Below are 44,251 nucleotides of genomic sequence, written 5' to 3'. Positions count from 1 at the left end.
GCGCGACACCCACGGCAACCTGCTGGCCGTCTCCGCCGCCGCCGTCGCCGACGAAATCGCCGCCGCCGCCGACCTGGCCAAGGGCAAGGCCACCGGCCGGCCCGTCGCCCTCGTCCGCGGCCTGGCCCACCTGGTGCTTGCCAACCTGGACGACCCCGCCCACACCGCCCGCGCCCTCATCCGCCCCGCCGACAACGACCTCTTCCGCCTCGGCACCGACGAAGCCTACAACCAGGGCTACACCGACGGCCAGACCGCGGCCAGCAATAGCGACATGGTTGCGTCGGAGGTTTCCGGATAACGGCACGGGACCGCTCAGGCGGCCGCCTCCCGCCCGTTCCCACGCATTTCGGGAACCTCCTGCACGAAATTCCCGCAGGGTGGTCCCGGAACGAGGGAATCTCGTGGGAAAGGCCGCCGGAATGGCCCTACCGCTTCAGGGTCAGTTCGATGATCTCCAGGATGTACGGTGCGACGATCTGCTGCGAGACGCGCAGGTCCGCCACGAAGGTGCCTTCGGCCCCGCCGTCGACCCATTCGGTGACGGCCTGAAGGTCCGCCAGGGTCCGGATAACCGCCGAACGTGCCCCGAAGCCTTCGGCCAGCTTGGCGAAGTCGACCTGCTCGATCTGCATGATCCGCTCGTCGAGCCCCTGGGAGCCGTACTGGTGCACCTCGGCTCCGTAGCCGGCGTCGTTGAAGACCAGCACGATGGCGCTGCGCGCGGCCCTGACCAGCGTGTCCAGGTCGGGCAGGCCCATGAGCCCGCCGCCGTCGCCGGTCACCACCACCGTGGTCCGATCCGGGCGGGCAAGGGCGGCCCCGGCCGCGGACGGCAGGCCCAGGCCGATGGACTGGTAGGTGGTGCCGACCAGCGTGATGCTGTCCGGCGAGGGCAGGTCGAAGTAGGTGTTGGCCCAGCCGATGAAGTGCCCGCCGTCGGAGACCAGCTGGCGCTGCGCCGGCAGGATCTCGTTCAACCGGCGCATGGCACTGCGGGGATCCAGCAGTCCGTCCGGGGCGGCGTCCTCGCCGGGCTCGCGGTCGAACTGCAGCAGCGAACCGCGCGCCTGCTCCGCGGCACCGTCCCATGGAAGCCCCCGCCGGCCCCCGGGCCCGGCTGCCGCGACTTCCGCGGCGATCGCCTCCACCGCCACCGCCGCGTCGGCGCGGATAAAGAGGTCCACGCGTGGATTGGTCGCCTGATCGCGCACGTCCACCTGGATGAGCGTGGCCTCGGGGGAGAATGCGTGCCCGAAGGAGGTGGTGAACTGGTTCAGCCCCGCCCCGACCACCAGCACCACATCCGCGGCGCGGATCAGTTCTGCCGAGGGCTCGGAGGCAAAACCTCCGGCCACGCCCAGGTCGTAGGCGCGGCCGGCAAAGGTTCCCCGGGCCGGGGCCGTGGTTGCGCTGAGCGCCCCCAGCGCGTCGGCGAGCCCGGACAGGCCGGCTGCCGCCCCGCGCGCGCCGCGGCCGGCGAGAAGCAGCGGCCGCCGGGCCGCCAGCAGCGCTTCGACCGCCTGCCGGACCAGGTCCCCGGCCGGCGTCTGCGGGGCAGGCAGCGGTGGCAGGACCAGGGTGCCTTCGTCTGCGGCCGGAGCGGCGCCGACGTCGTAGGGGACGGCGAGCACGACGGCGGTGCGTTCGGCCAGTGCCCAGTGGATGGCGTCCAGCGTGGTGCGGCCGGCGTCATCGGACCCGACCGTGAAGGTACGCACGCCCAGGGCGGCGGCCATGGCGGACTGGTCCACGTCCCACGGCCGGGGACCGGCCGTCGGGGCGTCGCCGACCACGAGGACCAGCGGCGTGCGGGCCTGGGCGGCTTCGGCCAAAGAGGTCAGGGTGTTGGTGTAGCCGGGGCCGAAGGTGGTGGTGGCTGCGGCCAGCCGGCGGCAGACCCGGTAATAGGAATCCGCCGAGGCGACCGTTGCGGTCTCGTGGCGCACGGCGGTCATGGGTACCGTGGTGCGGGCCAGCGCGTCGACGAAGTAGGCGTTGCCGTTGCCCATGAGGGCGAAGACGTGGTCGACGTTGGCGGCGATGATTTCGGCGACGCGTTCGGAAACTGTGGTCATGTTCGTCTTTCGGTTGAGGAAGGAAGCGGGACGGCAGCCTAGACGGCGCCGCCGTGGCGTTCGATGGCCTTGGCCGCCTGCTCGCGGACCAGGACGGCGTGACGCAGCAGTGCTTCCCGTGCGGCTGCGGCGTCGCGGCGTTCCAGTGCTTCGGTCAGCTCGGCCAGATGGGTGGTGTCCAGCCAGGCGCCCCATTCGTCGGCGGCCAGGGTCTCGCGCCAGAGCCCGGTCAGGCTCATCTGCCGGTAGGCGCTGGTCAGCTGGGGTGACTGGGCCAGGGCGATGATGCGTTCGTGGAATTCGGAGGTCAGTTCGAGGAAGGCTTCCAGCCCGGCGCCGTCGGTGACGGAGGTGCCAGTGGCTGCCGCCGCCAGCAGGGCGCTGGTTTCGCTCAGCCGCTCCACGTCCTCGTCGGTGAGCCGGCCGAAGTGGGCATCGATCACCCCGACCTCGATGGCCGCCCGGGCATCAAAGAGGCTGGTGGCGAGTTCAATGGTGATCGGCGTGGGGGCGAACGAGCCGTCATCGGCACGGACGGCCAGACCCTCTGCGGAGAGCCGGATCAGGGCATTGTGCACGTCCTGCGGATCCACACGCAGGCCGGCGGCGGTGGCCTCGACATCAAGTGCCTCCCCAAGGCGGGTGGTCCGGGTCAGTACCGCCTTGCGCACTGCCGCATACGCCGTGTTCTCCTGGATGCGCTCCAGACGGCCGAACTTGCCGCGGAAGTAGGCCAGCGGCTCGCCCGGCCGGGTGTCGGCCGAGGCCACCCGGGCCAGGAAGACGGTGTGCGTGCCGCCGACGGCCGTCTCCTCGACCACGCATTCGATGGTCGCCAGCGCGCCGTCCAGCAGGGGGATGCCGTGCGGTGAGAGCGAGTAGTCCACGTCCTCGTATTTGCTCTCCTTGGAGGAGGCAAAGTTCATGGCCAACGACTCCTGCCCGTAGGCCAGGATGTTGACGGCAAAGCGCCCGGACTCGAGGACGCCGCCGTGTGTGGAACTCTTGCGGTTGAGGCAGACCAGCATCATGGGCGGATCCAGGGACAGCGACGAGACGGCGGAGACCGTGCTGCCGTAGAGGTGCCCGCCGGCGGCCGCCGTGATGACCGTGACTCCGCTGGCGAAGTGCCCGACGACGTTGCGGAAGACCGCGTCGTCGACCTCGGCATACCGGTCTTGATCCACTTTCCCAACCATGCGCACGCGGTCCTTTCTGAAGTTTTCGGGACTTTTGGATGTGGCCCAGGCCACCCCATGCTCGCCATATTAGTTCCGATCGGTAATCGTTCAATAGTGTTGTGATTTATATCACAACACTATTGACCCAATTCTGTAACTATCGTTAGATCGAACAGTCCGAACTTGTAGCGAACATCACAGCGCCGGAACATCGGCAGGGATTCACGCAGCGGAACTGCTCCGGTGGCCAAGAGAAAGGAGTGCGCCGTGGCGCACAGACCCGACAAGCACATGGTGCTGAGCATCTTTATGATCACCGCCGGCTACCACTACGACAGCTGGACCATGCCGGGCAGCCGGGTGGAGGAACTGGGACAGTTTGGCCTGGTCAAGGAAATGGCACAGAAGGCCGAGGCGGCGAAGCTGGACATCATGTTCTTCGGGGACGTCTCCTCGGCCGGGCGCATCCCCGGGGCGGACCCCACTGTCTCCGGCCACTACGAGCCGTTCACCACGCTGGCCGCGCTCTCGCAGCACACCAGCAACATCGGCATGATTGCCACCGCCTCCACCAGCTTCTACGAGCCCTACAACCTGGCCCGCCTGATGGCCGGGCTGGATGAGATGAGCAACGGCCGGGCCGGGTGGAACATGGTCACCTCCAGCGTTGGGCATGAAAACTTCGGTATCAGCGAGGCGGGCAGCAGCGAGGAGCGCTACCGCAGGGCGACCGAGTTCGCCGACGTGGTCACCCGCCTGTGGGACAGCTGGGCCGACGACGCCATGGTCTGCGACCGCCAGGCCGGGATCTGGGCGGATCCGCAGCGGATCAGGCCGCTGCGCCACACCGGGGAGTTCTTCGATGTCCAGGGCCCGCTCAACATGCGCCGCCCGGTCCAGGGACGCCCGGTCCTGGTCCAGGCCGGTTCCTCCGCTGCCGGCCTGGAGTTCGGTTCCCGCTTCGCCGACGCGATCTACACCACCCAGCCGGTGAAGGAAGACTCCATGGCCTTCTACCGGCAGTTCAAGGGCCTGGTCTCCGGACAGGGCCGGAACCCGGAGTCCGTCAAGGTCATTCCGGGCATTGTCCCGATCCTCGGCGCGACCGAGAAGGAGGCCCAGGACGTGATGCGCAACCTGGGCGACCACGTCAACATGGCCAGCGGCCGCTATCTGCTGGAGAACCGCCTCGAGATGAAGCTCGACGAGATCGACCTCGATGAGCGCATCCCGGCCAGCTACTGGCAGCAGGGGCCGGTGAAGCAGTCGAAGAGCCGGTGGGAGGTCTTCCGGCACCTGTCCGAGGACAAGGGCTACACGCTGCGCGAACTGATCCTGGAGCACTCCCGCGGCCACGGCCACCAGTGGGTCGCCGGGACGCCGTCGAAAATCGCCGATGTCATGGTGGACTGGTTCGAGTCCGGGGCCTGCGACGGCTTCAACCTCAACGCCCCGTACATCATGGGCGGCTTCGACGCCATTTGCGACCTGCTCGTCCCGGAACTGCAGAACCGGGGCTACTTCCGCGAGGAGTACGAGCACAGCACGCTGCGCGGGAACCTCGGCCTGGAGCGCCCGGGCGCCTGGGACAAGCAGCCCGCATCGGCGCTGCAGGCCTGATTCCGCCCTACGGCACGAAAGGCATTACATGAGCAACACCATCAGCTATATCTCGCCTGTGGGCATGCTCGGAGGCGGATTTACCGAGTCGTACTTCAACGACGCCGTGGCCCGGCACCGGGTCGACTTCATCGCCGTGGACTCCGGGTCCACCGACGGCGGGGCCAACAACCTCGGCGCCGACCTGCCCTTCAATTCGCGCGAGGCAATCAAGCGGGACTTGCAGATCCTGGTCCGCACGGCCCGCCGGCACCGGATCCCGCTGCTGGTCGGCTCCTGCGGGGGCTCCGGCGGCAACTACAACCTGGGCTGGGTGCACCAGATCGTGCAGGAGATCGCCGCCGAGGACAGCCTGGATTTCAGGACGGCACTCATCCCGGCCGAAGTGGACCGGGACGTGCTCGTGGAGAAGTACCGGGCCGGCCGGATCCGCGCCCTCAAGCACGCCCCGCAGATCAGCGAGTCCACCTTGCGCGAGACCCGGCGCATCGTGGCGATGATGGGCGCCGAGCCGATTATCGCTGCGCTGGAGGGCGGCGCCGACGTGGTGCTGGCGGGCCGCTCCAGCGACGCCGCCCTGTTTGCCGCCATCCCGCTGATGCGCGGGCTGCCGGCCGGGCTGGCCTGGCACGCGGCGAAGATCATGGAATGCGGCGGGGCTGCCGTGGCGCAGATGACCAAGCCCGAGGGCATGGTCTGCACCCTGACCGAGGAGTACTTCGAACTCGAACCGGTCAGCCCGGACCAGTCCTGCACCCCGGTCAGCGTTGCCTCCCACGCGCTGTATGAAACGGCCAACCCGCTGGTGATGCTCGAACCGGGCGGGGCCATGCACCTGGAGGACGTCACGTACGAGGCCGTCGACGGGCGCCGGGTCCGGGTACGGGGCAGCCGCTTCGAGGAGCAGGCCTACACCGTCAAGCTCGAAGGCGCGGCGCTGGTGGGCTACCGATCCCAGGTCTTCGGCGGCATCACCGACCCGGCCATCCTGCGCGATTTCGATGCCTGGTTCGAGCAGGCCAAGGCCGGCGCCCTGCACGCTGCGGTGCGCACCTACGGCCAGGAGACCGTTGACAGCTGTTCGATCGCCTACCGGGTGTACGGCCGCAATGCCGTCATGCCGGCACGGCCCGCAGGAATCGGCAACGACCATGAAGTGGCGGTGCTGCTGCTGGTCACGGCCCCGAGCCAGGAACTCGCCCATGCGATCGCCTACCAGACCGGGCACACCATGCACCATTTCCCGGTACCGCGCTGGCACGGGCTGGTGTCCAACCTCGCCTTCCCGGTGACCCCGCACGTGACGGACCTCGGCCCGGCCTACAGCTTTGTGCTCAACCATGTGGTGGAGCTGGAGGACCCGCTGGAACTGTTCCGCATCAACTACTCGGCCGAATACCAGGAGGCCTAACCGTGGCAGCACTTGGCGACCTCGCCCAGCTGATCAGAAGCAAGAATGCCGGTCCGTGGACCCTGACGGTGGACATCATGTTCGCGGACGCGCAGACCTTCGAACAGGTCGTGGCCAGCGGCGCGGTCACACCCGCCACCGTGGGGCCGCTGCTCGGCGTCGACCCGGACGTAATCGACATCTTCAACTACGCGCCGGCGAACGCGATCAAGTTCAGCTTCCCGCGCCGGTATCCCAACGGGCACCCCGAGGACACCGATGCCTTCGGCGGGCAGCAGTTCGCTCCGCTGGTGGACCTGGAAATCCCCTCCCCGAACACCGAGCCGCGGCAGCCCGCAGCGGCCGGAACCCTTCGTTAGCCCCGTTCCCTTCAATGAAAGGTTTGCAGCGATGAACATCCCGATGAAGCGAAAGTTCACCCGGCCGGCACGTTTCGGACTGGTGGCGCTGGCTGCCTCGGCCGCGCTGGCCCTGTCCGGCTGCGCCGGCAGCTCCACGGCGTCCGAGGGCGGCACCACCCACATCACGGTCGGCGTCCCGACCTCGGTCTTCTCGGTCCCGGTCCGCTACGGCATCGAATCCGGGCTCTTCAAGAAGGCCGGGCTGGATGTTGAGGTGGTGGACATCAAGTCCACCAGCGACGGCGCCGCCCTGCTGGCCAACGGCGAGATCCAGTATTCGCAGGCCGACGTGCATAACACCATCCTCGCCCGTTCCCAGGGCACCGACCTGGCCATCGCAGCACCCATGAGCGTCACGGCCGCCAAGCCGCCGGCCGACGGCATCGGCTTCGGCAATCTCCTGGTGCTGAAGGACTCGGGCCTGTCCTCGCCCAAGCAGCTGGAGGGCAAGAAGATCGGGACCAACACGATCGGCGGAACCGCCTACCTGGACTTCGTGCAGAAACTGAAGTCCGAGGGCGTGGATATGGACAAGGTGGAATGGATCCAGGTTCCCGGCCCGCAGCTGGTGTCCGCGCTGCGGCAGGGCCAGGTGGATGCCATCACGGTTGCCGAGCCCAACGGCACCATCGCCCTCCAGCAGGGCGGCGTCAAGGTCCTGGACAATGCCGACGACGCCATGAAGGGCGCCCCCAACTTCGGCTACGCCAGCTCCCTGAAGTGGCTGCGGGAGAACACCGACACCGCGAAGAAGTTCGAGGCCGCAGTGTTGGAGGCGAACAAGGCTATCAACGCCGACCGCGCCAAGGCCGAGGAAACCATCGCCGGCTACATGGATCTGGACGCCGAGGTGGTCAAGGCCGTGCGGCTGCCCCACTATGCCGAGGAAGCCTTCACCCCGGCCTCGGTCCGGCCCGTGGCCGACCGGCTGGTGGAGTTCGGCGTCCTGGCCAAGGACAAGCTGCCGTCCCTCGACGAAGTGGTCTGGGCCCAGTAGTGCCGGGGAACCGGACTCGGGTTCGTTTCGTAAGGAGTGACCGTGACATCGCAACTTGAGGCCGGCGCCCAGGCTCCGGCTGCCGCGGCGCACCGGCAGCGAGCCGCGCGGCACCGCCCTCCCGCCAATGGGCCGGCAGGCCGGTTGAAGATGCGCCTGCTGCAGGCGGCAACCGTCGTCGGCTTCCTGGCACTCTGGGAGCTGTTCGCGCGGACTCCGACGGCGGCCAAGGCCGACATGCCCGGCGCCCTGGAGTCCCTTGGCCGGCTGGGCGAACTGCTGCTGACGGGCAAATACTGGGCTGCCTTGGGGTCGACCACCGGCTCCTGGGCGGTGGCACTGACCGCCTCGATCGTGATGGGCGTACCGGCCGGGCTGGCCATCGGGCGCAGCCGCAAGGTCTTCGACAGCACCAAGTGGAGCATCGACTTCCTGCGGACCATCCCCTCGGTCGCCTTCATCCCGCTGGCGCTGCTGCTGATGGGGCGGACGCAGGCCATGGTGATCGTCGTCGCCGTCATTCCGGCGGTCTGGCCGCTGGTTATCCAGGCCATCTATGCCGGCCAGCAGGCGGATCCGATGCTCGGCCGCGTGGCCCGGTCCTTCCGGCTGACGCTGGCGGACAGGATCAGGTACGTGCTGGCACCGGATGTCCTCGCCTTCATCTGGCCGGGCCTGCGTCTGGCCACCACCGCGGCCCTGCTGGTGACGGTCAGCGCCGAACTGATCGGCGGCAGCCGGGGGATCGGCAGCGAAATCATGAACGCGCAGATCTACAACCGCTCCGCCACGCTGTACGCCTGGGTGCTGACCGCGTGCTTCCTGGGGCTGTTGATCAATGCCGTCCTGGCGGTGCTGCAGCGGAAGCTGCTGTGGTGGCACCCGTCGTTGAGAGGAAAGCAGCGATGAAACCAACCCGAAACCCCTGGGCGCGGACCGGGGCCGGCCTGGCCTGGCACCTGTGGCTGCCGGTCCTGCTGGTGGCAGGTTCCCTGCTCCTCAGCCAGCAGTTCTCGTCGCACTACTTTCCGCCGCTGCGGACCATCGCCGAACAGACCTGGGTGATCTGGTTCGACGGCGGCGGCATGGCGGAGAACCTGCTGCCGAGCCTGCTCCGGCTGCTCGCCGGCTTCTGCGCCGCCGTCGTGGCCGGCGTCCTGCTGGGCACCCTGCTGGGCCTCATGCCCCGCACCGAGGAAGCCTTGCGGCCCCTGACCGACTCGTTCCGGGCGATCCCCGGAGCGGCGCTGCTGCCGATCGCGCTGATGTTCTTCGGTACCGGCGAAGCCATGAAGATCGTGCTGATCGCCTTCATCTCCATGTGGCCGATCATGCTCAACACCATCGACGGCGTGCGGTCGGTGAACCCGACCCTGGGCCAGGTGATGGAGTCGTTCAAGCTGCGGCCGCTGGACCGCTTCTGGCACATTTACCTGCCGGCCGCGGCACCCCAGGTGTTCGCCGGGGCACGCACGGCCCTGGCTATCGGGGTGGCCGTGATGGTCGTCGTCGAAATGTTCGGCACCCCCGGCGGCCTGGGCTACTTCATCCGGCATGCCCAGGAGAACTTCCAGGTGGTGGCCATGTGGACCGGCATGCTGGTGCTGGGCGTCTTCGGCTACCTGCTCAACGCACTGTTCCGCGCCTTCGAGAAGCGGATTCTGAACTGGCACCATGCCATGGTTGCCCACACCCAAGGAGCCTCCTCATGACCGACACCAACAAGGCGGCCCCGGAACCGCTGCTGCACATCGACAACCTGGGCTTCTCCTATGGGGAGAAGGAGATCCTGCGCGGGCTGGATGCTCAGATCGGCACGGGCGAACTGGTCTGCATTGTCGGCCCGTCCGGTGCCGGCAAGACCACCCTGCTGCAGTGCCTCTCCGGCCTGCGCCCGGCCACCAGCGGCGCGGTACGGTTCCGCGGCCGCCCGATCGCCGGGCCTCCGGCGGAGATGGCGGTGGTCTTCCAGGACTACTCCCATTCACTGATGCCGTGGCTGAGTGCGCTGGACAACGTGGCCCTGCCGCTGAAGTCGGCCGGGCTGGGAAAGAAGGAACGGCAGCAGCGCGCGCTGGAGGCTTTGGAGGAGGTGGGGCTGGCCGGGTCGGAGCAGAAGTACCCCTGGCAGCTCTCCGGCGGCATGCAGCAGCGCGTGGCCATCGCCCGCGCCCTGGCCTACCGTCCCGCGGTGATCGTGATGGACGAGCCGTTCGCCTCCGTGGATGCCCAGACCCGCGCGGACCTGGAGGACCTGACCCTGCGGGTGCGCCAGCACCTGGACATCACCGTCCTGCTGGTCACCCACGATATCGACGAGGCCGTGTACCTCTCGGACCGGGTCATGGTGCTGGCCGGCAAGCCCACCACCGTGGCGGACATGATCACGGTGGACCTGGGCCGGGAACGGGACCAGATCGAGACGAAGGCCGATCCGCGCTTTGCCGGGCTGCGCTCGCAGGTCTACCGGCTGATCCGCCGGCCGGACGCCGCCGACGCCGCACTGGCCGCTTCCGGCCGCTGACCACCCGGCACCCGCACTCCGTGAAAGGACTTGCTATGACCACATCCCCGCCAGCCACTACGGCCACTGCCGTTACCGCCGCCCTGGCGGAATTCGCCGCCGGGCTCAGCTGGGAGCAGATCCCGGAGCCGGTGCGCGACCGGGCCGTGCTGCTCGTGACGGACACACTGGCCAGCATCGTCGGCGCGCAGCTGCTGGATTCCACCCTCACCCTGGCCGCCGGGCTGGGCGCCGCGGGACTGCTGGGCGGCACCGCCCGGGTCCCGGGACGTGCCGGTGGCTGCTCGCCGTACGCGGCCGCGCTGCTGTCCGGAGCCGCGGCACACAGCCTCGACTTCGACGACACGCACGCCCCGGCGCAGCTGCACCCCGGTGCCCCGGTGATCGCCGCTGCCCTGGCGGCCGCCCAGAGCGTGGACGCCGATGAGCGGCAGCTGATCACCGGTGTGATCGCCGGCTACGAGACGATGACCCGGGTCTCCTACGGCCTGGATCCGGATGCCCACGCCCGGCGGGGCTTCCATCTGACCGCGACCACCGGCGTCTTCGGTGCCGCGGCGGCCGCCGGATCCATCCTCGGGCTGACCCCGGCGCAGCTGGAGCATGCCTGGGGGACCTGCCTGAGCCTGGCAGCCGGTTCCGGACAGTTCCTGGTCAACGGGGCCTGGACCAAGCGCTTCCATGTCGGCGCGGCAGCCGCTTCCGGCTACCTGGCGGCCGAACTGGCGGCGAAGGGATTCACCGGTGCGGCGGCAGCACTGGAGGGCCGGGACGGGTTCTACAACCTCTACTCGCCCAGCCCCCGGCCCGACGACGCACTGCAGGGGCTCGGCGGGGTGTGGGAGACGATGGCCGTGGGGCTCAAGCCCTACCCGTGCTGCCGGGCGATCCATGCCCCGCTCGATGCGGTGTTCGAACTGCTTGGCCGGGGCGGATTCACGGCAGGGGATATCGAGCACGTGCTGGTCGGCATGCCCGAGCGGTGCGTGGCCATCACCGGGGAGCCGCAGGAACGCAAGCGCGACCCGCACAACGTCGTCGACTGCCAGTTCTCGGTACACCTGTGCCTCGCGCTGGCGCTGACCCGGGGGCGGGTCGCGTTCGCTGACTACCCGGATGCCCTGGCGGATGCCGGCCTCCGCGAGCTCATGGGCCGGATTGACGCCGTCGTCGACGCCGAGGCCGACGCGGAGTATCCGCAGGTCTTCCCCGGACGGGTCCGGATCACCCTGCGCGACGGGCGGGTGCTCAGCCACTATGTCCGGGTTCCCCTCGGGGAACCGGAGAACATGCTTCCCGCGCCCCGGCTGCGGGAGAAGTTCATGGGACTGGCCGCCGGGGTCCTCGGCGAGACGGGTGCCGGCAGGCTGTTCGACCACGCCAGCGAGCTGGGACGGCAGCCGCGTCCCGTCGCAGCACTGCTGGAACTCGGCATTCCGGTGCCGATACCATTGGAACAGAAGTGAATAATTTCCTATTTGAGCATTCAGAACGGTGAAGGGAGCAGGCATGGCGGTCGCACGGGCGGGCAAGCGGCGCAACAAACTGGACCCGTCGCTGCTCGCCGACGACATCACCTTCCTCATCGCGAAGGCGCGCAGCATGGCGACGGCGATGGCAAACCAGCGCCTGAACCGCTACGACCTCGATTTGCGGATGTACTCCGTCCTCTCCGTGGTCAAGTACGGAGACGGCCCGTCCCAGCGCGAGCTGGCGGATTTCCTGGTGCTCGACGCCCGCCAGGTCATGTATGTCATCGACGCCCTGGAGTCCAGCGGGCTGGTGGAGCGCACTACCGACCCGGCGGACCGGCGGTCGAACATCATCCGCGCCACCGAGAAAGGCCTCGACGTCGTCGAAAAGGCGGAACTGATCGTCCGCCAGGTCGAAGAGGAGTACCTCGCGGTCCTTGACCCGGACCAGGTACAGAATCTGCGGACCTTGCTCAACCGGGTGGTCAACCCGCCTTCGGGACTTGACGAGGACTGAGCCTCCCGGCCCGCGAAATGGGATTTCCCTCATGGTTCGTACCGTGAGGGAAATCCCATTTCGCAGCGGCATTCCAGAGAGGGGAGCTGCGGGACGTCCGGGACGCGCCGGGGCGACGAGTTTGTGCGGCTCGAGCAGGCGGGAGGCCAAACCCCGGGCCCGGCAGACAGATGTCGGTGAGGTAGATCCGTGTCTGCTTGGCATGCCTCAGTCCACGGAGTCGGGATCGGCCATCGAGCCGCGGTTGACCGCCCCTACGGGAGAAGGTCGACCATCTTGGGCCGTGCCTTCATGGCATGAATGACGAGTTCGTTCCCGCTGTCGAACACGAGCACGACGGTTCCAGCAGGCGACCCTGCGTGTCGAATCCTAGACGAAGCTGGCGCGCCGGACTCTCTTCGTCGAGCTCCTCGATCCACAGCGCCCACGTCGCAGCTTGAATGGCGTCCTCAGGAAGGATGCCATGTTTGAGTGCGGAGTCGTGGACCTTCACGCAGTGAACTTCATCAGCGCTTCGCGGATGACCTCGGAGCGCGTCTTCCCTTCACGTGCGGCCCGAACGTCGATAGCGGCGAGCTCTTCCGCGGTGAGACGAAGCGCCACGACCTGCGAGGGCTCCGCGCCCCGCCCCGGCCGGCCGCGGCCGCGCTTCTTCAATGCGTCGACGTCGTACCCGGCTTCGGCCTCGGCTGCCCATGCCGCGATTTGCTCCTCGGAGACCGGCACGCCGTTGATCGTCTCGCCTGCGCTCATGGCAATAGCGTAATACGAAATTACGCGTGCAGCCATGCCTGCATTGGCTCCGGGAAAACAGGGTCACAGCGACGGCTCGGGAACGTGGGCTGCCGCCAAGATGCCGGGTGCGGCTCCAAGCATGGAGCCGCACCCGGCATCTTGTTCTGGGTGGTGCTTCCGCAGGGCCTGCCGGGCCGCCCGGCCTTCGGGCTGCTCGTGGCGAATAAGCGTGGACCGGCGGCCCTGCGGAAAGTTGTGGATGGTCAGGCGGCGATGAGTTCCTTGGCGTCGTCCTTCTCGCGCAGGAAGCGCTCGTAGGCCGGGAGGGTCAGGAAGGCCGGGAATTCCTCGCCCAGGGCGACTTCCTCGAAGATCTCGCGGGCGTCGTCGAAGCGGTCGCCGTCGAAGCGCGGCATCCTGGCGAACTCCTCCTCGAGCAGCTCGCGCACCCAGTGGTCCGAGACGATCTCGCCGTGGTCGGTCACCGCGCGGACGTGGATCCACTGCCAGATCTGCGAGCGGGAGATCTCCGCGGTGGCGGCGTCCTCCATCAGGTTGTTCAGGGCCGCGGCGCCGTGGCCGCGCAGCCAGGACTCGATGTACTGGATGCCCACCCAGAGGTTGGTGCGGATGCCGGCCTCGGTGATGGTGCCCTGGGTGCCGGCGATGTTCAGCAGGCCCTTGTCGTCCGGGGTGACGTCTTCGCGCAGCCGGTCGGCCTGGTTCGCACGTCCGTTCAGGACGCCGTCGAACACCTCGCGGGCCACCGGCACCAGGTCCGGGTGCGCCACCCAGGAGCCGTCGAAGCCGTCGGCTGCCTCGCGGGTCTTGTCCGCGCGCACCTGCTCGAACGCCCGGGCGTTGACCTCCGGGTCCCGGCGGTTGGGGATGAAGGCGGCCATCCCGCCGATCGCCAGCGCGCCGCGGCGGTGGCAGGCCCGGACCAGCTGCTCGGTGTAGGAGCGCATGAACGGGGCCGTCATGGTGACCTGGGTGCGGTCCGGCAGCACGAACCGGGGCCCGCGGTTCCGGAAGTTCTTGATCACCGAGAAGATGTAGTCCCAGCGCCCGGCGTTCAGGCCCGCGGCGTGGTCGCGCAGCTCGTAGAGGATCTCCTCCATCTCGAACGCGGCGGTGATGGTCTCGATCAGCACGGTGGCGCGGATGGTGCCCTGGTCGATGCCCAGCAGGTCCTGGGCCAGGACGAACACGTCGTTCCAGAGCCGGGCCTCGTGGTGGTTTTCGATCTTGGGCAGGTAGAAGTACGGGCCGCGGCCCTGGCTGATCAGCCTCTGGGCGTTGTGGAAGAAGTACAGGCCGAAGTCCACCAGGCCGCCGGCCACCGGCTCGCCCTTGATCAGCATGTGCTTCTCCGGCAGGTGCCAGCCGCGCGGGCGGACCACGATGGTGGGCAGGTCGGTCAGCTTCTCGCCGCGGACCTTGTATTCCTTGCCGGCCGGGGTGGTGAAGTCGATCTGCCGGTCCAGCGCGTCGCGCAGGTTCAGCTGCCCGTTGATCACGTTGGACCAGGACGGGGTGGAGGAGTCCTCCATGTCCGCCAGCCACACGTTGGCCCCGGAGTTCAGCGCGTTGATGGTCATCTTCCGGTCCACCGGGCCGGTGATCTCCACCCGGCGGTCCTCCAGGCCCGGGGCGGTCGGGGCGACCCGCCAGGAGTCGTCCTCGCGGATGTGCCGGGTCTCCTCCAGGAACTTCGGATCATGCCCGCGGGCAATCCGGCGGCGGCGCTTGCCGCGCAGCTCCAGCAACTCGCGCCGGCGCTCGCGGGTGGCCTTGTGCAGCTGGGCGACGAACTCCAGCGCCTGCGGGGTCAGGATCTCCTCCTGCCGGCGAACCGGCGAGGCGGTCAGTTCAATGCCGTTCAAGGTAATCGGATCGTTCATCGGAACTCACTCCTAAAGGCGAATCGAGTTGCCACTTATCGCCCTTCCCAAGGCTGAAAAGGGCGATAAGTGGCAAGTCGATCGGATGGTGGGGGAAGATTTAGTGGAACTGGCCTTCTTCGGTGGATCCCACCAGGGCCAGGGTGGAGGCGTTCGGGTTGAGCGCCGTCGAGATGGTGTCGAAGTAGCCGGTGCCGACTTCGCGCTGATGCTTGGTGGCGGTGTAGCCGCGGGACTCGGCGCCGAACTCGCGCTCCTGCAGCTCGACGTACGCGCTCATGCCTTCCCGGGCGTAGCCGTGGGCCAGGTCGAACATCGAGTAGTTCAGGGCGTGGAAGCCGGCCAGGGTGATGAACTGGAAGGTGAAGCCCATCGCCCCGAGCTCGCGCTGGAACTTGGCGATGGTGGCGTCGTCCAGGTGCTTCTTCCAGTTGAAGGACGGCGAGCAGTTGTAGGAGAGCATCTGGTCCGGGAACTCGGCCTTGACCGCCTCGGCGAACTTGCGGGCCAGCTCCAGGTCCGGGGTGCCGGTCTCCATCCAGATCAAATCCGAGTACGGCGCGTAGGCCTTGGCCCGGGCGATGCACGGCTCGATCCCGTTGCGGACCTTGTAGAAGCCCTCCGGGGTCCGCTCGCCGGTGATGAACTCCTGGTCCCGCTCGTCGACGTCGGAGGTGATCAGGGTGGCGGCCTCGGCGTCGGTGCGGGCGATGATCACGCTCGGGGTGCCGGCGACGTCGGCGGCCAGGCGGGCCGCGTTCAGCGTGCGGATGTGCTGCTGGGTGGGGATCAGCACCTTGCCGCCGAGGTGGCCGCACTTCTTCTCGCTGGCGAGCTGGTCCTCCCAGTGAACGCCGGAGGCGCCGGAGGCGATCATGGACTTCATCAGCTCGTAGGCGTTCAGCGGGCCGCCGAAGCCGGCCTCGGCGTCGGCCACGATCGGGACCAGCCAGTCCTCGACGCTCTGGATGCCCTCGGAGTACTCGATCTGGTCCGCGCGCAGCAGCGCGTTGTTGATCCGGCGGACCACCTGCGGGACCGAGTTGGCCGGGTAGAGGGACTGGTCCGGGTAGGTGTGGCCGGAGAGGTTCGCGTCCGCGGCGACCTGCCAGCCGGAGAGGTAGATGGCGCGCAGGCCGGCCTTGACCTGCTGCACCGCCTGGTTGCCGGTCAGGGCGCCGAGGGCGTTGGTGTAGCCGCCGGTCTTGGCTTCCTCGGTCAGCTGCTGCCAGAGCTTCTCGGAACCGCGCCTGGCCAGGGTGTGCTCTTCCTGGACGCGGCCGCGGAGGCGGACGACGTCGGCTGCGCTGTAGTCGCGGGTGACGCCCTCCCAGCGAGGGTCGGCAGCCCACTCGAGCTCCAGGGCCCTGGCAGCTTCCTCGGCGGTCTGCGTGGGCTGCTGGCGGGGCTCAAAGGTTGCGCTCATTGCTGTTCTCCTTGGCTCTCCGGACCGGTCCGGCCTCCGCTGGCCTTCCCGGTGGGTGTCCGGTTCTTCTTCGTGAAAACGACTATTCCGTACCTTGCAAGGGGTTCTCTAGGGGTAAAGGCTGGAAAGAAACGCATTTCTTCGCGTATCCTCAAGAAATGACTTCCACCAGCTGGACCCGCCCCCGGAAGGGGACCGCAGCCGACGCCGACGACGCCGGAGCCGACGCCGTCGACGTCATCAGCCTGGGGCGCCGCGTGCGCCACCTGCGCAAGGCGCAGGGGATGACACTCGACGACGTGAGCGCCGCCGTCGGCACCGCGCCGAGCCAGCTCTCGCTGATCGAAAACGGCAAGCGCGAACCCAAGCTGGGCATGATCCAGAAGCTGGCCAAGGCCCTGGGCGTGAGCATCGATGAGCTGCTCGGCGCCGAGCCGCCCAGCCGGCGCGCCGCCCTGGAGATCGAGCTCGAGCGCGCCCAGCGCGGGCCGCTGTACGAGTCCCTCGGACTGCCCAAGGTCCGCGTCAGTTCGCGGCTGCCGCTGGATGTGCTCGAGTCCCTGGTGGGGCTGCAGCACGAGCTCGAACGCAGGCTGGACGAACAGGCCGCCACCCCCGAGGAGGCCCGCCGCGCCAACACCGAGCTGCGCGCCGAAATGCGCGCGCGGAACAACCACTACGAGGACATCGAGGCCGAGGCGCAGAAGCTGCTCAAGGCGGTGGACTTCAAGGGCGGCCCGTTGTCCCATCACGTGGCAGCGGACATTGCCGAGCACCTCGGCTTCAGCCTGCAGTACGTGGGGGATTTGCCGCATTCCACCCGGTCCGTGACGGATCTGAAGAACCGCAGAATTTACCTCACCCAGGGCCACCGCGCCGAGCACGACCCCCGGGCGGTGCTGCTGCAGGCCGTCGGGCACTACGTGCTCGGGCACCAGGCGCCCACCGACTACGCGGACTTCCTGCGCCAGCGCGTGAACACCAACTACTTCGCCGCCGCCCTGCTGATGCCCGAGCACGCCACGGTGGACTTCCTGCAGAAGGCCAAGGCCGCCAAGGAACTGGCGATCGAGGACCTGCGCGACGCCTTCGCCGTTTCATATGAAACCGCCGCGCACCGGTTCACCAACCTGGCCACCCACCACCTGGGCATCCGCTGCCACTTCCAGAAGGTCCACGTCTCCGGGATCATCCACAAGGCCTATGAGAACGACGGCGTGAACTTCCCCGCTGACCACACCGGCGCCATCGAGGGCCAGCCGGTCTGCCGGTACTGGACCTCCCGGGCCGTGTTCGACGTGCCGGACAAGTTCCGGGCCTTCAACCAGTACACCGACACCGCGGTGGGCACCTTCTGGTGCACCGCCCGCACCGAGCGGCACTCCTCCGGGGAGTACTCGCTGAGCATCGGCGTGCCGTACGCGGACGTCAAATGGTTCCGCGGCCGGGACACCACCGAGCGCTCCAAGTCCCGCTGCCCGGAGGAATCCTGCTGCCGCCGCCCGCCGGCGGAGCTGGCGGGGGAGTGGGCCGGCTACGCTTGGCCTGCCGCCCGGGCGAACACGCACCTGCTCGCCGCGTTGCCGCCGGGGGCTTTTCCGGGGGTGGACGAGACGGAGGTGTACTCGTTCCTGCAGGCACATGCGGGGCGGTAGCCGGCGCGGTCTGACGTAGTTCGTGGTGGGGCTGAGCGGCAATTCAACGACTTGCATCGATTTCGTTTAACGAGCGTCTACCCAGATGGTTGGTGCTGGCAGAAAATATGAGAAGAGTGGCCTGACGTTTTCCGGGAAAATACTACTTTCCCTTTGGGCGGCGGCAGTTCAAGACTATTGATAGCAGAAGCACCCTTCGAAGACTGCGGATTCGAGCGACGTATCCGGCCCTGGCACATCCACACGGACACGTGCTGCGCCAGAAGCCGGGATACCAACTGCGAATTCACCTGTTCGAGTTGTTCCCGACGGGATCGTTCCTAAAAAGTCGAATCCCATACCGTTTTCTATGTCTGTAACCAAATGCGCTGGTTTTCGGTCAGGTCCGTAATAAAACACGGCAGGATATGACATGTGAGAAGCATTCAGGTCACTTCCGCTATGATTCTCAATGGTCATTTCGAATACAGCTGCTTGGCCGTTCACTGCTCCAGCAGCGTCTTCGCTGACGGGCCGGTACCCAAGGGGTTCGACCCAAACAGTCACGCCATTTCCATATTCCGCCGAGCCGCCGAAAGCCACTGTTTCACTTCGAGATCCCTCGGTGGTACCTTCAGGAGTCTCCTCAAGAAGGCCGGGCAGGCATGCGCCAACGCCGCCCCGTCGTCCGGCGTCGAACGCGTCAACTCGATCGAATGGATCTCCGTGGTCGGCACTTGACGTCCAAGGAGTCTCGTCACCCAAGAAACTTAGAATGTCAACGATCTCTTTTTGGTCTCCTGCTTCAAATATCATGTGACCGTCGCGGGCTGATCCGTACAAGGTGGCTCCCGCCAAGCAATCTGCCTGAAGCTCAGAGGCTGTCGAAGTTAGGGCGCTATCTAAGCGGGCTTGGATGGCGTGGCCCCATTCGTGAGCTATGACCACGTATGGCCACGCATCTCCTTCTGCATAACCGCGCTCCATCAGACCGAGATCCCATGCAACGAAGTCATCCGGAAGGCAATAGACGGCATTGCCGGGAGGAAGCACCTCGGGACCGCAGAAGGGGGCATCCGTGGCATTTCCATCGTAGGCGCCCATGACAGTGGGTGCCGTGTATGTACCTGAAAAGTATTCGGACCAGTGGCGGGTCCAAAAGCCGTCTACGACAGCTGTGGCGATATCGATCTCAGCCATTAGCTCCGACGAGTGGAGGTCTGTAGGTGTAGGATTCGGGGAATCACCAGGTGAAAGTGCCTCTGGTGTCTCATCAACATCCGGAGTAGGTGCCGCGATGTTCGTGGTCCCTGTTGTTGCCTCAGGCGCGGCGCCAGGGAAAGCCACCTTGCTACCCATTCCAATGAGAAACGCAAGAACCAAGACAACAGGTACCGCAAATATGGCCACCCATCTTAACGCTGTTTGGGCGGCAGTCTTCTCGTCGTTATCCCCCACGTACGAATCTTATCCGTCCCCAGCGCAGGGAGTGCTGAAGCGCCTAAGAGCTGATGTCGCGGGCCAATTGGAGAAGGGCTCGTGCCCGCAAACACGCTCTGACTGCTCCCCATTGATGTACGTAGGCCTCAGAGATCACAGAGGAGTAATGATGCCCGAATGGAGTACACACTGACCGAACGGGTCAAGTCCATTGGCGTGGTGTAACGCGGTGGCTGCGTGATTCCTGGGTTGGTTAGGCGCTGAGCGCCAGGTCGGTGCTGGCGTCCTCCTTCGTTTCGGTGCCGGTCGCCGGTTCGGTGCCGACGGTCTGGGACTGCTGGATGAGTTCGAGGCCGAGGTAGCGGCGGGACTCGGTCCATTCGTCGTGCTGTTCGGCCAGGACAGCGCCGACGAGTCGGATCAGCGCGGAGCGGTCGGGGAAGATCCCGACCACGTCGGTGCGCCGGCGGATCTCCTTGTTCAGCCGTTCCTGGGGGTTGTTGGACCAGACCTGGCGCCAGAGTCCCTTGGGGAAGGCCGTGAAGGCGAGAATGTCTTCGCGGGCGGCCTCCAGATGGTCCGCGGCCTTGGGCGGCTTCTCGGCCAAGGCGTCGAGCACCCGGTCGAACTGGGCGTGCACGGAGCCGGCGCATGTCCACGTCGCCGAGGTTGACTTGGCGGGCGTTGTTGGCCAGCCGGTTCACGATCGAGTCCGCCGCGACCCGGTCAGGCAGGGCTTCGACCCAGTAGGCCGGGCTGGACTGTGAGGCGATGAGCGTGGGCAGGCGGTGTTCCCGGTTGGCCAGCACGGCGAAGAGGTCATTGGCGGCTTCGGGGTCGATGCCCACGGTGAGGAAGTCGTCGATGACCAGCAGGTCCACGTCGGAAAGCTCGTTGAGCAGCTTCTGGTGGCCGATGCCGTCGCCGCGGGCGATGACCAGCCGGCAGGCCAGATCGTCCATCCGGGTGTGGGCGACGGTGTGTCCGCTCTGGCAGGCGGCGATCCCGATCGCGCAGGCCAGGTAGGTCTTGCCGCCGCCGGTCGGTGAGATGACCAGCAGGTTCATGGGGTCCTGGCACCATTGGTGGGCGGCGTAGCGCTTCATCCGCACCGGGGTGATCCCGCGTCCTGCCTGGTAATGGATCTCGGCCACCGAGGCCTGCGGGATGGGGAACCGGGCGGCGCGGATCAGCTTCTCGATCCGGTGGGCCTGCCGCTGGGCGAGGGCGTCGTCCACGGCGGTGAGGAAGATCTGCTCGGGGGTCAGCTCGTCGTTGGCCTCGTCGGTGATCAGTTCCTCGAACCTCACCGCCAGGTGCGCGATGCGCAAGGCCCTGAACTTCTCATGGTCGATGCTGGTGAACATCAGCCCTGCACCCCCTGGCCGCCGCGCCGGTAGTGATCGGCCGAACGCACGTGCACCGCGGTGCCGGGGCCGGGGCCTTCGGCGGGTTTGCGGGTGACCGCGGCCGGTGTGACCGTTCGGGGCTTCCTGGCATCGGAGTCGATGCCGGCCATGATCCGCTTGATCGTGCTGTAGGTCCCCGGCCCCTGCCCGGTGTCGAGCAGGACCTGGCAGGCGGCCTCCAGGCGCTGCTTGTTCCGTTTGCCCAGGGACTCCAGGATGTTCTGGCAGTCCAGATACCCCTGGGCCTCGATCGCATGCCGGTCGATGATGCCGGCGATGACCGCCTCGGTGGCCGGCCCGAAGCCGCGGGCCCGGTCCGTGAACCACCGCCTGGACCACAGTCCGTCGATACCCCGGTGCCGGGCCGGGGCATGGGCCGCGTCCGTGGAGTACTGGCCCTTGCGGCCCTGGCGGCGGGCGTGCTGGCAGATCATCTGGTCCCCGTCGAAGACCGTCACCGCCGTGGAGGTGACCCGGACCCGCAGCAGCTGCCCGGCGTAGGTGTAAGGCACCGAGTAGTGCTGGGAATCGCAGCTGATGTGGTAGTTCCGTCCATACTGCCTCCTCACATGGGTGAGGCGGCGCCCAGTGCACCGCCTCACCCACAGCACAGCCCCCGAAGGCCACGGCAGTACCAACAATCCGGAACCGCAGTACCAACAACCCGGACTACCGGTACCAACTCACGCTATTCGCCAGTGGCCACCCGAGCAGCCGAAGCAGTTTCATGTACATCGCGGAACTTTCTGGGCGAAGACCCGTGCAACTTGAACGCCTATGCAGCGGTGCCGAGGATGACCTGTGCCACCTGATTCGCGCCCACGACGGGATTGCCCAGACTTGCAGTTATCGGCAGGTCCACACGGAATCTCACAGAACTGACATCAACATGATGGCGAACTGCGACGTCGTCCCTGCGCAGCACCTCGACAGCGCTGTCAGACATGTCATACGCCCGGAAGAAGCTCGTAAGGAACGGTGTCGTGTAGGAGGGGTCGGGCAACTGGGTGCCGTGCTTGTATCCGCCGCCCGAACTCGCGCCATATTCCGCGACATGGGCGAGGAACTTGTCGACAACTGATCCGCCAACTCCTGATCGCTCCATCTGCGCAATGATTCGCTCCACCAACTGCGGAATCGTGAAGGTATTACCCCCAGGCTCCGCAGGCTGCAAACCGATGCTCACCAAGAACAGCCGGTCCTCCGACGCCCATCCATCAGAGCCATCGCTCCGCTCGACTTGATGGATCCCCTCAACGGGATGCGAGGAAACGCTCCGGGTCGTAGTCTTCACCTCGATGCCGGTGGAGCCCCAGGAGAAGTCCCGCGACGACCTCTTCCAACCGTCCCATGATCCGCTGATCTCGGCCACCTGCTCATCAGCGGCGTGGCGGCACAGAGCGTCGAGCAAGAGAAGCTCGCCAGCTAGACCGAGGATGGCCTGGTTTGACAGGTGGAGTCTCTCAATAGCCAACTCGATGAGCGGTTCGGTTTGAGCGAACGCCTTCTTCAGGGACACGTCAGCACCGCCCCGCAGTAACTCGGTGCAGATGAACGCCGCCACCTGGTCGAAGTATCCGAGCGAGGGGAATCGGAGCCTGTTGGCGTCGAAGGAGGGTGCGCCTTTCCTATGCCAGGTGCGAAACTCTATTGCGGCCCTGTTCGCGCTAGAACTGGGGCTCAACCCGGCTCCTGCAAGGAACATCTCGATCTGTCCAACGTGGTCGCGGGCGACACCGACCACATGGGCGTCGGTCAACCACCTCACGTCGCGGTGATCGGCAGATGCCGCGCTCGGCACGCTTTCGATCAACTGAAGCACCGACTCATAGGTCGCCGTCAAGGACGCCTCCTTCTCATACCGCGACCAACGATCCGGCGCGAGTCGCCGCGAACTGCTCAGGCCCACCCGCCGGTATGCACACTCCGACCGCCACGGCAGGGTGCGGCCGGTCAGGCTGCTGGTTTACGTAGAATAGAATTTGGCCATACGATCCGGCGGGTCGCCATGGCGCGCTCCCGCTCAACAACGGTACTCGTTCCCCTCGATGGTAGTAGTCAAAGAACTCGTCCCCGCGGTAGTCGAGCGGGCCTGCACTCGGGTCGTTTGCGCCCCACGTCGTGTCGAGTTCACCGTCGATCCCGACACGCTTCGTCGTCGCAGGGATGTTGAAGCCCAGTTCCGCGAGTGGGTCGTGTCTGATCGGGTCCCCTGCCCCGTAGCGGATGCCCACCGAGAACCTCGGCTGGTGCCGTTGCTTGTTCCCAAGGTCGGCCATCGACCAACGGTCCGACGGCATGCCTGTAACGAAGAGCCCCCGGACCGCCCTGGTGAGGCACGCATCCCAGAGACGGAGGTACGCCGGGATCGCGTACGGGCAGTTGAGCCGAACGGGAGAGGGTTCGCCTTCGAGTGGCCCCGGTGCGTTGTACAGCCGCGTGCCGCTCGGCAACGGGAGGGTGGCCGAGACGCGAGCCTGAATCTGGGCCCACAACTCGCCCAGACGGTTATCTCGGCCGGGGCGATACGAGTCGAAGACGAACTGATCAAGGAGATCAGCGGCCTCGGTGAGCGAGAGAACGGCATCGAGCGCACGGCCCCTGGTGGTCCGGCCGACGGTCACGTCCGAGGATGGCACGGACGCGAATAGATCGGCGACGAGCTTCGCGTTCGGGTCGGGCGCCTGGCCGTCATTGATGAGAGTCACGAACGGCCTCGAACTCGGGCAAAGCGGCGTGCGGCCGAGGTTCGCGATTTTTCCCGTGGCGAGGAAGCCCATGCCATGCAGAACGACCGGGGAAGGGGCATCTCCAGTCATCTTCGCGGCGATCCCCTCGCGTAGCGCCTCGTCGATGTCGTGGTACGCGCTGAAGAGGTCGATTTGCTGGCGGGCGGCGAACACTCGGCACAGCTCGATGTGCTTGCCGCGGTAGCCGAACCAACGTTGCATCTGCATCTGGGTGTCCGCAAACGGGTTGTTCGACCCTCGCTGGAACAGCGCCGTCGTCATCCCCTCCAGAGTCAGCCCGCGGGCCATCACGTTGCCGGAGACGAAGATAGTGGACAGGTCGCGCGCCGCGCGCCACCTCCCGGTGCTCTCGTCGAAGGACGGTTTGTACTCGGGGCGATCGTCGGCACTGGGGTCACTGTTGACGACCGAGACCCGCGTCCCAGGGATGATCTCGGTCTCGAGGATCTGCCGGACTACGGGCCAATCAGGGATCGTGCGCGGGCTGAGGATGTTGAACTCGGTAGCGATCTCGATGGACGAATGACGGTACCTGTCGACCCAGGCCTCCCAAAGCGGCTGTTCACTGAGCATCCTCGAGATCAGACTGGCAGGCAGGCGAGCGTCGCCTGATTCCAGCAGTTCGCGTGCCGTAGCACGGTCACCGACACCAGCCCAGAGCAGTATGTCCTCGGCGCCCGTGAAGTGCCGCCCGATGTCCGCAGACGGATGAAAGAGCATCGAGTGCGGTTCCGGCGACGCAGACAGCGCCGCGCCGCGGGTTTCGAAGTCAGCACCCGCGAGGGAATACGGCCCTGACGCTCCAACGACTCGGTGAAGCCTGATGGCACCGGCAACGAGAAACGCGCGGACTGCCTCCCCGAGATCGTCTTCGGCACGGCCGGCGAGTTCTACGCAAAGCTGCGCCGACGTCCCGCGGTCGTAGTAGACCTCGCCTCCTGTGTAGTAGTAGTCGATGCCGGCCGGCTCGGGGTAAGTCGATGACCTTGGCGCATCGCTGCGATCGGGATCAACGGGGTGTCCGACATCAAGCGGTGTACGCAGCGAGATCACGAAGTCCCGTGGGGCTAGCGGGTTGTGATCCTCCTGGATCAGGTTCGCCTGCGGCGTCGCGGTGTAGCCGACGTATGTGGTGTAGAGGTTATCCGGGGCATTACCCGAGCGAGGCTCCCATAGGTCTGCAATGGCTCGGGGAATCTGTTTGAGGTTCGGGGATAGTGGATCTTGTCCCGCCTCCACGGCGGCATCGAGCACCGAGCCGTCGTCCGCCTCGTCGTCTAGCACCAGCATGTGCACAGGGCGCCCGAGTTTCCGCACTGCATCAAAGACGCTGCCGCGCAGCATGTTCCCGAGTGCGTAGAGGTGGTTCGCCTGCTTCATTGCGACGACAATCAGCGGCCGCTCCTGGGCAAGCTTGCGCCTGACCTGCGCAGAAGAGAGTCGGTACGTGTCCTGAAGCGACGCCGGCGCTCCGGAGAGCGCGACGCCGGGTGCGGGGCATAAGAGGCGGCGGGTTATCTTCGCCGTGCTGTCTGCTCCGGCGTCGAGCTGCTCGACTAAGCGTTCGTATGTCTGTCGCCACAGGGATAACCGGGTGCCCGCGAGGATGACGACGATATTGACGCCGTGGTCGAGGGCAAGCGCGGTGACGCCGAACATCGACGCTGTCTTGCCGGATTGCACGGAGCCCATGACCAGGCCGGTACGTGTCCTGTCGTCGGGCCACTCCCCGGCATCGGGCTTGCCGGCTCCGAAGATGCCGCGATTCAGGATGTAGGCGCAGTCGGTTTGCAATGCTCCACGTGCGGCCGGCGTCAGCGCCGTCAACTCGGCGGCGTATCGATCCCACCAGGAGTTGTCTGTCGCCGCCGATGCCGGTGCATCGAAGTACACCCGCTCTGTTGCGTCCTCCGTCATACCGCCACTACTCGGCTTTCGGCTGGAGGATCGAACCGAGGAGTGACTCGACACCAGATGAGCCGAACCGTGCCCTGATCGCCTCCGACGCCGTGGAGATGTCGACGTCCAGCTTCTCGACGACGCCGTGGACGATTCTGGCGATGTAGTCCCATTGGGTGCGCGTCTGGGTCTTCTCGGGGCGCTTCCATTCGTCTAGCGCCGCCGAGCGGATCGCGCTTGCGGATAGGTCGATCCGGTCTTCGATGTCGTCTGGCGCTCCGGCCATGGCAATTGCGATGCCGACAAGGGAGCCGACGAGCTGGAGGTCCTGCCACTTGCCGCTTTTGCCGTCCCCGCGGAACTTGTCCGGCCACAACTCGTCATGTGCCGCGTGGAGTTCCGCTGCCTGGGCGATCAGAGCGAATAGGTCCGCGATCTTCGCACCGTCGCGTAGCGCATGGGAACTGTTGTCCTGGACTTGGCTCAGGAGGAGGTCCGTGTGACGGGCCGTTGACGGCAACAGCTTCCCTCGGGTGTCGTTGATGAGCGTCGCAACTATCCACCCCAGAACCTTTGTCCGGCGATAGCGCGCCTCACCAAAGCCGTAATCCGCAAGGGTGTTGCCGAGGTCGCGGATTCCGGGGACGCCAACGAGCCAGGGAGCGACCTTGGCGATGTTGCTGCGGTCGGTCACGTCGCCTGCAGCGACGAGGATCGCGCGGGTGAGGTCGACGTCGTGGTAGATCGCGTTCCGGATCTCCTCGGCATTCAGGTGCATACCCTGCTTGTTGTAAAGCTTGAACACTTCATGGATCTGTCGCTGGCTGGCTTTAGTGTACTCGATCACCGGAACCTTGTAGTCGGGTGCCCCCCCAAACAAATCCTCGACCGTGACCTCTTGGTCGGCGACGTGGATTGCTTTGTCCCGGATCTCGGTGAAATATCTGCCGCGCAGGGGTTCCAGGTCGTCGCCAACGAGCCCGCCCTTTCCGTCGTTCCGGAGCTTGAATGGGAAGTAGTAGTCATCCTCCAGCTTCGCGGTCAGGGGTTCGCCCATGTACCGTTTCCATGCCCGGCGGAACTTGGGGTAGTCTTCGGCGAACAGCTTGGGAAATTGGGCCTCACCGTGCAAACCGTCCGCCTCCTCGACCTTCTTCAGTGCGATAGGGTGTTGGCCGACGAAGCGCAGGATGGCCGTCAAGCGCTGCTTACCATCCACAACGTCATGCGGAGTTGTACCGCCTGTGCGGAGCAGAATGATCGAAGGCAGCGGAATACCGCGGAGGATGGACTCGATCAGGGCTTGGCGGTCGCCCGTGCGCCACACGTCGCCGCGCTGGTAGGACGGCGTGAGGTTCAGCTTCTTTTTCGTCAGTTGGAAGATGTGCCACACGTCCGCCTTAGCGGTCACAGGCTCGGGCACGACTGCTTCGGCGCTATCGTCCACGGTCACCCACGCCTCGTTCCATGACGCAGTCGCGGATGCCCGGCTACCGCCCTCAGCATCTAGTTCGGCGAGGAACACCTGCTGGAGCCGGGCCGCGATTTCGGCGCGTTCGCTCAGCAGTTCGAGTGCTGTCTCCGTCAACAGAGGCGTGCCATATGCTGACTCAATTCCTTCCGCCTGAGTCTCAAAGCCGAGAGCTTCGGCCAGACTCGCCGCGAATGCCGCTGGATCAGAGGTCGACAAGTCGTCACTGAAATGGAGCCAGCCCTGAACTTCCGCCAGACGGGTCATCCACGTATCTGAGCCAAAACTGACATCCCCCGCGGTAAACTGAGCGCAGGGTTGAACGCCCTTGGGTGTATCCGTGGCCTCAGACAGTTCGGCGAGCAGTTCGGCGATTCGCTCCTGCAGTTGCTCGCGCGAGTCTTCCTCAGGAAGGACGTCCTCGGTCTCGTCGATGCTGTATGTCTCCATCAGGGATTCCTATTCTCCACGTCGAGTCGGGCTATGCTGCCTGCGGGCGGGCCGCGCTCTTCTTGGGTGCCTTCAGGTCTACGAGCAACGGCTCGGCAATGGCTCTGACTACGCTCGCATTCACTGCGTTCCCAAGAGCCTTGTAAGCCTGGATGTCGCTCTCCGGCAGGTCGATGCCTCCCAGGCTCTGCAACTCCGCGCACTCGCTCGGCGTCATATACCGACGCTTACCGGTGCGAGAGATGTTCGCCCCGAGGATCGGAACCTGCGTGTTCGTCATCGCAATCAGGCTTGGCGCGGTCGTCGGCCGCTTCGCCCGGATGCCGGAGGCGCGCACTTGTAGGACATACTCGTCGATGTCGCGCACTCCGCCCTGTATGTTCCACTCGAACTTCTGGAAGCTGGACGGAAATTCCCACGGCTGCCACTGGTCCAGCCATGGCTCGATCCACTTCCGATTGGTGAGAAAGAACTCACGGTTCTGGCGGATAAATTTCTGCTTCCAGACGGGAAACTCCATATCGCCATCGCGGCGCGAGTGACTCGGGATAAGTTCACGCTGCTCTTGACTGCTAAGCCGCTCGAGCGGGAAACCGAACGAACCAGCAAAGCCGTCGAGTTCGCCTGAACGACCGTTAGCCCACAATTTCGGCGGGGTCATGGTCTCGTACGGATAGGTCGCCCTGAACTCCATGGACCAGATCGGGAACCACGGCAGCTTGACCTCAGCGGGTGAGCGGCGCAGGAAATCGTCCCACATGTCGATTGCCCGTAAGGTCTGCTCAGGGATGTCGCGGGAAGGCTTAGCGTCGGAGTGCAGTACCGAAGCGATGCTGGTCGTCTCTTCGAACTCCGTCGGCCATTTGAAAGCGTCTAGGCCGTCTAGTGATCCGACGAAGTAGGCCCGCTCCCGAACCTGCGGAATGCCGAACTGATGCGGAGAGAGACGATGGACCTGAACCTCATACCCGAGTTCTTCGAGCTTTGCCACGATCGTTGCAGCAGTCTGTCCACCACGGTGCCTGAGGATGTTCGGGACATTCTCCAGGATGAAGCGCCGGGGACGCTTCACACTGAGAATGTCGAACACCTTGAAGAAGAGTCGGCCCTGCAACGTATGCTCGAAACCGAGTTGCTCCCCTGCCTTCGAGAACGGCTGGCAGGGGAACCCAGCTGTGAGGACATCGTGGTCCGGCACCGTCTGCGCGATCACCTCATCGGAGTCCAGATCGTTCACGTCAGACCACGGCGCGATGCCGAAGTTATGCTCGTAGAGCGTGTTCAGGGTGGGTTCCCATTCGGCCGCGAATACGCCTTTGCCACCGAGGTCGCTGAGTGCGACGTGGAACCCACCGAGCCCCGCGAAAAGGTCGATGAATCGGAATCTGGCGGCGAACTGGTCCACCGATCCCCCTTTCGAGTTCGAAGTTGCAAGGCGTGAGTCGGCACGACGCATGCCCCGCCCCGGGACTCCACTGAGCCTCCTGCGTCTCACCGTCGGAGCATCTCCGCCCAACTACGCAGGTCTCGTCCTGAAGCAGCTAGGCATGGGGCCACGCGAAGTGAACAGGCGCGAGCTTCCTCTCCTCGTACTTTAGCGGGGGCATCCGACATCATCGGACTGCCGCGCCGCACTGTCTTATGTAGGGAGACGAGGTGGGCTTCCTGTCTTTTAGAGAGTTTGGGCTGTTTGCCGCGCAGCCGGCCCTTGGCTTGGTGACCTGCATGCCTGCGCGGGCGCAGGCGCGGATGGGGTCGGATTCGAATGAGGCGATCATGGCCAGAACGTTAAAGAGGGGCCAGTTGGCCGGGTCGGTGAGGTCGTACACGGATCCGATGAAGCTTAGCTTCACGGAGGCCGGGCCGGTCCCGGTTGTTGCCGGTCAGCCGGGATCGATCTAGTTCCGATTGTCTGGTATCTCCCCGAAGGCAGCAAGTCAGCTGCTTTGCACCGTGAGGTCTTGGCTACAGTCGAACGCTCGGCAGTGAGGTATGCCGTACGTCTCAAATCCACAACATAATGTCGGTTATGTTGTGGGACTAGACGCCACCGGACCGATGGGCTCGTTTGGCGACCGTCCTCCATTCACCTGTCGAGCAACTCAAAGCCACGAGGTTTGAACTGGACTTCGTCGTCAAACTTGCAACGGACATAGGTACACCACAGGATGCGTTGGTTCTCACTGTCCTGGCTGATTCACAGAGCATCGTTCTGACTCAGCCACGCGGAAGGGCTCAACTCCCAGCCTGCCCCATCCCTCGTCCTGGCCCGGCTACCCTTGTTTAGGTTTTGATCTTTGAAGACGAGGAGAACGGGCGCTATCGATGGCAGCTTGTAAGACGCTGAGTGCACGCAGTAGGGTGCCCGTGTATAGGTCTGGCACTCAGTTGGCCGACATCGAGGCCGAGCAAGGTCAATGCAGCAGGCAGGCGCAAGTCCTCGACTCAAGCAATGTCAACCATAGGTTCCTAAATTGCGGCGCCGGACTCTGCCTATTGGTCCCGAAGCAGCAACTCACCGGCTACTGCGGTTAAAAGGAGCCTTGCCGTGGCTCGTTTGCTGGCCTATTTCATCGGATTGCTAGTTTCGGCAGTCGTGATGATCAAGTCGGATCCTAGTGGCGGAGCCTTCGCGGTCTCCAGCGGTTTCGTAATTGGCTTCGCCCTGCCGCTGATAGACACTGCGATTATTCACTTTCGTGAACTGAAGATTGCCTGGTACTCCCTCCGTACCTGGAACAGCCGCGTCCGCATCTCCGCGTCGTACCTCTATCGCATTCGGGTTGATGGCGCCTACCTACTCGTGAAGGGACAACGGTTCGATCAGTATCAACCTGTCGGTGGTGTCTACAAGACCCATCCGTCATCCTCAGGCAAGCGCAATGACATGAACGTCCTGGACGACGCCCTGTTGGTCCCGGACCCGGTGAGCGAAGGCGACCTGAGGGTTCGCATCCCGGGCAAGAAGTTACTTTCGTTCGTACAGTGGTTTGAGGAAGAGCGTGGACGTGAGACTGACGGCTGGCGCGAGTTCTATGAGGAACTCATTGCTACTGGCATTCTGCCCCAGGAGGTGTTCCGACTGGTCAAGTACGACCGGATCGAACGCATCTACCACCCGCTGAGGTACAGCGCATGGGCACAGAGCCAGGAACTACTGATCGCCGATATCCTGGAGCTCCTCCCGACGCCTGATCAGCTTGACGCGTTGCGGCAGCTGAAGAGTCGTTCCGACCCTCGGATTCTATGGGCTTCAGAAGACCAAATAAGGCGAATGGGAGCAACAGTCGGCGCGTCCAGCCAGACAATCCAGATAGCCCAGACAGCGGTGTGGACTATTGATGCCGCTATCTGAAGACATCATGCTGTGCCTGGTTATCGAGCTAGTGAACTTCCGTGGGAGGACAACGAGTGAGTCAAGCCAGTGATTTCAGGGCGTTTCTCACCGAGAAGGTCAACCTGAACCAGAGCAGGTTGAATCTGCTCTCTCAGCGCGTGACCGCAATCGAGAACTTCCTGACGAACGATGAAGTTTTTGGTGAGTATGTAACCGAGGTGATACCGCAAGGCTCCTTCGCGCACGGGACCATCATCAAGCCCGTCGGCAACAAGGAGTTCGACGCCGACGTGTTGGTCCTGATGGACGCCGTCGACGGCTGGGGCCCCGGCGACTATGTGCAGAAGTTGTACGAGGCTTTCGGGCGCAGTGCGACCTACAGGTTGATGCGATCGCGCAAGAAGCGCTGCGTGACGATTGACTATGCGGGCGACTTCCATGTTGACGTGGTCCCGTCTGTGACCCGCTATGACACCACATACGTCACCAACAGGAACACCGACCGGTTTGAGCCGGCCGCTCCTGACCAATTCACCGAGTGGTTGGAGGAGAAGAACCGAATTACGAACGGCAATCTTGTCAAGGTCGTCCGACTCCTGAAGTACCTGCGCGACCACAAGACCCGCTACGTGATCCCGTCGGTCACGCTGACCGCTGCCCTGGCTCACCACGTCAGCGAGAACACGAGTACCATCAACCCGGACGCGTACAAGAACGTTGCAAATACGCTCCGAACGCTTTCTGATGAGTTGGCTTCCCAGATCGCCGGATATCCATACGATGCCCCATACGTTGGGGACCCTGGCACTGGCCGGAACCTGACTGACCGCTGGCAGAGCCAAAACTACCGGAACTTCCGTGCCCGATTCACTTCCTATGCTGAAAAAATCGGTGAAGCGTGCGATGAGCCTGACTACAGCAGGGCCGTGGAGATCTGGCGCGAGTTGTTCGGATCTGATTTCGGCACGCTTATTGAGTCAGGCAGCATAACAGCGGGGGCCTTCACTAGGTCGCACGTACCGGCTTCTGAGCGTTTCTTAGATCGTGATTTCGACATCCCTGAAGCCATAAATCCCGCCTATCATTTTAAAACCGTGGGCTATGTCGTCCCGAAGAAGGGGTTTCGCAACGCTCCGCTGCCGAGGCGAGGAGACCGGGTTGGGAAACACAGATCCTTGAAGTTCAAAATCGAAGGATCGAATATCCCTGAACCTTATGACGTTTACTGGAAGATTCGAAACTACGGCGAGGAAGCAGAGAGGGCTAACTCTCTGCGAGGCGAAATCCATAAGGACAGCGGCACGCGCAGTTGGACCGAATCGACGTCCTACACCGGTCGTCATTATGTCGAAGCGATGATCGTAAAGAACGGCACTTGCGTGGCAAAGAGCCGCCAAGATGTCATCGTCGACTGAACAATAGCCGCTGGGAGGCTGAGCGAAACTGCTGGTGGCATGCCTGCCGTGTGAAGCGACGCATCGAACAGGTTGGAGCTCTTGCGGATGCTCACCCTATCTGCGAGGTCCTGACCGCGATACCCGACATCAATATCCCCAACGCTTGTGGCCGGTGGTTTCGCCCTTGCAGGCGGATTCCAGAACCGACATGAGGCGGCGCACGTTCCTGAGTGGGCAGCAGGTAGTTTGTTTCGACCAACGCGTCGTGTCGGTTCGTCGATGTCAAAACCGCAGATCAATGCTTTGACACGAACCTAACATAAACGCGTTCTCCTGTTCGGCGTTGAGACGACTTTGATAATGGACGCCTTAGGAGATGGTGAATTTTGATGTCTTACTGAGGCAGGGAGTTGAAAGCGTCTACTACTTGTTTTTTATCCCAGCATGGAATCCAAAAATACCCGCCACAAACGCGAGGAGAGTGAAAATAATACTCGCAAGTGATTCAAGGGGGGATTTTATTTCATTAACAGGCGTGTGGGCCATCTTGGCATCTATAAGTGGGGTAAATACAAACGCTAGCACCGTGATTACGAGTCCGGCATAGCCGAATAAGAAGCTGACCTTTTCATCTGGAAGATCGAGCAGCGGAGGATGTTGCCTGCGAATGTATCGGAGAAGGAGGAACGCGACGGTTATACAGGCCGCTGCACCGACCAACATCGATACCGTAGCTGATTTCGGATACCATGCCAGCCCAAAAAGCCACACGAATGCGAAGGCAAATGTGAAGGCGACGGTAATCGTTGCTCTCAGAAACTTAATTCGATTTCTTGATGGGGACAAGGTGATTGGAGCAGGGCTAGAAACGAGTGCTGGCTTTGTTGAGCGACTGTTGTGTGGCTGTCTGGACTGCCAAAAAAATGTCAACGCGAAGGCAATTAGTGCAATTCCGAGGTGGCTGCCCAAATACACTTTCTTGTTTACGCCCTCCTCTGCGGTCGCGACAACCTTGGTCATATTGTCCTTTCTGCTTAGGTCACATGCGAAACTCCTGTCACACACGAGAGTATCAGACAGCGCCGAGACAAATGTCAGTAGCTTTGGTTAGTAGGTGTTCTGGTTTGCCGTGAATGATTTGATAGGCGTGCACGACAGTTGCTATGGGAGCCAGCGTTTATACTAGCGCCTTGGTTTCAATCTTTCGTCAGGCTAGGGGTTCTGCGGGTTGAAAAACCAGCCTTATGAATTCCATGGACACGAGCCGGCCGTCAAAGTTACCACTGACGGTTGCAGTGCGGTTATCGCTTTCACATTGGGCAACGCAGGAGTGGGACGGATTGGGGTCCGTCCCACTCTGTATCTGAGGTCGGTCACGCTGCGGCGGCGTGCACTCCAAGAGGATCGATAGCCTGGCGTGCCAGACTGGCCAAGCGCGGGCCTGAGACTGTCACCGACCCCCGAATCTATTCCGCACATTCGATGACAACCGATGAAAGCGGACGGCAGCAGAAAATGGCTCTGACTAGGGACGATCAAAGATGATGGTACCCCGCAGAAACCTTTGGAAGAGCCAATTCTTACTCGAAAGGAAACCGGATCGACGCCGATCGGACGGTCCAGTAGTCATTAGTGAGTGGCTGCGGGAGACTCCCGAGCTGCTCCCGGAGGACGTCGATGAGGTGACGGTCGCGCCCCAGCCGCAGCCCGCCGTCGTACCCCAGCTTCGGGAGGCAACCGGCGAACTCGCCGCCGCACTGCACGTGCAGCGCGGGGACCTGCAGGAGATCGTGGAGCTGCTGCAGACCCGGAACCAGATTGTCTTCTACGGCCCGCCCGGAACCGGCAACACATACCTGGCCGGGAAGATCGCCCGTTACCTGGCGGGGGAGGAGCACGGCGACCACGTCAAGACCGTGCAGTTCCACCCTTCCTACGCCTACGAGGACTTCTTCGAGGGCTACCGGCCGGCGCAGGGCGAAGGCGGGCAGATCGGCTTCAGTCTGGAGCCGGGGCCGCTGCGGCGGATCGCGGCGGAGGGCAACCGGGACAAGCCGTTCTTCCTCATCATCGACGAGATGAACCGCGGCAACCTGGCCAAGGTGTTCGGTGAGCTGTACTTCCTGCTCGAATACCGGGACCAGAGCATCAACCTGCAGTACAGCCCGACCGAGACCTTCGTGCTGCCGCCGAACCTGTTCATCATCGGCACCATGAACACGGCGGACCGCTCCATCGCCATGGTGGACGCCGCGATCCGCCGCCGCTTCGCGTTTGTGGAGCTGCACCCGCAGGAGGGCATGGTCGAGGGCATGCTGGCCCGCTACCTGGAGGCGCAGGGGAAGGATCCGCTGCGGGCCCGGCTGCTGGATGCGCTGAACTCCGAGCTGGAGGCCGGCGACCGGGACTTGATGGTGGGCCCGTCCTACTTCATGAAGGCGCATGCCGGAACCGACGTGGGCCTGGAACGGATCTGGCGCTATGAGCTGCTGCCGTTGCTGGAGGAGCACTTCTTCGGCCGGTTGAGCCGGAAGCAGGTGCACGAGCGCTTCGGGCTGGCCGCGATCCGGAGGAAGGCCTCGCGGGGTGTCGGCGCGGCGGATCTGGTCATGGAGGAGTCCATGGAGTTCGACGGTGAGCCGCTCGAAGCTGCTTTCGGTGCCAGGACCGACTGAGGTGCTGCGGCACCTGGTGCTGGACGAGCTCCAGCAGGAGCCCGTCCTCGCAGATTTCGACGGCGAGGCGGCGGCGCTGCTGAACGCCAGCGGGCTGGTCTCGGTGCAGCCGGACGTGCGCGGAGGCTGGCGCGTGCTGCCGGCCGGGCGCGTCGGCGCGGTGCAGGTGGGTGACCTGCTGGTGGAGGTCCGGCCGAAGGCGAAGGTGGGGCTGGACCGGCTGCTGTTCCTGCTCGGCTACGCGCGGGATCCGGGATTCCGGCCCGAGGACGTGGCCGCGGCCGAGGATACCGACCTGTTCTCGGCGCTCGCCGAGTCCCTGACCCGGCAGGGGGAGCGGGCCCTGGCCCGCGGGGCCCTGTCCGGCTACGTCCATGGGAGGACGCGCTGCGGACCGTCCGCCGCCGGATCCGGGTCGGGGACCAGATGACCCGCCGGCCGGGCATGCTCCTGCCGCTGGAGGTCTCCTACGACGAGTTCACCATCGACATCCCGGAGAACCGGATCCTGCGCGCGGCGCTGCGCCGGATGCTCCAGCTGCCGCGGCTCTCGTCTACGGTGCGCGGGCGGCTGGCGCACTTGGATTCCAAGCTCGATGGCGTCACCCTGCTGCGCGCCGGGGCACCGCTGCCGGTGTGGAACGAGTCCCGGGCGAACGTTCATTACGTGCCGGCGCTGCGGCTGGCCGAGCTCATCCTGCGGAACATGTCCGCCGAGGCCGGTCTTGGGCCGCAACGGGTCGCGTCATTCGTGGTCAACATGGCGGCGGTGTTCGAGGACTTTGTCACCACCGCGCTGAAGGAGGCGCTGGCTGCTGTGCCGGGACGCACCGAGGCACAGTACGAATGCTTCCTGGACGAGCCGGACGGCACGCGCCTCCCGCGCGTGCGGATGTTCGCCGACGTCGTGCACCTGATCGACAGGAAGCCGGTGGCCGTCTTCGACGCCAAGTACAAGGCGTCCTCCTGGTCCGGCTACCCGAACGCGGACCAGTACCAGATGCTGGCCTACTGCACAGCGTTGGACGTGCCGCGGGCTTGGCTGGTGTACGCGGATGCCGGGCCGGTGCGGGTGCGGAAGGTGCGGAACTCCGAGGTCGAAATCGTGGAGTTCCCGCTGGATTTGTCGCGGAGGCCGGGGGAGTTGCTGGTCAGGATTTCCCAGCTCGCGCGTCAATCCCTGCCAACGGAGTGAAAGGGCCGCCTGCTGCGGAGCTGGAGATCCGGTTGGCGCGGTAATCGTCTGCCGGGTAGCGCCGGAAACCTGCCGGCAAGCTTCCCTTAGGGCTTTCGAGCTCGAGGCGGAAAGGGCTGCCCCCTGAGCGGTCAGGGATCCCAGGCGCCTTCTCTTCTTGACCACGATGACGTCGGTGAGCATGCTGCCGAACTTTGTCCGCCAGGCTACGGACCCATGTCCCGTCTGAGGCTTCGTTCAGGGCAGCGGTGAAGCTGCTCTGCTTCGCCGTGTTCATGGCCTCTTGGTTCGTCATGCCGGCACCCAGGCGAATCTACCCACGTCATGAAGGCAATTGCCACGTCACCAACCATCTCTCAACCGGTCCGCTCTAGTTTTATGGCACAGGTCACAAGGCATGAGAGTAAGGACCGTGCTGCGACCTTTTGGATCAGCCAACTTTAGGTGCCGACGACCCGTTCCCCGCCGGCACTCGGTTCGATTGATGTTCATCGCCCCCCATCAGGGTCTGGTTACCGATCCTGATTGAAAGGAGAAGCAGCATGTCCAGTGAAACAACGACCACTACACGTGGGATTGCCGTCGAGGAGAAACTCCGCGGCTACCACGTGTGGGTGATGCTTATTGCTGTGGTCGGGTACGCCTCTGTCGCGGCGGACTCTGCGCTGCTGCCCATGGCGCTTCCGCTGCTCACTGAAGACCTGTCCTTGGATCTATCCAAGCTTGGCTACATTTATGCGGCAGGCTTCCTGGCCTGCGGCATTGTCTCCATCGCCATTGGTGGGCGGGCCATCGACAAGTGGGGCCGGAAGCCGGTCCTGGCAGTGGCACTGACGACGACAGCCACATTTACCATGTTGTCGACCTTGGCGTGGGATGCGGGATCATTCACCGTCGCGCGTTCGATCGCCTCGGTCGGCTACATGACCTGGGGAACTGCCGCGGTTGTGATCGCTGAAACCGTTCCGGCGAAGCACCGCGGGTGGATGGTGGCCTGTGTTCCGGCGGGTTGGGGAGCGGGCTTTGCAATCTCGGCGATGTTCACTGGCCAAGTAGCGACAAGCATTGGTTGGCGGCCGACATTCCTGATGATCGGCGCCCTCCCGCTGGTCCTGGCGCTGCTCGTTGTGTTCACGATTAAGGAGACGCCGCGTTTCCTGGCAATTAAGCAAATGGACAAGGAAGAGATTGCCGCGCTTCGCGAGGCAAAGCCTTCGCTCAGCGCCCTCTTCCGTCCCGACCTGCGCCGCCGCACAATCGGTGTCGGACTTTTCTTCTTCTTCGCCGTGTGGGTCCTGGCCCTGACGTCGTACTACACCATGCCGTATCTGGACTCACGCGGCATTGAGTTCCTCGCCGCCAGCAATGCGGCGACCATCGGCAACTGGATCGGTGTCGGTGCGGCCGTCGCGGCCGGAGTGTTCAGCATTGTCCGGGGCTCGCACGGGGCGCTGCTCATCTTGTCCGTCCTCAACGGCCTATCCGCCGTGGTCCTGGTGATGGTGGGTGGGGACCTCATCATTCCGATGTTCATCGTGTGCCTGGTTGGATCGTTGGCTCTCTGGGGTGCCGTTCCCAACTTCGCGCAGGAAGCCTTCCCGACGTGGGTGCGGGGAACCGGTGGATCGTTCGCCGCCGGGATCGCCTGGTGTGCCTGGGGAGTTTGTGCACTGCTGGTCGAACCGTTCGTGACCACCTTCTCGTGGAATGCGCTCACCCTCATGATTGCCATTCCGTTCACGGTAATCTGCGTGCTTGGCCTCCTCATGACGCCGCGTCCTGCTCGCAAGAACGCAGTGCTGCACGATTTCTAAGCCGCTTCAGCTTGAGCTGGGGCCTGGCAAACAATGAAGACAGGTGCGAGGCCGTCCGGTGAACCTGTTGCCGGACGGCCTCGCTGTCCCTGCCGCGGCTTCGGGCGTCCCGGAGCCGTCCGCTCCAAGGCTCGTCCAAGGATGACGCTGCCTCAGTCCCGCTCAGGCGGAAAGTCATCTCAACTGCATTCCCAGAAAGTGGCACTGGGCTTTGTCATGAGTATGGAAGTCTCCTGACGGCCGCGCACTTGGGAAATTTTTTCCTTTCTCCGTGGAATCTTTCTGCGAAACGGCTTCCATATCGATTCACAGTCATGGTTTGACCGGTGCGGTCAGCTGCTCAACCGGACACCAACCCGCTCTTATTACTCTCGTGGGAACAGGAACAAAAATGGAAATCTCGGATGGAAATGGAGTTGACATGACCACGCAAGTAAACACGAGCCTGTATCCGTCAAAGGAGCAAATGCGGGAAGTCATGGGAACTTTCTGTACGGGTGTCACAGTGGTTTCCGGTTTTGACGGCAATGGAAATCCGGTTGGGTTTACCGCCCAATCTCTGACGTCGCTCTCACTCGACCCGCCGCTGATCTCCATCAGCCCGGCCCGTACGTCCACGACCTGGCCGCTGATCCGACGCGCCGGAGCGTTCTGCGTCAATGTGCTCTCCGAAGGGCAGCGGCACGTCAGCAGCGCGTTCGCCCGCAGCGGCGGCGACAAGTTCTCGGGCCTGGACTGGACGGTCCGGAACGGTCACCCGGCACCGCGAATTGAAGGCGCCTTGGCATGGATCAGCTGCGTGATCGAGGTGGAGCACGACGCCGGCGACCACACCTTGGTCATTGGCCGGGTCGTCGATCTGGAAGCATCCAGGAATGTACAGCCGCTGGTCTTCTTTGACAGCAGCTACCGGAGCCTCGCATAAGTATCGCAGCGCTCCCGAATGATGGACCGCAGTGTCAGCACTTCAAGGCTGGTTGGGGGGGTGGGAGTTTTCTCAACCGGTGCCCAACCGAAGTTGATTAGTGTGATTCGCAATACAGTCCGACCGGGTCGGAATGTGAATATCGGGAGAAAATTCCATTCCCGTGATTGCGTCAAGCGACCATGTGGGGTCCAGGAAACTCCTCGTCAATTTTCCGAGTCAGATGTCCGCGATTTCATTCCCGCTAAGGAAGGTTCTAGATCATGAAGTATGCAGCCCCGAATACGCCCGGTTCTGTTTGCACCACGAAGGACCGCTACGACAATTTCATCGGTGGACGCTGGGTCCCGCCCGCCGCCGGCCGCTATTTCGACAATCCCTCTCCGATCACAGGTGAGAACTATTGCCAGGTGGCCCGATCCGACAGCACCGACATCGAGGCGGCGATCGATGCGGCCACCGCCGCGGCGCCGGCCTGGGGCGCGGTCTCGGTCGCCGAGCGGTCGCGGATCCTCAACAAGATCGCCGACCGCATCGAGGCGAACCTTGAGCGGCTTGCCGTCCTGGAGACCTGGGACAACGGCAAGCCGGTCCGCGAATCCATCAACGCCGACCTTCCTCTCGTCATCGACCACTGGCGCTACTTCGCCTCGGTTATTCGGGCTGAAGAAGGGGTCAGTACCGAAATCGATGCCGACACGGTCGCGTACCACTTCCAGGAACCGATGGGTGTGGTCGGCCTCATCATTCCGTGGAACTTCCCGCTCCTGCTGGCCAGTTGGAAGCTGGCTCCCGCCCTTGCCGCCGGTAACACCATCGTCCTGAAGCCTGCCGAGCAGACCCCGGTCTCCATCATGGAGTTCGCCGAACTGATTGCGGACTTGCTGCCGGACGGCGTCCTGAACATTGTCAACGGGTTCGGCGAGGAAGCCGGAGCGCCACTGGCACAGAGTCCTCGGATTGCCAAGGTCTCGTTCACCGGCGAGACCACTACCGGCCGGCTCATCATGGAGTACGCGGCGAAGACGCTGAACCCGGTCACCCTGGAGCTGGGCGGCAAGAGCCCCAACATCTTCTTCCCCGACATCATGTCGACCGAAGATGGTCTGCTCGACAAGGCGCTCGAGGGCTTCACCCTGTTTGCCCTGAACCAAGGTGAGGCCTGCACCTGCCCGTCGCGCGCCCTGGTGCACGAGTCGATCTACGATGACTTCCTGGCCATGGCCATCCCGCGCGTGGAGTCGATCGTCCAGGGCGACCCGCTCGACGACGGCACGATGCTCGGAGCCCAGGGCAGCGCCGAACAGATGCGGAAGGTGCTGTCCTACTGCGACATCGCCCAGGGCGAGGGCGCGAAGATCCTGGTCGGCGGCGAAGCCGGCAAGGTTGAGGGGCGGGAGGGCGGCTACTACGTCAAGCCGACCGTCATCGCCGGCACCAACGACATGCGTGTCTTCCAGGAAGAAATCTTCGGCCCCGTGGTGACCGTCACGAAGTTCTCCACGATGGAACAGGCCATAGAGATCGCCAACGACACCCAGTATGGCCTGGGTGCCGCGGTCTGGACCCGGGACATCAACACCGCGTACCGCGTGGGCCGCGGGATCAAGGCCGGCCGGGTGTGGACCAACTGCTACCACCTCTACCCCGCGGGTGCCGCCTTCGGCGGCTACAAGAACTCGGGCCTGGGCCGCGAGAACCACAAGATGATGCTCCAGCACTACCAGCAGACCAAGAACCTGCTGGTGAGCTACTCGACCGAGAAGCTGGGCCTCTTCTAGGACGCTCCATTACGACCGCTACAACCGCGCTGGCTCCGCATCACGGCGGAGCCAGTGCTCCCAAGGAGAAACCATGTCTGACCAGCCCCGCCGGATGTTCCTCAGCGCTTTCACCATCTCCAGCCCTGGGCACCAATCGATGGGCATGTGGAAGCTGCCCGGCGACAAATCCCATGAGTACAAGTCCCTGAAGTACTGGACCGATCTTGCCAAGCGCCTGGACCGGGGCGGGTTCGACACCCTCTTCGTCGCTGACGTGCTGGGCATCTACGACGTGTACCAGGATTCGCCCGACCCGGCCCTCAAGAACGCAGCGCAGGTCCCGATTCTCGACCCGGTCCCGGCCATCGCTGCCATGGCTTCGGTCACGGAGAACCTCGGGTTCGGCGTGACCGTCGCCCTCACGTATGAGCAGCCGTATTCGTTCGCTCGCCGGATGAGCACGCTCGACCACCTGACCGACGGGCGGATTGCGTGGAACATCGTGACCTCGTATCTCGACAGCGCGGCACGGAACATGAACCTTGACGGGCAGATCCCGCATGATGAGCGCTACGACATTGCCGACGAGTTCATGGACGTCTGCTACCAGCTCTGGGAGCGTTCGTGGGACGACGACGCAGTTGTGCGCGACGCCGAGGCGGGTATGTACACCGATCCGTCGAAGGTGCGCGGCATCGAGCACAAGGGCAAGTACTTCACCGTGCCCGGCATGGCGTTGTGCGAACCTTCGCCGCAGCGCACGCCGGTGCTGTTCCAGGCAGGCGCCTCTTCCCGGGGCCAGGAATTCGCTGCCAAGCATGCGGAGATGATCTTCCTGATCTCCGGCGACACCACCACCTTGCGTCGCTCCGTGGACAAGATCCGTGCCCAGGCGGAAGAGGTCGGCCGCGGTCGCGAGGATGTCCGGGTGCTTGCGGGAGTCACCGTCGTCGTCGCCGAAACCGACGCAGAGGCGCAAGCTCTCTACAAGCAGTACAAAGAGGCCGGCAGCTGGGACGGCGGGCTCGTGCTCTTTGGCGGGTGGAGCGGCGTCGACCTCGGCGCCCTGCCCTCGTACGAGCCGCTCGACCACGCCGACTCGAATTCCATTCGCAGTGCCGCCGACATGTTCGGTGGGGCAGGAAAGTCGTGGACCGCCGAGCAACTAGGCAAGTACATCGCGGTCGGCGGCGCCACCCCCGTGATCGTGGGATCGCCCCAGACTGTAGCCGACGAGCTGGAACGCTGGATGGACGAGGGCGACATCGACGGGTTCCAGTTCGCCTCGGTCCATATGCCCTACACCTATGAGTCGATCACCGAGCTGGTCGTGCCTGAGCTGCGCCGGCGCGGACGGGTTCCCGAGGAGCGGACGGGCGGCACCCTGCGCGAAAAGCTCGGTTTCAAGAGCCCGCTGCTGCAGGGCCATCCTGCTGAAGTGGCCCGCACCTCCTAGCAGCAACCGACTAGTCCGCTTCACGGACCGGCGGATGACGCGCCTGATGGCTGCGCTCGCCGGTCCGTGACGGCCTTAGTTCTGAGGAGCAGCATGTCCCAGACCGGTCACAAGCCGTTACCCGCCACACGGACTCCATTGGCCCACCAGCCTTCCACTGGCACAGTGCCAGGAGCGTGGCGGGCGTTATGGACGGTCGCGCTGGTGACCCTGCTTGCGATGAGCCTGTGGTTCTCGGCATCATTCGTCGGCAGTCTGCTGGTGGAGGAACGCGGGCTCGGTCCCGGTGTGGAAGGCTGGCTGGCGGTGGGCGTTCAGATCGGTTTCGTTGCCGGGGCGCTCATCCTCGCAGTTTCCGGGCTTGCCGACGCGTGGCCGCCCCAACGAATCATCACTGTCGGGTCTGCGTTGGCCGCATTGTCGAACCTGGCGTTATTGCTTGCCGAGTCGGCTGTCGCCATCGTCATCCTGCGGCTGCTCACCGGTATGTGCCTGGCTGCCGTGTATCCGATGGCCGTCAAAGTCGTCGCCGGTTGGTTCGCGGCTCGCCGCGGCACCGCCCTCGGCCTGATCATTGGAGCACTGACGCTCGGCTCGGCGATGCCTCATCTGGCGGCGGGATTCGATGTGTCAGGATGGCGGCCGACGATCGTGGTCACCAGCATTCTCGCCCTCGGCGCCGCGGGACTCGCCTGGCGCATCCGCAGCGGTCCCCATGGAATTCCATCCACGCGGCTGAACATGCGTGGAGCGATGGCCAGCCAGCGCCGGCCGAGCGTCATCCTCTCCAATCTTGGCTACATCGGCCATATGTGGGAGCTGTACGCGATGTGGGCCTGGATCGCGCTGTTTCTCGGACACGATGGACGGCTCGCCGACCTGGTGCCGGAAAGCCCGGCGGTCCAGCTCAGCGCCTTCACCGTCATCGGCATTGGCGCCGTGGGCTGTTATGTCGGCGGCAGGATTAGTGACAGGTTCGGCGCAACGGTGGCAGCTGGTATCGCCATGCTCCTTTCCGGCGGCTGCGCGATCCTGCTTGCCCTCGGAGGAAGCTGGCCGGTGCCGGTCGTGCTGGGCATCTGCCTGCTCTGGGGATTCTGGGCGATCGCCGACTCGGCACAGTTCTCCGCACTCGTCTCACGGCATGCTCCGCAGGAGTACGTCGGTGCGGCGGTGTCCATCCAGCTGGCCGCCGGCTACCTGGTCAGTCTTGTCACGGTCTGGCTGACACCGGGCATTGCGGACAGTCACGGATGGCCAGCTGCCCTCGTGGTGCTGGCGGCTGGACCTGCAGTGGGCGTAGCCGCCATGGGTTCCCTACACATTTTGACCAAGGCAAAGGAAAGGCAAACAGCATGACTGTCACCCAGGAACCGTCGACCTACCCGGAGCTCTTTTCATTGACAGGCCGCAGAGCGGTCGTCACCGGAGCAGGAAAGGGCATCGGTCGTGAGATCGCCACTGCTTTGGCCGAGGCGGGCGCGCATGTCATCGTCGCGGAACTGGACAAGGCCCTTGGACAACAAGCGGCAGCGGAACTCGTGGCAGCCGGCGGCAGCGCGGAGGCGCACTCTCTCGACGTGACCGATGGACGTGCGGTCGAGGAATTCGCAGCCGCTGTTGGGGCAATCGACATCTTGGTGAACAACGCCGGGGTTGCCTACATCGAGCCGCCACTGGAGACCACCGACGAAGGTTGGGCCAAGACCATGGACGTTAACTGCAATGCGGCGTTCTGGTGCTCACGTGCCTTCGGCCGCCGGATGGCCGAGCAGGGCAGCGGCAGCATCGTCAATGTCGGTTCGATCTGCGGGCAAGTGGTCACCCGTCCCCAAAACTCGGTCGCATACATGACCAGCAAGGGAGCCATCCACATGATGACCAAGTCGATGGCGACCGACTTGGCACCCCGTAACGTACGCGTCAACGCGGTCGCGCCCGGATATGTGGAGACCGCGATGACCCAAGAGGTCCGGCGGAACGCCCCTGAAATGCTCGATGCCTGGGTCTCGGGCACCCCGATGGGCCGGCTGGCGAGGCCGGCCGAAGTCGCCGCCGCGGTTCTCTTCCTCGCCAGCGACGCGTCGTCGTACTGCACGGGCAGCGTCCTGAACGTCGACGGCGGCTACACCGCCTGGTAAAGACACCGCCAGCCCCCACTGCCGGCGGTCGCACAGTTGCCGGCACTAAGACTCCCACCATGGATGAAAGGAATTCCAGCATGAACAACGAAGTCCAAATTGGCCGCGTCGAGGGAAAGGTTGTTTTCATTACCGGCGGAGCGTCCGGGATCGGCCGCGCTGCGGCCTACCGTCTGGCTGAGGATGGCGCGACGATCATCGTCGCGGACGTGGACCCGGCGGGGGCTGCC

The 44,251-nt window shown here is 64.5% G+C and carries 35 protein-coding genes and 4 pseudogenes (1 of these 39 running past the window's edge); 23 read left to right on the top strand and 16 right to left on the bottom strand.

Annotation, left to right across the window (positions count from 1 at the left end; translation table 11 throughout):
• A partial coding sequence (locus LVY72_RS12060; RefSeq protein WP_372463701.1) for a coenzyme F420-0:L-glutamate ligase occupies positions 1-301 on the top strand: 301 nt, incomplete at its 5' end.
• Between the two features lie 127 nt (positions 302-428).
• On the opposite strand, the gene LVY72_RS12055 is transcribed toward LVY72_RS12060, so the two are convergent.
• On the bottom strand, positions 429-2,078 hold the full coding sequence (locus LVY72_RS12055) for a thiamine pyrophosphate-binding protein (RefSeq protein ID WP_237821136.1): 1,650 nt from the start codon (positions 2,076-2,078) through the stop codon (positions 429-431).
• Positions 2,079-2,116: 38 nt separating this feature from the next.
• Positions 2,117-3,277: a flavin reductase gene (locus tag LVY72_RS12050; RefSeq protein WP_237821134.1), complete on the bottom strand. Its 1,161-nt coding sequence runs from the start codon at positions 3,275-3,277 to the stop codon at positions 2,117-2,119.
• Positions 3,278-3,526: 249 nt separating this feature from the next.
• Here LVY72_RS12050 and LVY72_RS12045 point away from each other — a divergent pair, with 249 nt between their 5' ends.
• The 9 genes from LVY72_RS12045 to LVY72_RS12005 are packed head-to-tail and all read left to right on the top strand — an operon-like array spanning position 3,527 to position 12,201.
• Positions 3,527-4,879 (top strand): NtaA/DmoA family FMN-dependent monooxygenase, encoded by a 1,353-nt coding sequence (locus LVY72_RS12045; RefSeq protein ID WP_237821131.1) that lies wholly within the window; start codon positions 3,527-3,529, stop codon positions 4,877-4,879.
• 28 nt (positions 4,880-4,907) lie between these two features.
• A complete protein-coding gene (locus LVY72_RS12040; protein WP_237821130.1) occupies positions 4,908-6,290 on the top strand; it encodes an acyclic terpene utilization AtuA family protein in 1,383 nt (460 codons plus the stop codon).
• 2 nt (positions 6,291-6,292) lie between these two features.
• Positions 6,293-6,649, top strand: coding sequence for a DUF4387 domain-containing protein (locus LVY72_RS12035; RefSeq protein ID WP_237821128.1), 357 nt, complete (start codon positions 6,293-6,295; stop codon positions 6,647-6,649).
• Between the two features lie 31 nt (positions 6,650-6,680).
• A complete protein-coding gene (locus tag LVY72_RS12030; RefSeq protein ID WP_237821126.1) occupies positions 6,681-7,688 on the top strand; it encodes an ABC transporter substrate-binding protein in 1,008 nt (335 codons plus the stop codon).
• 42 nt (positions 7,689-7,730) lie between these two features.
• The gene (locus tag LVY72_RS24705; protein ID WP_237821124.1) at positions 7,731-8,597 is read left to right on the top strand and encodes an ABC transporter permease; all 867 of its coding nucleotides are present in this window, start codon (positions 7,731-7,733) and stop codon (positions 8,595-8,597) included.
• Complete coding sequence (locus LVY72_RS12020) at positions 8,594-9,400, top strand: ABC transporter permease (RefSeq protein ID WP_237821122.1); 807 nt, start codon at positions 8,594-8,596, stop codon at positions 9,398-9,400. Before LVY72_RS24705 ends, LVY72_RS12020 begins: the two co-directional genes overlap by 4 nt.
• Entirely contained in the window at positions 9,397-10,212 is an 816-nt protein-coding gene (locus LVY72_RS12015; protein WP_237821120.1) for an ABC transporter ATP-binding protein, read from the top strand. The genes LVY72_RS12020 and LVY72_RS12015 overlap by 4 nt, the downstream gene beginning before the upstream one ends.
• 35 nt (positions 10,213-10,247) lie before the next feature.
• Positions 10,248-11,678, top strand: a complete 1,431-nt coding sequence (locus tag LVY72_RS12010; protein WP_237821118.1) for an MmgE/PrpD family protein — start codon at positions 10,248-10,250, stop codon at positions 11,676-11,678.
• Between the two features lie 43 nt (positions 11,679-11,721).
• Entirely contained in the window at positions 11,722-12,201 is a 480-nt protein-coding gene (locus tag LVY72_RS12005; RefSeq protein ID WP_237821116.1) for a MarR family winged helix-turn-helix transcriptional regulator, read from the top strand.
• A gap of 254 nt (positions 12,202-12,455) precedes the next feature.
• Here the strand turns inward: LVY72_RS12005 and LVY72_RS12000 are convergent.
• From LVY72_RS12000 to aceA, 4 genes and pseudogenes are all read right to left on the bottom strand, one after another.
• Positions 12,456-12,694, bottom strand: a pseudogene (locus tag LVY72_RS12000) (toxin).
• A complete protein-coding gene (locus LVY72_RS11995) occupies positions 12,691-12,954 on the bottom strand; it encodes a ribbon-helix-helix domain-containing protein (protein WP_237821114.1) in 264 nt (87 codons plus the stop codon). The pseudogene LVY72_RS12000 and the gene LVY72_RS11995 overlap by 4 nt, the downstream one beginning before the upstream one ends.
• A 245-nt stretch (positions 12,955-13,199) precedes the next feature.
• Positions 13,200-14,840, bottom strand: a complete 1,641-nt coding sequence (gene aceB / locus LVY72_RS11990; protein WP_237821112.1) for a malate synthase A — start codon at positions 14,838-14,840, stop codon at positions 13,200-13,202.
• A 100-nt stretch (positions 14,841-14,940) separates the two neighbouring features.
• The gene (gene aceA, locus LVY72_RS11985) at positions 14,941-16,266 is read right to left on the bottom strand and encodes an isocitrate lyase (protein WP_237821110.1); all 1,326 of its coding nucleotides are present in this window, start codon (positions 16,264-16,266) and stop codon (positions 14,941-14,943) included.
• A gap of 158 nt (positions 16,267-16,424) precedes the next feature.
• Between aceA and LVY72_RS11980 the strand changes: the two genes are divergently transcribed.
• Positions 16,425-17,921, top strand: coding sequence for a helix-turn-helix transcriptional regulator (locus LVY72_RS11980; RefSeq protein WP_237821108.1), 1,497 nt, complete (start codon positions 16,425-16,427; stop codon positions 17,919-17,921).
• Positions 17,922-18,095: 174 nt separating this feature from the next.
• Here LVY72_RS11980 and LVY72_RS11975 read toward each other — a convergent pair whose 3' ends face one another.
• From LVY72_RS11975 to LVY72_RS24895, 9 genes and pseudogenes are all read right to left on the bottom strand, one after another.
• The gene (locus LVY72_RS11975) at positions 18,096-19,100 is read right to left on the bottom strand and encodes a neutral zinc metallopeptidase (protein ID WP_237821106.1); all 1,005 of its coding nucleotides are present in this window, start codon (positions 19,098-19,100) and stop codon (positions 18,096-18,098) included.
• A gap of 493 nt (positions 19,101-19,593) precedes the next feature.
• A pseudogene (locus LVY72_RS11970) lies at positions 19,594-19,989 on the bottom strand (transposase); the annotation flags it as partial.
• Between the two features lie 55 nt (positions 19,990-20,044).
• Positions 20,045-20,707 (bottom strand): annotated as a pseudogene (locus LVY72_RS11965) (ATP-binding protein); the annotation flags it as partial.
• Positions 20,707-21,318, bottom strand: coding sequence for a Mu transposase domain-containing protein (locus LVY72_RS11960; RefSeq protein WP_237821104.1), 612 nt, complete (start codon positions 21,316-21,318; stop codon positions 20,707-20,709). The gene LVY72_RS11960 and the pseudogene LVY72_RS11965, both read right to left, overlap by 1 nt.
• A gap of 206 nt (positions 21,319-21,524) precedes the next feature.
• Positions 21,525-22,592 carry a PD-(D/E)XK motif protein gene (locus LVY72_RS11955; protein WP_237821102.1) on the bottom strand — a complete coding sequence of 356 codons (1,068 nt, stop codon included), beginning with the start codon at positions 22,590-22,592 and terminating at the stop codon, positions 21,525-21,527.
• Positions 22,593-22,605: 13 nt separating this feature from the next.
• Positions 22,606-25,416 (bottom strand): Z1 domain-containing protein, encoded by a 2,811-nt coding sequence (locus LVY72_RS11950; RefSeq protein WP_237821100.1) that lies wholly within the window; start codon positions 25,414-25,416, stop codon positions 22,606-22,608.
• A 7-nt stretch (positions 25,417-25,423) separates the two neighbouring features.
• Positions 25,424-27,319: a DUF262 domain-containing protein gene (locus tag LVY72_RS11945; protein WP_237821098.1), complete on the bottom strand. Its 1,896-nt coding sequence runs from the start codon at positions 27,317-27,319 to the stop codon at positions 25,424-25,426.
• A 31-nt stretch (positions 27,320-27,350) separates the two neighbouring features.
• Positions 27,351-28,724, bottom strand: coding sequence for a DNA cytosine methyltransferase (locus tag LVY72_RS11940; RefSeq protein WP_237821096.1), 1,374 nt, complete (start codon positions 28,722-28,724; stop codon positions 27,351-27,353).
• 86 nt (positions 28,725-28,810) lie between these two features.
• Positions 28,811-29,172: pseudogene (locus LVY72_RS24895) on the bottom strand (hypothetical protein); the annotation flags it as partial.
• A gap of 695 nt (positions 29,173-29,867) precedes the next feature.
• Between LVY72_RS24895 and LVY72_RS11930 the strand changes: the two are divergent.
• Entirely contained in the window at positions 29,868-30,674 is an 807-nt protein-coding gene (locus LVY72_RS11930; RefSeq protein ID WP_237821094.1) for an SMODS-associated NUDIX domain-containing protein, read from the top strand.
• 56 nt (positions 30,675-30,730) lie between these two features.
• Positions 30,731-32,071 carry an SMODS domain-containing nucleotidyltransferase gene (locus tag LVY72_RS11925; protein ID WP_237821092.1) on the top strand — a complete coding sequence of 447 codons (1,341 nt, stop codon included), beginning with the start codon at positions 30,731-30,733 and terminating at the stop codon, positions 32,069-32,071.
• A gap of 405 nt (positions 32,072-32,476) precedes the next feature.
• Here LVY72_RS11925 and LVY72_RS11920 read toward each other — a convergent pair whose 3' ends face one another.
• Positions 32,477-33,073, bottom strand: coding sequence for a hypothetical protein (locus tag LVY72_RS11920; RefSeq protein ID WP_237821089.1), 597 nt, complete (start codon positions 33,071-33,073; stop codon positions 32,477-32,479).
• Positions 33,074-33,735: 662 nt separating this feature from the next.
• Here LVY72_RS11920 and LVY72_RS11915 point away from each other — a divergent pair.
• From LVY72_RS11915 to LVY72_RS11875, 10 genes are all read left to right on the top strand, one after another.
• Positions 33,736-34,728 carry an McrB family protein gene (locus tag LVY72_RS11915; protein ID WP_372463700.1) on the top strand — a complete coding sequence of 331 codons (993 nt, stop codon included), beginning with the start codon at positions 33,736-33,738 and terminating at the stop codon, positions 34,726-34,728.
• Positions 34,712-35,158: a hypothetical protein gene (locus tag LVY72_RS24700; protein WP_308190777.1), complete on the top strand. Its 447-nt coding sequence runs from the start codon at positions 34,712-34,714 to the stop codon at positions 35,156-35,158. The genes LVY72_RS11915 and LVY72_RS24700 overlap by 17 nt, the downstream gene beginning before the upstream one ends.
• The gene (locus tag LVY72_RS24695; protein ID WP_308190776.1) at positions 35,155-35,922 is read left to right on the top strand and encodes an McrC family protein; all 768 of its coding nucleotides are present in this window, start codon (positions 35,155-35,157) and stop codon (positions 35,920-35,922) included. Before LVY72_RS24700 ends, LVY72_RS24695 begins: the two co-directional genes overlap by 4 nt.
• 542 nt (positions 35,923-36,464) lie before the next feature.
• Positions 36,465-37,736 carry an MFS transporter gene (locus tag LVY72_RS11905; protein WP_237821087.1) on the top strand — a complete coding sequence of 424 codons (1,272 nt, stop codon included), beginning with the start codon at positions 36,465-36,467 and terminating at the stop codon, positions 37,734-37,736.
• 421 nt (positions 37,737-38,157) lie between these two features.
• Complete coding sequence (locus tag LVY72_RS11900; protein ID WP_237821085.1) at positions 38,158-38,661, top strand: flavin reductase family protein; 504 nt, start codon at positions 38,158-38,160, stop codon at positions 38,659-38,661.
• A 260-nt stretch (positions 38,662-38,921) separates the two neighbouring features.
• Positions 38,922-40,442, top strand: a complete 1,521-nt coding sequence (locus LVY72_RS11895; RefSeq protein WP_308190778.1) for an aldehyde dehydrogenase family protein — start codon at positions 38,922-38,924, stop codon at positions 40,440-40,442.
• A gap of 73 nt (positions 40,443-40,515) precedes the next feature.
• Complete coding sequence (locus LVY72_RS11890; protein ID WP_237821082.1) at positions 40,516-41,880, top strand: LLM class flavin-dependent oxidoreductase; 1,365 nt, start codon at positions 40,516-40,518, stop codon at positions 41,878-41,880.
• A 204-nt stretch (positions 41,881-42,084) separates the two neighbouring features.
• Positions 42,085-43,239, top strand: a complete 1,155-nt coding sequence (locus LVY72_RS11885; protein WP_237821080.1) for an MFS transporter — start codon at positions 42,085-42,087, stop codon at positions 43,237-43,239.
• Positions 43,236-44,021 (top strand): SDR family NAD(P)-dependent oxidoreductase, encoded by a 786-nt coding sequence (locus LVY72_RS11880; protein ID WP_237821078.1) that lies wholly within the window; start codon positions 43,236-43,238, stop codon positions 44,019-44,021. The genes LVY72_RS11885 and LVY72_RS11880 overlap by 4 nt, the downstream gene beginning before the upstream one ends.
• Positions 44,022-44,101: 80 nt before the next feature.
• On the top strand, positions 44,102-44,251 hold the 5' end (the start) of the coding sequence (locus tag LVY72_RS11875) for an SDR family NAD(P)-dependent oxidoreductase (RefSeq protein ID WP_237821076.1). The gene runs 642 nt beyond the window's last position; only the first 150 of its 792 coding nucleotides appear in the window; its start codon is at positions 44,102-44,104; the stop codon falls past the right edge of the window.

The organism is Arthrobacter hankyongi, assembly GCF_022012395.1.
In the GTDB taxonomy this organism is placed as follows: domain Bacteria; phylum Actinomycetota; class Actinomycetes; order Actinomycetales; family Micrococcaceae; genus Crystallibacter; species Crystallibacter hankyongi.
This window is presented reverse-complemented; position numbering and strand designations above follow the sequence as displayed.

Bases quoted from the DNA above. Each gene is read 5' to 3' on its own strand.
- LVY72_RS12055 (WP_237821136.1), bottom strand. From the start codon at position 2,078: ATGACCACAGTTTCCGAACGCGTCGCCGAAATCATCGCCGCCAACGTC.
- LVY72_RS12050 (WP_237821134.1), bottom strand. From the start codon at position 3,277: ATGGTTGGGAAAGTGGATCAAGACCGGTATGCCGAGGTCGACGACGCG.
- LVY72_RS12040 (WP_237821130.1), top strand. From the start codon at position 4,908: ATGAGCAACACCATCAGCTATATCTCGCCTGTGGGCATGCTCGGAGGC.
- LVY72_RS12030 (WP_237821126.1), top strand. From the start codon at position 6,681: ATGAACATCCCGATGAAGCGAAAGTTCACCCGGCCGGCACGTTTCGGA.
- LVY72_RS12020 (WP_237821122.1), top strand. From the start codon at position 8,594: ATGAAACCAACCCGAAACCCCTGGGCGCGGACCGGGGCCGGCCTGGCC.
- LVY72_RS12015 (WP_237821120.1), top strand. From the start codon at position 9,397: ATGACCGACACCAACAAGGCGGCCCCGGAACCGCTGCTGCACATCGAC.
- LVY72_RS12010 (WP_237821118.1), top strand. From the start codon at position 10,248: ATGACCACATCCCCGCCAGCCACTACGGCCACTGCCGTTACCGCCGCC.
- LVY72_RS12005 (WP_237821116.1), top strand. From the start codon at position 11,722: ATGGCGGTCGCACGGGCGGGCAAGCGGCGCAACAAACTGGACCCGTCG.
- LVY72_RS11995 (WP_237821114.1), bottom strand. From the start codon at position 12,954: ATGAGCGCAGGCGAGACGATCAACGGCGTGCCGGTCTCCGAGGAGCAA.
- aceB (WP_237821112.1), bottom strand. From the start codon at position 14,840: ATGAACGATCCGATTACCTTGAACGGCATTGAACTGACCGCCTCGCCG.
- aceA (WP_237821110.1), bottom strand. From the start codon at position 16,266: ATGAGCGCAACCTTTGAGCCCCGCCAGCAGCCCACGCAGACCGCCGAG.
- LVY72_RS11980 (WP_237821108.1), top strand. From the start codon at position 16,425: ATGACTTCCACCAGCTGGACCCGCCCCCGGAAGGGGACCGCAGCCGAC.
- LVY72_RS11975 (WP_237821106.1), bottom strand. From the start codon at position 19,100: ATGGCTGAGATCGATATCGCCACAGCTGTCGTAGACGGCTTTTGGACC.
- LVY72_RS11950 (WP_237821100.1), bottom strand. From the start codon at position 25,416: ATGACGGAGGACGCAACAGAGCGGGTGTACTTCGATGCACCGGCATCG.
- LVY72_RS11945 (WP_237821098.1), bottom strand. From the start codon at position 27,319: ATGGAGACATACAGCATCGACGAGACCGAGGACGTCCTTCCTGAGGAA.
- LVY72_RS11920 (WP_237821089.1), bottom strand. From the start codon at position 33,073: ATGACCAAGGTTGTCGCGACCGCAGAGGAGGGCGTAAACAAGAAAGTG.
- LVY72_RS24695 (WP_308190776.1), top strand. From the start codon at position 35,155: ATGACCCGCCGGCCGGGCATGCTCCTGCCGCTGGAGGTCTCCTACGAC.
- LVY72_RS11905 (WP_237821087.1), top strand. From the start codon at position 36,465: ATGTCCAGTGAAACAACGACCACTACACGTGGGATTGCCGTCGAGGAG.
- LVY72_RS11900 (WP_237821085.1), top strand. From the start codon at position 38,158: ATGACCACGCAAGTAAACACGAGCCTGTATCCGTCAAAGGAGCAAATG.
- LVY72_RS11890 (WP_237821082.1), top strand. From the start codon at position 40,516: ATGTCTGACCAGCCCCGCCGGATGTTCCTCAGCGCTTTCACCATCTCC.
- LVY72_RS11880 (WP_237821078.1), top strand. From the start codon at position 43,236: ATGACTGTCACCCAGGAACCGTCGACCTACCCGGAGCTCTTTTCATTG.